Raw genomic sequence first — 57,671 nt, forward strand, 5'->3', positions numbered from 1 at the left:
TCCGTCGTCGGCAGCGTCAGATGTGTATAAGAGACAGGTCCCCAGCGGCGGCGGTCCACCACCAGCCCGAAAGCGATCGTGACCACTCTCACTCGTTCCCGCACGGGACGGCGGCCCTACCGCCCACCCGCGCCGCTCGGCGGCAGACAGCGCTCGGGTCCCCGGAGCACCCGCCGCGGCCCCCTGGCGATGCTGTTCCTCCTGCCGGCGGTCGTCATCCTCCTCGCCTTCGTCGGCTGGCCGATGATCTCGGCCCTCCGGCTGTCGTTCACCAACGCCAGCGGGTTCGGCCTGGAGCAGTGGGTCGGCTTCGACAACTACGTGAAGGTGTTCACCGATCCCCGGGTGTTCGCCACCCTCGGCAACACCGCGCTCTACACCGTGCTCTTCACGCCGACGGCGCTGATCGCTGCGCTCCTCCTGGCGCTCCTACTCACCAACCGCCGGCTGATCGGCCGGGGCTTCTTCCGGACGGCCCTGTTCCTCCCGTTCATCGTCTCGCTCGCCGTCGCCGCATTCGCCTGGACCTACCTCCTGGACCCGCAGGTCGGCCTCCTCAACTTCTGGCTGCGGAGCGCCGGGGTCCAGCTCGGGAACGTGCTGCAGGATCCGGCCCTCGCCATGCCGACGGTCGTCCTCGTGGCGATCTGGAAGAACTTCGGGTTCTACATGGTGATCTTCATCGCCGGCCTGCAGGAGATCCCGGAGTCGCTCTACGAGGCCGCGAAGATCGACGGAGCCGGAGCGTGGCGGCGGTTCATCAGCATCACCCTCCCCCAGCTCAGCAACACCCTCGCATTCGTGGTGGTGTTCGCGATGATCGCGGCGCTCCAGGCCTTCGACCAGATCTACGTCATGACCGGAGGCGGACCGTACCGGACCACGCAGACCGTCGTCATGGAGATCTACCAGGACGGCTTCAAGAAGCTCGACCTCGGGCTCGCCACCGCACTCTCGTACGTGCTGCTGGCGGCGACGCTCCTCCTCAGCCTCATCCAGTTCCGCTTCTTCGGACGCCGGGAGAAGGACCTCGCATGACCACCACCCTCGCCCCGAGCCCGCTCCGCACGGCCACCGCGCCGCGCCGGCGCCGCCTCGGTCGCACCACCGAGCGCTGGCTGCTCTTCGCGGCCGCCCTGGTACTGACCCTCGTCGTGCTGCTGCCGGTGATCGTCATCGTCTTCACCGCGTTCAAGCCGGCCTCCGAGATCAACGCCTACCCGCCGACGCTCCTTCCGGGGACGTGGACGCTGGACAACTTCACGAAGATCTTCAGCGACCTCCCGTTCGGCCGGCTGTTCGTCAACAGCCTCGTCTTCTCCGGCGGCGTCACAGCGTTCGCCCTGGTCTTCGACTCGCTGGCGGCCTACGCCCTGGCCCGGATCGACTTCCGCGGCAACCGCGTCGTGCTGATCGTCATCGTCGCGAGCCTGATGATCCCGTTCCAGGCGACGCTCATCCCCGTCTACCAGCTGGTGGCGCAGCTCGGCTGGGTGAACACGTTCGCCGGGCTGATCATCCCGCGTGCGGCCGACGCCTTCGGAATCTTCTTCCTCCGTCAGTTCTTCATCGCCCTGCCGCGGGACCTCGACAACGCCGCCCGCATCGACGGCGCCGGCGAGTTCCGGATCTTCCGCAGCATCGTCCTCCCGAACGCCGTCCCCGCTCTGCTGACACTCGCGATCTTCACCTTCGTCAACAACTGGAACGACCTCCTGTGGCCGCTCGTCTTCACGACCTCGCCGGACATGGGCACGATCACTTCGGGCCTGACCCTCCTCACCGGGCCGAGCGGGATCATCCCCTACGGCACGATGATGGCCGGATCGCTGATCGCGGTCCTGCCGCTTGCCGTCATGTTCCTCATCATGCAGCGCCGCTTCATCGAGAGCGTCGCGACCACGGGGCTGAAGTGACGGCCCCGCGCTGGTTCGAGGACGGCCGCCTGCACCTCGGACTCGGAATCGAGGACACCTTCGTGCCGCAGGAGCGGCCTGGAGAGCGGGCGATCGACGAGTACGCGCTCACCGAGCACTACGAGCACTACCGCGAGGACTTCGCCCTGGCCGCCGGTGTGGGCGCGGAGCTGCTGCGCTGGGGCGTCCCCTGGTACCGGATCTCCCCCGAGCCCGGCCGCTGGGACTGGGACTGGACCGACCGGGCCGTGGATGCGCTGCTCGAGGCGGGCCTGCGCCCGATCATCGACCTGCTCCACTACGGCACGCCGACCTGGATCGACGGCCAGTTCGCGGCGGCCGACTACCCGCAGAACGTCGCGGAGTTCGCCGACCGTTTCGGCGAGCGCTACGGCGACCGGGTGTTCGACTACACCCCGGTCAACGAGCCGGTCATCCACTCGCTGTTCTCCGGCGAGTACGGATACTGGCCCCCGTACCTGACCGGAGCGGACGGCTTCGCTACGATCGCCGCCAACCTGGCGCGCGGGTTCGTGCTGAGCCAGGAGGCCCTGGCAGCCCGCGTCGGGGAGAGCGCGACCTTCGTCCACGTGGATGCCGCCGTGAGCTACGTCGGCGACGACACCGCCCCCGAGCATCGGGCCGAAGCACAGCGGCTGCGCCACCAGGTCCACCTGGTCGAGGACCTCGTGACCGGCCGGGTGGATGACGCCCACCCGCTGCGTGGGCGGCTCGCCCCCGCCGTCACGGACGCCGAGCTGGACTGGTTCCGCGCCCACGCCGTCCGCCCGGACGTGATGGGCGTCAACTACTACCCCCGGCACTCGACGGAACTGTTCGAGCCCGGCGTGCACCACGGCGGCGGCTTCGCCGACCCGCGGCCCAGCGTCGACCGCGGCGTCGACGGCCTGCGCGAGGCGCTGGTGGGCTTCGCGGCCCGCTACGGCGCCCCGGTCATGGTCACGGAGACATGCGTGACCGCGAGCGTCGAGGAGCGCATCCACTGGCTGGATGCCTCCATCGCCCTCGTCGAGGAGCTGCGCGAAGCCGGGACACCGGTCGTCGGCTACACCTGGTGGCCGCTGTTCGACATGTACGAGTGGACGTGGCGGCACAGCGACCGCCCCCGGGCCGACCATCTCCTGACCATGGGGCTGCACGACCTCGTGGAGTCGCCCGACGGGCTCCTCCGCATACCCAATCCCGTCGCCGAGCAGTATCGCCGGCATGCCGTCCGCCTCGCCGAGCCGGCGCCCGCCTTCGCCGCCCGACCCGCCCTTCACTGACCGGAAGATCCGATGCACGAAGCACACCTCGCCCTCCACCCGTCTGCCGAAATCGGGGCGGTGGACCCCCGCCTCTACGGCTCGTTCGTCGAGCACCTCGGCCGGGCGGTCTACGACGGCATCTACGAGCCGGGCCACCCGGCAGCGGACGCGGACGGCTTCCGCACCGACGTGATCGAGCTCGTGAAGGAGCTCGGCGTGACCACCGTGCGGTATCCGGGCGGCAACTTCGTCTCGGGATTCCGCTGGGAGGACTCGGTCGGACCGGTCGAGGAGCGGCCCGAGCGGCTCGACCTCGCCTGGCACTCGACCGAGACGAACGAGGTCGGCCTCCACGAGTTCCAGAGCTGGCTGGAGAAGGTCGGCGGCGAGCTGATGCTCGCCGTCAACCTGGGCACCCGCGGCGTCTCCGAGGCGCTCGACTTGCTCGAGTACACCAACCACCGCAGCGGATCCGCCCTGGCGCAGCAGCGCGTCGCCAACGGCCGCACCGAGCCGTTCGGAGTGCGGATGTGGTGCCTCGGCAACGAGATGGACGGCCCGTGGCAGCTCGGCCACAGCTCCGCGGAGGAGTACGGCCGCCTGGCCGCGAAGACGGCGCAGGCCATGAAGTCGTACGACCCCGAACTGCAGCTCGTCGTCTGCGGCTCGTCCAGCTCGTCCATGCCCACGTTCGGCGAATGGGAGCGCATCACCCTCAGCCACACCTACGACGCCGTCGAGTTCATCTCCTGCCACGCGTACTACGAGAACACCGGCGATCTGGGTAGCTTCCTCGCCTCCGGTGTGGACATGGACTACTTCATCCGCAGCGTCGTCGCCACCGCCGACAGCGTGAAGGCCGTGCGCGGCAGCACGAAGACGATCAACATCTCCTTCGACGAGTGGAACATCTGGTACAACACCCGTTTCGAGAACGTCGATCGCATCACCGGAACCGACAACTGGCCGGTGGCCCCGCGCCTCCTGGAGGACACCTACACCGTCTCGGACGCGGTCGTCTTCGGCAGCCTGCTGATCACCCTGCTGAAGCACGCGGACCGCGTGACCAGCGCATCCCTCGCCCAGCTGGTCAACGTGATCGCCCCGATCATGACCGAGCCGGGCGGTCCCTCCTGGAAGCAGACGACCTTCTTCCCGTTCGCCGCCACCTCGGCGCACGGCCGCGGCGTCGCGCTCAGAACGGACGTGACGAGCGGCACCTACGAGACCGAGCGCTTCGGCGCCGTCCCCCTCGTGGATGCGGTGGCCACCCACGACGAGGAGGCCGGCCGCTACGCGCTCTATGCCGTCAACCGCGCCACCGACGAGGCGACCGAGCTGGTCGTCGACCTCACCGCCCTCGGCGCCGGCGCGACCGCACTGACCGCCACCGCCCGCACCCTCAGCGACCCGGACCCGGATGCGGCCAACACCCTCGAGGACCCCGAGCGGGTCGCGCTGCGCGACCTCCCGGTCCAGCGCGAGGGCTCGCAGCTGCGCATCCAGCTCCCGGCGATCTCCTGGACCGAGATCCTGCTGGGCTGACACGTGACGGCGAGCCCGACGTCGTGACATCCCGCCGCGTCCGCGGACGGGTCACCAGTGAGAAGGGGAACACCATGCTTCCATCACGCACCACGTCGGGTTCGTCGCCGAGGCGACGACCTCGCGGCACGAGAACCGGAGCACTGCGGCTCCGTGCGCTCGTCACCGCCGGCGCCGTCGCCGGCGCGCTCGTCGCCACCACCCTGACCGCGACGCCGGCGTCGGCGGTCACCACCGGCAACGGATCCCTCGTCTACTCGCCGGCCGCCGGCACCTCCTTCAACCCGGAGGGCGGCCGCCCGGCGGGCACCACGTACGCGAAGAACATCGTGCTCAAGAACAGCGGAGCGGCGAACGGGACTCAGCTCGTCACGTACGACCAGCTCGTGCTCGTCAACGGCGTCCAGGTCTATCCGATCTATCGCAGCACCGACAACGGGACCAGCTGGGCGCACGTCACCGACATCGTCCCCAGCAACGACTTCCCGACGCTGACGCGGACCTCGCAGCCGTTCCTGTTCGAGGTCCCGCAGGCCACCGGCGGACTTCCGGCCGGGACTCTCCTACTGGCCGGCATGATCATGCCGCAGGACCGCTCGAGCAGCCGGCTCGTCGTCTACAAGAGCTCGAACCAGGGATCGAGCTGGTCGTACCTGAGCACCATCGACACCGGCGGCCCCGCCGTCTACGACCCGAGCCCGACCTCCACCACCTCGACCGTGTGGGAGCCCTCCCTCGCCATCGACGGGCAGGGCGGCCTGGCGGCCTACTTCTCCGACGAGCGGCAGAAGTCGAGCGGCGTCCTCCAGGCGGTCGCCTACCGGCGCTCGACGGATGGTGGCGCGACGTGGGGAGCGGAGTCGAACGTCTCGGCACCGAACAACCAGTCCGACCGGCCCGGAATGATCACGGTCACCAAGCTGCCGGACGGCCGCTACCTGGCCACCTTCGAGGTCGTCAACCGGCCGTCGCAGTCCAACAACACGGCACCGGTGTACTTCAAGACCTCACCGGACGGCCTCAACTGGTCGCCCACCACGAGCATCGGAACCCAGATCACGCTCGCGAACGGGCGCGGGATCGGATCGTCGCCGTACGTGAAGTGGGTTCCGACCGGCGGGCCGAAGGGCATGGTGATCGTCGCATCCAAGTGGGCGCTGACCGCCAGCGGAGCCATCGACGGCGGCCAGGACTTCTACGTCAACTACAACCTCGGCGACGGGCCGTGGGAGCGGCTGCCGATGGCGGTCACCTACGACGCCGCAGACAATCAGGGCGGCACCTTCAGCGGCTTCGCGCAGAGCATCGACTACTCGGTGGACGGCCGCACGCTGTACCAGGCGACCAACGTCGAGAACCTCACCACCACGTACAACGACATCCGGGTGGGCTCCATCCCGCTGGATGCGCAGCAGTACGAGGCCGAGAAGGCGGTGCGCACCTCCGACACCTCGCTCGTGACCGAAGGGAACGCGTCGAACGGCAGCAAGGTCGGCAACATCAACAACGCGACGAGCTCCGTCACGTTCACCGTCCACGTCCCGACCGCCGGCTCGTACACGGTCAACGTGCGCTACGACAACGGAACGGGTGCGACCTCCACGCACAACGTCAGCGTGAACGGCGGCACCGCATCCACTCTCAGCTACCCGGCGACGGTGAACTGGGGACGATACGGCTGGGTGCAGAAGACGGTGACGCTGAACGCCGGCGCGAACACGATCGCGTTCACCAAGGGGACGTCCTACGCGGAGCTCGACGCCATCCAGCTCTACCAGCCGGCAACAGCGCTCGACCCGCAATTCCGGATCACGAACCGCAACAGCGGCAAGTACCTGGAGATCGCGGGCGCGTCCCTGGCGGACGGCGCGGGCTCCGGCCAGTGGGGTGACACCGGCAACGCGTGCCAGGTGTGGAACATCCACCCCGTCTCCAACGGCCTCCAGCTGTTCAACGTGAACAGCGGCAAGCTGCTCGAGATCCCGGGAGCCCAGACCGCGGACGGCGTGCGCGCCGGACAGTGGGGCCCGACCGGCAACCTCACCCAGGTGTGGGCGCCGACCATCGCCACCGGAGGCTGGTGGACGCTGACGAACGCCAACAGCGGCAAGCCGATCGAGATCGCCGGCGCCTCGACGGCCGACGGCGCCTACGCACAGCAGCGCACGGCGGACGGCACCCCCACCCAGCAATGGCGACTGATCCGCGAAGGGATCCAGTAAGCCGACCGACCGGGGCGGCGGCGATTCGGGCCGCCGCCGCCCCTTCGGTGTGCGGGTCGTGTGGGTGGGTGTTTTGTCGGGTGGGTTGTGGGCTGCACTGCACGATCGCCGATGGGTTGGGATCCCTCGGCCGACTGGACTGGGCCCCCTCGGTCACAATGGGCGGCCCCCGTTTGCGATCAGCCACACCACGAGCAGTGCCAGGCTTGCCAGCCCGACGATCGAAACGACTGCCGACAGGCGGATGAGAAGAAGCTCAAGAAGACCCTTTGTCCCGTGAACGTCACATCCGGCTGCGATGAGGTATGGCCTCCAGTTTCGCCAATAGCCGGTTGGAGGCTTGCCTAGCCTGAGCGAGGCAAACGCCGAGAGGACTTCTGCGTCAAGCTCGAGCTGTCTGGCGAGTAGTGCCGGCGACATATGAGCGGACCCGTTCGGGGCGCTGTGAGAGAGCAGGAAGACGTCGCTGCCAACCTTCAGTCTCAGCCCGGCGGAGCGGGTGAACTCGGCAACCACATCGGCAGCAGTCGATTCGAAGACAAGACCCCCGTCATCGATCAGAGAAAGCTGTTTGCCCCGCAACACGAGTAGCGATGGACTCCAACGTCCCCATCGAGTGTCACCCGGTCTCCAGTAGCATCGGCCATCATAAACGAACTCCGAGCCGTGGGCCTCTGTTCTGGACCGGTTGACGCGGTCAGGCATTCTGATTCGGGTGTGACGAGTAGGTCTTCACGCGACGCTCACGCCCCGCCTACGTTGGTCCACCAGGCGAATGAGCTCATCTACGGCCGAGCGTTGTCTGGGCCTGTCGTTCCAGCGCATGATCTCGAACGGGAACAGGAGCTCATCCTCGCCAGCGTCAACGACTACGACGAGGACCCGGCCTGAGTCGATCGTTGCGATCTTGCTCCCGTTCCACACCCCGACGATCATGGAATTGGATCCCATTCCGGGAGATCAAGTAGCAGCACGATGCAGCCGCTTCAGGAACTCGCCCAGATATTCGTCTCTCTGAGCGGCGGATGCGCGGTTCATCCCCTTCAGCCCCGCCACTCGAATCTGCAGGCCGTACGTCTTGCCTTCAACGTTGACGCCGAGAAACAGAGTTTGGTAGGTGATTCGACCGAATTCAGTCGTTCCTCCGGCCACATCTGAGATGGCTGCCAGCGGGAAGGAAGCTATCCTTTCGGGCTGGGTAGATCCTCCCCAAAAAGTCATTGTCGACTCATCGACAACAACAGTGAATCGTTGCCCCGTCCGATGGAATTTCGATCCCCGCGCTTTCGCGATCCGCCGGAGCACGGCGTTGGTTTCCGACGCGCTGAACCCAGTGAATGTCAGTGCGTTGGCGCGAGGTTGTAAGGTCGCCAGTCGAACGGTATGGAGTCGGATCGACGTGATTGTCAGAATTGCTCCAATGACAACCGCGGCCAGAAACGCGAAGATCGTCGAATACACGATCACGTTTGTTATCACTTGGTCTCGCTTCTTCGGTGCGCTGGCGAACGGTACGGGTCTCCAGCCGGACGGATGATTTTTCCGGACCGGGATTCGAGTTGCGGCAGCTCACGGTAACGATTCGACAGAGTCGTGTACCCGGACCGCGCTTCCCACACGCCCACGGCTCGCCCAACCAGATAGAAGACGATCGTGCCGCCCATCAAGGCCAACATGATCGCGGCGAGCACTCCATACGGAACACCGTGCGGTATCAACAGCAACCCGAAACCCGCCAACGCCAGCCCGATAGCGAGAAGCATGCAACCAGTGGCCAGCCGAAGGAAATTCGCCGCCGAGAACACGTGGGGGTGACCGACTCCGCGCGAGGACTCATCCACCATCTACGTACTCCCTCCCACGAGCCGTAGCTTCCGTGCTCGATCTGATTTCACGTGCTCCTCCGGCGGGGTCGGATATGTGGGATAGACGGAGGTGCTTTCCGAGTTACGCCCCAAACGTCTTGAACCCGAGCAATCAACTCCTTGACGTTCTTCGACCTCACCCCGTCCTCTCGCCACTGATGGACCCGGAACGGCAGAAGTATCTGGTCCTCATCGCTGGCGACGGCCAGCACAAACACGTTGCCGCCCCCGATGGTGGGAAGCTCCGAACCACTCCACACGCCCACGATCGCGGACGTCGGCACTTCCAAAACAACACCAGGCCACACGTACCCCGCCAGCAGCCGCACACCCTCGGGCGTGAAATCAACCCGAGCGAGAGAACTCCTACGCGGCTCAAGTGTCGGCGCGCCCAGAAGGCGCGCACCCACGAATACCCACGCATCCCAGTCCGTTCGGATCGACAGACGTGCCGGCGTCGATTGCCGAGATGAACGGCGCCAAACGATGTTTCCCCAGTCCGAAGCAGCGGACGACCCCTGCGGCGACAAGCGACGGTCCATCAACAACGAAACCTGCCGCGCAACATCCTCCGAATAGCGAAGCTTGGTGAGAAAGAAGTAACCCGGGGTGTAAGCCAACATCAGCCGCACGATCGCGGGTGTAATGAGGAATGTAACGAGCACCAGGATCGCGAGGAGCGGAAATCCAAAGATCCCGGGTGAGTAAATGTTCATCCAAATGCAAACGACTGGGACATAGATTGCCCACGCCGCCACATTAGCCAGGAAAAAGAAGCGCTTGCGCGAACGCGAACTCCATGGGTCACGCACCAGTCAGTACCCCTGCCAAGCTAGTAACCAAACCGAGCAAATTGAAGTTGACTCCTATACCAGCTGTGATCTGGTCAAATGCACGAATTGCGTCCAGAATCTCTCTTCGTGTTGCAAACCCTCCGACAAGATCCCGAAGAGCCTGTCGCGACAAGCCAATTCCGGAACTGATCGCGCCCAGGGCACATCCCACCAAATCCGCGTAACTAAATCTCGAGCTCACGCTGCTTGCTAGCGCTCCGATGCACGTTGCGACCGTGCTTGCGATTCCGGCGATGCGACCAACCAGGAAAAGAACGGGCGTGACCGCTGCTCCAATGCCGGTGATGAGAAGAATCCACCCTGCGAGAGACGTGACCGTTGCGATCACTCCTGCCCAGAAGCCGAACCCGTCAAAGAACTTGATCCATCCATCAACCGTATGACGGTCCAGGATGTTGCTCTGTGAGTTGGGGCCGTCGGCCTTGGGCTTAGCTGGTGGTGAAGGTCTTGCTGGCGCGGGCGGGGCCGGTGGTGTGGGCGGCTTGCTGACGTTGTCGTGGGCTTGGACGGGTGGTACTCCACAGCCGAGAGGGAGAGCGTCGGAGGAGGGGTTTACGCTCGCGCAGCGGTTGCCGTTGGTGTCCACGTCGCTGGTGGGGTTGTTCCAGGCGTACGCGTAGCGGTGCAGGGACTGCGGCTGGGTGAGGAGGCCCTGGTAGGTGTCGTGTGAAGTCCAGGATGCGGTGCCCGGGTCGTAGGTGCGCGCGTTGTAGTGGTTGAGGCCCTGGGTGGGGTCGGTGGTTTCTCCGGTGTAGTTCTCGGGGGCTGACCAGCCGGTGGTGGCGAACTGTTGGGTGCCCCAGTCGTCGTACGTGGAGAGTTGGGTGATCGAGGGGCCGTTGGCGCCGGCGACGGTGGAGCCGAGGCGGTCCAGAAGGTCCCAGGTGGCGTCGCCGTTTGCGGTGACATGCTCGGCGAGGTTGCCGAGTGCGTCGCGGACCTGGGTCGCCGTTCCGGTGCCGGTGCTCGTGGTTTGTGCCGGGGCGAGTCCGTTGTAGACGGTGTGGGTGGTGTCCGAGCCGTGCCCGGTGGAGTCGGTGGTGGTGACCCGACGGCCCAGGCCGTCGTAGTCGTAGTCGGTGGTGCGGCCCTCGCGAGAGACCTGGGTGGTCTGGCCGGCCGGGTTGTAGCCGTACTGGGTGGAGACTCCGCCGATGGACTGGTTGACCCGGTTCCCGGCGCCATCGTAGGAGTAGGTGGCGATACCGGCCGCGACGCCCCGGGCTGCAGCGGACGTGTCGGTCCGGGTGAGCTGGTCGGCATCGTTGTACGTCGCCTGCTGCGTGAAGTTTCCATCGCTCGCACCTGTTCGAGACCAGGCCGTGCGGTTGCCCGCCGGGTCGTACCCGTAGCTGTTCTTCTCCCCCGCAGCCGTCGTGGAGGCCGTGAGGCGGTCCAAAGCGTCGTAGGCGAAGGTCGTCGACGTCTTCGTGGTTTTCGGCTTGGCGACAACCGCCTGTCCCGGCTGTCCGATGGTGGCGAGCCGGGCGGCCTGGTCGGTGATCGTGCGGCTGGCGGTGGTGACGTTCCCGTCGCCGTCATAGCCGTACTGGTACGACAGCGATCCGCCGTCCGCGACCGGGTTGGCCGGCGTGGGCAGGGTACGCCCGTCCAGGTAGGGAGCAGTGCGTTCACACAGCGGCGCCTCCGTTTTGGTTCTGGCGCGGGCGCCGAGGTATCCGGCGACGCCCGTGCACTTGGCCGCCGCAGCGTCTCCCTTGGCGTACGGAGCGGCAGTCGGAGTCGAGGCGGGTGCCTGTGCGGCTGCGGGCTGCGGAGTGGTGTGGGCGATCGCGGTGACCCGGTTGTCCGGGTCGTACTGATACCCGGTGCTCAGGCCGGTGGAGCGCGACTGGGTGGTGCGGTTGCCTGCGGGGTCCCAGGCGTAGCTGAGCGAACCCCAGGGAGAGGCCTGGGAGGTGACCTTCCCGACCTGGTCGTAGGTGTAGGTCAGCCGCTGCCCAGTCGGGAGGGTCAGCCCAGTGGTTTGACCGGCCGCATCGTAGGCGGTGAGCAGCTTCCCGCCCTGGTGGTCGATCTGGGTGGAGGTGCGGCCGTCCTTGTCGTAGACGAAACCGGTCACCCCACCCGGGTCGGTCACTGCGATGAGGTGCTGCTCCGGGTCGTACTCGTACGTCGCGATCGAGCCGGCAGCGTCCTGGCGGATCAGGTCGCCGCGCTGGTCATAGCGGAACGCGGTGGTCGCCCCGGTCCCGGCGACGGTCGTCGCGGTACGGCCGGCCTTCGTGTAAGTCGTGCGGGTGGTGTTCCCCACGGGGTTCACCTCGCTGGTCGTGCGGCCCGCCGCATCCACGGTGTAGCGGGTGGTGTGCCCGTTCGGGTCCTTCACGGTGGTGAGGTTGCCGTCGGGGTCGTACCCGTACGACGTCGTGACGTTCACATCAGAAGCAGGCTTCGCACCCTTCCGATAGCCCTCGACGACGCGGGTGAGCTGGCCGGCCGGGTCATACCCGTAGACGGTCTCGTTGCCGTTCGCACTGGTGACGGAGGTCTGCTGCCCGGCCCGGTCGTACGCATATTTTGTGGTGGCCCCCGTCGCGTCGGTCAGCGAGGTCTGCCGGCCGCCCCCGTCGAAGCCGTACGAGGTGGTGTGCCCGTTCGGATCGGTCACCGCGATGCGTCGACCGGCGGCGTCGTAGGTGTAGCCAGTGGTGTGTCCGGCGGGGTCCGTGGTCGTCGCGACCCGGTCGGTGGGAGTGTAGCTGGTGGTGGTGGTCCGACCGAGCGGGTCCGTCACCGTGGTCGGATTCCCGGCCGGGTCGTATCCATAACGGGTCGTCTCGGCCATCGGCGTCGTGGAAGAGGTGACTCGCCCGGCCGCGTCATAGGTGAACAGGGTGGTGCCACCCTTGCGGTCGGTAACGGAGATCAGGTTGCCATCGGCGTCGTACCCGTAGTCGGTGTGCTTTCCATCGCCGTCGGTGAGCTCGGTGATGCGATCCATCACGTCGTACCCGAACCGCGTCGAGACGCCGTCGGGATCGGTCTGGCCGACCAGGCGACCGACACCGTCGTAGGAATACTTCGTCGTGGCACCGACCGGGTCCGTCTGCGAGATCAGGTTCCCGACGGCGTCGTACCGGTACGTCGTCTTCGCTCCCGCCGGAGATGTGACACCGGTGACGTGACCGACTCCGTCGTACGTGCGCGTCCACGTCCCGCCGTTGGGGTCGGTGACTGAGGTCACCCGATCCCGCCCGTCGGTGGAATATACCGTCTTCGCACCTAACGGGTTGGTTTCCCCGAGTAGGGAGTCCTCGCTGTCGTACGTGTAGGCGGTGGCGCCGCCGGCAGCGTTCGTCGCCTGGGTGAGGTGGAAGAACGCATCCCAGGTGTATTTCGACACGGCACCGGTCGGGTCCGTGACCTGCGAGACGTGATCGTTGGGCTCATACCCGTACGAGGTCACACTGCCGGAGGGGTCGGTGACGGTGGTCACGCGGTCCCCGTTGTCCCAGGCGTAACGGGTGGTGTGCCCGTTCGGGTCGGTCACCGCGGTGATCCGGCCGGCACTGTCGTAGGCGTACCGGGTGACCGCACCGCTGGGATTGGTGACGGTGGTGATGTTGCCCAGGGCATCGTACCCGTAGGTGGTGGTCGCGCCGGACGGCTGGACCGAGGCGGCAAGCGCTCCTGTCCCGTCGTACTGATTCGTGATGGTGGTGCCATCCGGCTGATGCGTCACGGTCAGCCGCCCGGAGGCGTCGTAGTCGTACGCCCACGTCCGCGCGGCTCCCTTCGCTCCGCCCGCGTCCGTTCGGGTGGCCAGCAGTCCGGTCGGCGTGTACGTGTACTTCGTCACGGCACCAGCCGGCGAGGTCTCGGTCAGGATGTTCCCCGACCCGTCGTAGGTATACGTCGTGGTGTGCGCGTTCTCGTCCGTCGAACGGGTGACGTTGTTCTGCGCGTCGAACTCGAAAGAAGCCGTGCTCCCGTCGGGATGCTTCACCTTCGTGATCCGGAAAGCCGCGTCGTAGAAATACCGACTCACCCGGCCCAGAGTGTCCGTGTAGGTCGTCTGTCCGGCGGTCGAGTAGTCCAGCGTGCGCAGTTTCCCCGCGGCGTCCCACTGCTTCACGATCCGGCCGGCGGCATCGTATTCGTTCTTCAGGTACAGCGCACCGGTGGCATCCGTGCCGGTCAGCAGCTGGTGTGACCCGTCATACGTGAAGACGTGGGTGCGCCCGTCCGGGAGAGTGACCGTCGTCAGATTTCCGGCCGCGTCGTACGACAGACCCCAATGGTCCCCGCCCGGACGGGTGAACCCGGTCACACGGCCCAGAGCGTCAGACTGGACCTGAATGACCTGGCCGCCCGGGACGGTGATGGAGGTGAGCGGTACGAACTGCTGGGTGTTCGCATCAGCCGCGCCATACGTCAGCGTCGTCGTGTTGCCGTTGGCGTCCGTGTGCGCGACCAGTTCGCCGATGCCTTCGATGTCTCCGGCGTCGAACAGCCACGACTCACCGGATACGTCCGTGAGCAGGAGTCGCCCGCCGGGTTGCTCGGACAGCGTCTGATGCAAGGTGGGATCGGCGACATAGCCGCCGTGGCCGTCCGGCGTGAACACAAAACTCGCCCCATCACCGCGAACCACCATCACGCTGCCATCGCTGAACCGCTGCGCTCGGGCGCCGAGACCGAACGACCACCCGGCGCCCACCCGTGACAACCGGCCATCCTGGGAGTTGTAGAACAGCGTCAAATCGGTGGACGAACCGCCCAGCCCGGGAAGCGAGAACAGCTTCTCCTGCTCGACCAGGTTGCCCGTGGAGAAGGAGAACGGCTCTCCGCCGTAGGTCAGGTAATTCTGCAGGCTGAGGAGGCGCAACCGGGCGAGCTCCGCCGCCGAGGGCGGGGACGGCCAGCCACCGGTCACCGGGTCGGTGCAATCGAAACCCTGAGTCTCCAACCACTTGCCCAAACCGGTCAGCACGCCATCGGCGATGTGGGAGAACCCGTTGTCGATCACGGCTCGGTCGTAGTTGTTGTCCATGAACAGCGGTTCCAGATGCGTCAACGCGCCCGGCACACCATCGAACTCGGAGCCCGGGAAGTTGCCGTTGTTGCCCATGTTCTGAGCCGGACGTCCCGTATACGTGGGCAGGTTTCCGACGAGGGAGAACGACAGCTGGTCATCCGCCGGCCCACCGCGCGAATACGACTGGGAACCGCCCAGGGATGGATCGCTCCCACCCCACGCGACACCATCCAACGTGTTGAACCCGATCCCGAGCGTGAGCACCGGGCTCGCATTCGTCGCGATGCCTGCACGCGTGTCCCGGCTGATGAACGGCACCGACACATCCTGCCGGGTGATCACCACGGACGCCCGGCAATCCTGCTGCAACATCCCCGACACCAGCTGCGCCAACCGGATGTTGAACCCCAGCTCCGAAGTCGGAGGCGCTGGCGTTGACACGTGGCCCTCGTCGTTGTCCGGGTCCAGCACCACCACCGGCCCGGGCGGCGGGACGAACTTCATCCCGATCACCACGAACTCGGACAGGTGCGTCGACTCTCCCTTCACCATGCCCGTCTTCGCGTCGAAATACGACGGAAGAACCACCCACGGGTCACCGGACTTCTCGCGGGTGTAAAGCTGCAGCGTCCTCGTATCCAGGCCGTTCGCCGTCACCTTCGCCTGATCGGGCTTGAGGCTCAACGCGACTCCCGGGACGACGTCGGAGACGACGGGGCCGTTCTTGCCGCCGCCCCGAGTGTGGATGCGTTTCGCCGGGAACTTCGTCTGCTGCTTCCCTGCAGCGTCCTTCGCCGTGATCTGCACAGGATCCGACACCGGGACACCGCCACCTGGCTGCTCCGCCTGAGCGGACACGAGCGCATCCGCGGGTGCGGCGCCCACCGACACGCTCAAGTCGGACGGCACCTCATTGCCGGAGAAGGTAGCGAACACACCGAGACTCTCGGCGGCCACGGTAGAAGACGTATCCGGACGAACCGTCCCTTCCGCGACGGGAGCCGGAGCCTTCGTCTGTGCCGCGACCCGCGCCTCCTGCACTGCAGCCGCCGCGCGCACCTCTGCGAGCGTCGCGGCAGCCGTTCGCCGGGCGACCTCCAACGGCGACGCCTCCGCCGGAGTCACCGTCCCCACCGCGACGACTGCCGCGAGTGCTATCACCGCGACGCAACCGCGGAGCCACAACCCGCGCCCGGAGGACCTGCGCGCGGAGGACCCGCGCTCCGAGGCTCGGCGCACCACCAACCCGCGCATCAGGACGCAGCGCCCGAGTTGAGTGCGGCGGCGAACAGATGACGCTTCCGCGCCAGCACGATGCCGGCGACGATCAATCCGGCAGCCAGCGCGGCGATCAGCCCGATGGCGATACTCGAGCCCGTGCTGGCCAGGGCATCCCGCCCCACAACACACGCGGCCAACTGGATCGCGTCCGACACGCCATCGCCGTCGTAGTCCTCATGGCCGGTGGCGCAGCTCGCCGTGCCGCAGATCACGACCGACGCCCACTTCGATACACCGTTCGGGTTCAGGTCGCCGTTACCGGTGAGACAGGTCGTCGACCCGCACACGACCTGCCGCGCGAAATCCGGGATGGCATCCCCCACCGAATCCTTCGTCGGCGAGGCGCACGTGACGGTTCCGCAGGCGATGACCTCCACCCAATCCGGGATGCCGTCCGCATCGCGATCCTCCCGACCGGTCGCGCCCGTGGCCGAGCCCACAACCACGCGCTCCACCGCATCCGGGATCGTGTCCCCATCCGCATCACAGGACGACACGTCCTGCACCGCCGGGCACGCTACCGACGAAACCGGACCGGGCTCCGACGCGGACGCGGGCCCGGCGGCGATCGAGACGCCAGCACACAGCAGCACCGTGGCGACGCCAGCCGCCATGAGCCGAGAGATCGCTAGGAGAGGGGTAAGAAAACGGTGCACACCCTCAATGACGAGCGCGTCAGCGAGTCGTGACGCCGTCCGTCAGGAATTTCTTCTGACGTGCTCCCCGCTCATGGCATGGGAATTCGCGGACCGTCGGCTGACGACACCGTTTGCCGCCCGTCGCGAATGGCGGCCGGTCTCAGGCGTTGGTCGGCACGGCCGGGACCGTCGCGGGGGTGGACTCCCGCTCGATGACCCGGAACGGCACCGCGATCTCCTCCGGCTCGAACGATTCTGAGTCGTCCTCGATTCGTCGCACGAGCAGTTCGACGGCCCGGCGGGCGATGTCATCGCGTCCGGGGTCGATCGTCGAGAGTGTGGGCATCGAGTAGTGCGTCTCGTCGATGTCGTCGAAACCGACCAGCGCCACATCCTCGGGCACCCGGTAGCCCGCCTCCTGCAGGACGCGCAGCGCGCCGAGCGCGAGGGTGTCGTTGAAGGCCACCACAGCGTCGAACTCGTTGCCGGTCTCCAGGAACGCACGCATGGCTCCGGCGCCGTCAGCGCGGTGCCAGGTGCCGGCGGGAACGACGAAGCGCTCGTCGTAGCCGATACCGGCGGCCTCCAGCGCCTCCTTGTAGCCGGCGAGGCGCAGGCCCGCTGAACCGATCGCCTCGCCGGGATGCGCACCGACCGCCAGGATGCGACGCCGGCCTCCGGCGAGGACGAGCTCGGTCGCGGCGCGGGCGCCCTCGACGTTCTGCATCGTGACGTGGTCCTTGGGCCCGTTGAAGATGCGCTCGCCCAGCAGGACCATCGGCGTGGCCACTTCGGCGATCGCCTGGCGGTCCGACTCGTCGAGGGCGAGGACGCTGTAGAGGATGGCGTCCACCATCCGACCGCGCCGGTTGCGCAGCACGGTGAGCTCGCTCTCCCGGTCGTTGCCGAACTGTTCGATGAGCACGGACAGGCCATGCTCGCTCGCAGCCCGCATCACGGAGTCGGCGAGTTCGGCGAAGTACGCGTTGCGCAGTTCCGGGATGATCAGGCTGATCACGTTCGTCCGGCCCGACCGGAGGCTGCGCGCTGAGAGGTTCGGGGTGTAGTCGAGTTCGGCGATGGCGTCGAGGACCCGCTGACGGGTGGTGTCGCGCACGTACGGGTAATCGTTGATGACGTTCGAGACGGTCTTAATCGACACGCCGGCGAGCCGGCTCACGTCATGGAGCGTCGCCGCCATTGGTCCTCCCGAGTTGCTTCCGTCCATTCTACAACGTTGAACATGCTGCGGCGAGGGGTGGCGCGCGGGTGCGTTGCGCGCGGGCGGACTGCCGAAGTGCTCGTTGTTGCGGCCCCGCGCGGCGTGTCGGGTGCAACAACGAGCACCTCACCGTAGGGGAGGTGGGGCTGGGCAACGCAAGGCTGGCGGCGCAAGACCGGACTGACGCGAGGCCGGACTGGCGCGAGGCTGGCGACGCGACCCTGGGCGGCCGAAGTGCTCGTTGTTGCGCACGCGCGCGGCGTGTCGCGTGCAACAACGAGCACCTCGGCGAAAAGCGGAGCGGGTCGAAGCGGTTCGATGAACGAACGGTTCGATGAACCGAAGGGTTCGACGGAGCGAAAGAGGCCAGTGCGCGAGCGAAGGAGGCGCGACGTGCGAGAATCGCAGCCTGGAGGTGACGATGGCTGCCACGATCGGGGACGTCGCGCGGGTCGCCGGGGTGTCCCGGAGCACGGTGTCGTACGCACTGTCCGGCAAGCGCGCGATCTCCGAGGAGACGCGGACGCGCATCCAGGAGGCCATCGAGCAGCTCGGATTCACACCCAACGCCGGCGCGCGGGCGCTCGCGACCTCCCAGACCAACGTGCTCGGACTGTATCTGCAGTTCGAGGAGGACGAGTTCGCGCCGGCGATGCTGCAGTACGTGCTCCCGGTCTCGACGACCGCGCGCGACCACGGCTACGACCTGCTGATGGTGACGGACCCGGATCTGGTCAACGCGGTCCGCCGCACCACGTCATCCGCGATGGTCGACGGTGCGGTGCTGCTCGACGTCACCTACGACGACGTACGCCTGGAGCCCCTTCGCGGCGCGACGCAGCCGGCCGTGCTGATCGGCTACGCCCGCAACGGCGAAGGTTTCGACTCCTTCGATCTCGATTTCGGCGAGGCGGCGCGGCTCATCGTCGACCACTTGGCCGCGCTCGGCCACAGGGACATCGTCCTCATCACCCCGCCCCGACAGGTCTACGACCGGGGCGGCTCCTACGCCTGGCGGTTCCGCGATGCGGCGTTGGAACGCGCGGCGCGCTACGGGATGCGGCTGGCCCCCCACTACGGCGAGTCACGGCAACCCGGCATCGTGGACGAGTTGGATGCGGCCCTCGCCGCATCCCCGGACGCCACGGCGATCGTGGTGCACAACGACGCGACGATCGCGGCGCTACCGTCGTACCTCGACAAGCGCGGCATCCGCTGCCCGGACGATCTGTCGGTCATCGGGGTGTTCTCCCAGGACTTCGCGCAGGCCTTCTCGCTCCCGTTCACAGCGGTCGAGACGTCGCCCGACGCGCTCGGGCAGGAGGCCGTGCGCCGCCTCATCCTGCGCATCACGGCGCCCGAGCAGGCCGGCGCGCCGGTGGTCCGTTTCATCGAGCCGGCGCTCGTCGATCGCGGCAGCACGCGCGCCGTCGGCTGACCGCCGAGACGGCCCGCGGGAGACCGCTGGGCCGGCGCCCTGCTTCGCAATCCGGGTAGCGCTGCGACCGGGCGCCGACGCTCGCATGTCTGCGCACGTTCGGAACGTGTGCGGTGGCGCGAGCAGCCGCATTCGTTACAAACGGCAGCAGACGCAGGTCGGTCGGCGTGCGAGCCCGACCCCCGGCACATGCGCTTCGAGTCGCCGCGCGGCCGAATACGCGCACGTTCGGAACGTGTGCGGTGAGGCTAACACCCGCATACGTTACAAACGGCAGCAGACGCGGGGCGGTCGGTGTGCGGAGCTCGATCGCCGTCAGGTGCGCTTCGAGTCAGCGCGCGGCCGGACACGCGCACGTTCGGAACATGTGCGGTGGGGCGAGCACCCGCAAACGTTGCAAACGACCGCAGAGACACCGAGGCCGGCGAGACCCGCGGCAGCCCACCCCACTAGAGCGTGCGGCGGCGCACCGCACAAGCCCGCGGGCGGCCAACCGACCGCATCCACACACCTCCCGGCAAAGTTTTCGACGAATCGAACCGGTTCGACTTGTCAGGACCGCATCGAGGCGCTACATTGATCGAACCGGTTCGACAAACTCCCGCGAAAGCCGGACCCGAACCCAGCCAGCATCAACGACGAGAGGCCCGAGGAGGCGCCATGGCGATCACCATCACCGATGTGGCCCGCCACGCGGGCGTATCCCCGAGCACCGTCTCGTACGCCCTGTCCGGCAAGCGGTCCATCTCCCCCTCCACCCGGGCCCGCATCGACGAGGCCATCCTCGCCCTCGGCTTCACGGCGAACGCCGGAGCCCGCGCGCTCGCCACGTCGCAGACCATGGTGATCGGCCTGCTCACCCAGTTCCACCAGGACGAGTTCGCACCGGCGATGCTCCAGTACGTGCTCCCCGTGTCCGACACAGCACGCGAGTTCGGCTACGACATCCTCCTGGTCACCGAGACCGACGCCACGGCGGCCCTCCGCCGGGTGACGAGCGCCGGGATGGTCGACGGCGTCGTCCTGCTCGACGTCGTCCACGAGGACCCGCGCCTCGAGACCCTCCGCGCCGCCGCGCAGCCGGGAGCCCTCGTCGGCCTCCCGAAGCGCACAGAGGGCCTCGACGTCTTCGACCTCGACTTCGGCGAGTCCGCCCGCATCCTGGTCGACCACCTCTACGGGCTCGGGCACCGCGAGATCATCGTGGTCTCGCCGCCCAAGCACGTCTTCGACCGCGGCGGCGCGTACGGCTGGCGGTTCCGGGATGCGGCGCTCGAGCGCGCGGCCCGGTACGGCATCCAGATCCACCCCTACTTCGGCGAGGCTCAGCAGCCGGCCATCGGCCAGAGCATGAACGCCATCCTGGATGCGCGTCCCACCGCGACCGCCCTGATCGTGCACAACGACGCCACGATCGCAGCGCTGCCCTCGGTCCTCGCCACCCGCGGAACGCGGGTCCCGGAGGACCTGTCGGTGGCCAGCCTCTACTCCAAAGACTTCGGCCGAGCGTTCTCCCTGCCCTACACGGCGGTGGAGAGCTCGCCCGATCAGCTGGGCCAGAACGCGGTCCGGCAACTGGTGCGCCGGATCGCATCACCGGAGCTCGCAGGAGCCCCGGTCACCCGGTTCATCGCACCGGAACTCACGATCCGCGGGAGCACCGCATGAACCCGAACAGACACGCAGCGCCCGCACCGACGCGGCGCTCCCCGGATGAAGACACACCAGCAATGCACGATTCAAGGAGGAATACTGTGATCGCACACAAGCGCGCCCGCATCATCGGCGCCGCCGTTCTCGCGGCCGCCGTCATCGGCGGCGCCACCGCCTGCTCGGGCTCGGGCTCCAGCTCGACCAGCAGCGCAGGCGGGACCTACACGTTCTGGGATCCGTACCCCCAGTTCGACGCATCCGCCGACTGGACCAAGCTGGTCGAGCAGTGCGGGACCCAGGCCGGTGTCACCCTGAAGCGCACCGGCTACGACACCAGCGACCTGACCAACAAGGCGCTCCTCGCCGGCCAGCAGGGAAGCTCGCCCGACCTGCTGCTCGTCGACAACCCGGTCGTCTCGACGCTGGCCGACGCCGGCATCCTGACCAGCACGTCCGACAACAAGCTCGACACGTCCGCCATCCAGAAGAACATCCTGGCTGCCGGCCAGGTCGACGGGAAGACGTACGGCGTGCCGATCGGCGCCAACACGCTGGCCCTCTACTACAACAAGACCGTGCTGAACGCGGCCGGCGTCGACATCGCGTCGGTCAAGGACTGGCCGAGCCTCACCGCAGCGCTCGCCAAGGTCACGGCGGCCGGCAAGAAGGGCATCACCTTCTCGGCCATCGGCACCGAGGAAGGCAGCTTCCAGTTCCTTCCGTGGTTCTGGGGCTCCGGCGCCGACCTGAAGCACCTGGACTCCAGCAAGGCCACCCAGGCGCTGTCGCTCTGGACGGACTGGCTGAAGAAGGGCTACGCCCCCAACTCGGTCATCAACAACACGCAGACCACCTCGTGGCAGGAGTTCGCCACCGGTGACTACGCGTTCGGCGAGAACGGCACCTGGCAGCTCGGCAACGTGAAGAAGGCCGGTATCGACTACGGCATCCTCACCATCCCGGGCATCGATGGAGGCGCAGCACCGGCCCCGACCGGCGGCGAGTTCATGACCATCCCCGTCCAGAAGGACACCGGACGCTACGCCACCTCGAAGAAGATCGCCGAGTGCCTCACCAGCACGAAGAGCTTCGTGACGACCGACACCACCCTCTCCTACATCGCCCCCACCGAGGCGGCGCAGAAGGAGCAGGTCGCGGCGAACGCAGACCTGAAGCCGTGGGTGGACGCGGTGGCCGCAGCCAAGGGCCGCACCAGCGACAACCTGGGCACCAACTACCCGAAGATCTCGCAGCAGCTCTGGGGAGCGGTGCAGAATGCGCTCAGTGGTTCGCAGACGCCGGAGGCGGCGCTGAAGGCCGCTCAGAGCGCTGCAGCAGCAGCAACCAAGTAACACCTCTCGAAAGCACGGATCCATGACCACCACACAGACGGCACCCCAGGGTGCTGTTCGGGACCAGAGCGGGGCGGCCGGCACGGCCGCCCCGCCGCGGGCCAGGAGGCGTCGATCCGGTCAGTGGGCGGCCTGGGCGTTCCTCGCCCCGGTGGTCGTCTACCTGATCGTGTTCTACGCCTTCCCGCTCTACCGCAACATCGAGCTCAGCGTCCGCGACTACACGGTCCGCTCGTTCGTCCAGGGCGACGCTCCGTTCGTCGGCCTCGACAACTACTTCAAGGTGTTCCAGAACCCGACCTTCGGGCCGGCCATCCTGCACACCGGGCTCTTCACGGTGATCTCGATCGCCTTCCAGTTCACCTTCGGCATGGCCCTCGCGGTGTTCTTCCACCAGAACTTCCGCCTTTCGGCCACCCTCCGCGCCCTGTTCCTGGTGCCGTGGCTGCTGCCGCTGATCGTCTCGGCGTCGACCTGGTCGTGGATGCTGAACAGCGACTCCGGAGTCGTCAACTCCGCGCTCCATGAGATGGGCCTCCCCGGCATCAACTGGCTGACCTCGCCCGACTGGGCGCTCACCAGCGTGATCATCGCGAACATCTGGATCGGCATCCCGTTCAACCTGGTCATCCTGTATTCGGGACTGCAGAACATCCCCACCGAGCTGTATGAGGCCGCCGCCCTCGATGGCGCCAACGGCTGGCAGAAGTTCTGGCGGGTCACCTTCCCGCTGCTGCGTCCGGTGTCGGCGATCACGCTGCTCCTCGGCCTGATCTACACGCTCAAGGTCTTCGACATCATCTGGATCATGACGCGCGGCGGCCCCGGCATGTCGTCGACAACGCTCGCGACGTGGTCCTACCAGCTCGGGTTCGCCTCCACGCTGCCCGACTTCAGCCCGGCCGCAGCGGTCGGCAACGTCCTCATCGTCATCGGCCTGATCTTCGGCGTCATCTACATCCGCACGCAGCGAAAGCAGGAACTCGCATGAACGGCCGGCGACCCTGGTGGAAGACGGTGGTGGGCGTCCTGCTCACGATCGTGATGCTCTTCCCGGTCTACTGGATGATCAACGTCTCGCTCACCCCGGCGACCGAGATGCGCAAGAGCCCGCCCAACCTGTTCCCGGTGCACGCCACCTTCGAGGGCTACCAGGCGGTCATCAGCCAGCAGCTCCCCTACCTCGGGACCAGCCTCCTGATCGGGCTCGGCACGGTCCTGCTGACCGTCGCGATCGCAGCGCCCGCCGCGTACTCGCTGGCGAAGCTGCGCCCGAGGGGCCGCGGCGCCCTCAACTTCGTGCTCCTGATCGCGCAGATGATCCCGGGCATCATCATGGCGATGGGCTTCTACGCCATCTACCTGAACCTCGGGATCCTCAACAGCGTCTGGGGGCTGGTCATCGCCGACTCCACGCTCGCCGTCCCGTTCGGCGTGCTGATCTTCTCGGCCTTCATGTCCGGGATCCCCGACGAGCTGCTGAGCGCGGCGAAGATCGACGGCGCCGGCACCTGGCGCACGTTCCGCTCGATCGTGCTGCCGGTGAGCCGCAACTCGATCGTGACGGTCTCGCTGTTCGCGTTCCTCTGGGCGTGGTCGGACTTCATCTTCTCGTCCACCCTGAACAGCGGCGGCGCCCTGCAGACGATCACGCTGGGCATCTACAAGTACATCGGCAACAACAACCAGGAGTGGAACGCCATCATGGCCACCGCCGTCGTCGCCTCGATTCCCGCGGCGGTCCTCCTCGTCATCGCCCAGAAGTACGTCGCGGCGGGCGTCACCGCCGGCGCCGTGAAGGACTGAGCATGGACCCCTTCGACGACTTCTCCTTCGACATCGGCGAGATCCCCTTCTCGCGTCGCGGGGCGTGGCTCGACCTGTCGCGGGTGACCGGCCTGCACACGGTCGCCGAGGACATCCACCTCGTGACGCACACCAGCGGGATGCACGCGGTCTTCCGGGTGACGCCCGAGGTGGACGGGCAGCGAGTGGATGCGCAGGTGCGCGCGACGCCCGCGGTGCTCGGCTGGACCCATCCCGCAGGATCGGTCGAGGCCGTGTTCGACGAGACCGGCATCCGGTTCCGCGGGCGAGGCCTGGGGCTGAGCTTCGTCGCGCCCGACGAGCTGACGCCCTTCACCGGCGGCTATCTGTTCGTCGATCCGCTCGATGGGGCCATCACGCTGACGAGCTACGAGTCGGGACGCCGGTACCGGTTCACGACCCTGGCCGGCTCCCCGGAGGTCGTGGGCGCGGAGCGCGTCGGGGTGAGTGCCCGGTCGGTGGCCTTCGCATCCGGCACCGAGTGGGAGGTGCTGCTCGAGGAGATCGAGACCAGCGCGCCTCCGGTCACGTCGGTGTCCGGGTTCGATCGGGTCGCGGAGCTGCGCCGGGCCGAGTTCCGGGAGTACTGCCGTGGGCTGGTCGCGGGAGAGGCGGCGATTGTCGAGGCGGCCTCCATCCACCCCGCGGCCGTCAAAGCCGGCTACGTCATGTGGTCGGCCACCGTCGCGCCCGCGGGCTTCGTCACCCGCGAGGCCGTCCTCATGTCGAAGCACTGGATGGACAAGGTCTGGAGCTGGGACCACTGCTTCAACGCGATGGCCCTCGCCTCGAGCGACCCGGATGCCGCGCTCGATCAGTTCCTCCTGCCCTTCGACCACCAGAACGCGGCCGGAGCGCTCCCGGACTCGGTCACGCACTCCGAGGTGCTCTACAACTTCGTCAAGCCGCCGATTCACGGCTGGGCTTTCGCGCAGCTCCGCGCCCGCGCCTCCCAGCCGATCAGCCGGGGGCAGCTGGAGGAGGTGCACGAGCGGCTGAGCGGCTGGACCCGGTTCTGGCTCGACTACCGCCGCGCGCCGGGCCACGACCTCCCGTACTACCAGCACGGCAACGACAGTGGATGGGACAACTCGACCACCTTCGACCAGGGCGGAGTGGTCGAGTCCCCCGATCTGGCGGCCTTCCTCATTCTGCAGCTCCGCGTGCTGATCGGGTTGAGCGAGGAGCTCGGCCACCCGGCCGTGGAGTGGTCGGTCGCCGAACGCGACCTCCGCACTGCGCTGTTCGAACAACTGTGGACCGGGGAGCGCTTCGTCGCGCGCTCGGTCGCGGCCGGGGAGGCCGCGCCCTCCAGCAGCCTCCTGAACTCGCTGCCCATCGTGCTGGGCGAGCTGCTGCCGGACGACATCGCCGAGCGGCTCGCCGCATCCATCGCCGAACATCTCACGGAGTGGGGTCCGGCGACCGAGCCGGTCGACTCGCCGCTGTATCAGGACGACGGCTACTGGCGGGGGCCGATCTGGGCGCCGTCGACCGTGCTGATCGAGGACGGCCTGCGCCGCGCCGGCCGCACGGACCTCGCCGACCGCGTCGCGGCCTCGTTCGCGGCCGTGTGCGAGAAGTCGGGCTTCGCCGAGAACTTCGACGCCCGCACCGGCGACGGTCTCCGCGACCGCGCCTACAGCTGGACCGCCAGCGCCTACCTCACCCTGCGGGCCGACGCTCTCACCCGCCTCGCGGAGGACCGCCTCACCGCGGACTCCCTCATTGGAGAACGATGACCGACACCCTCGACCTGACCCGCCTCGGCGGGCCGGTCTCCCCCCGCACATCCCTGCTGCGTCCGCTCGGGCCGACGGAGGTGCGCATCACGGGCGGCTTCTGGCGCGAGAAGCAGGAGCTCAACGCGAGCGCGGTGATCGGCCACTGCCTGACGTGGATGGAGCGGATCGGCTGGATCCGGAACTTCGACCGCGCCGCCGAGGGCACGGTCGCCGAGCTCCATGAGGGCATCGAGTTCGTCGACTCGGAGGTCTACAAGCTGCTCGAGGCGATGGCCTGGGAACTCGGCCGCGCCGGCGATCCCGAGCTGGAGGCCACCTACCGCCGGCTCGTGGACAGGGTCGCGGCAGCTCAGGAGCCGGACGGCTACCTGCACACCTCCTTCGGGAGGCCGGGGCAGCGTCCACGGTTCTCGGCGTTGGAGTGGGGCCACGAGCTGTACTGCTTCGGGCACCTGTTCCAGGCCGCGGTCGCCCGTATCCGCACCGGGCACGACGACACGATCGTGCACGTCGCCCGGCGGCTCGCCGACCACGTCTACCAGGAGTTCGGGCCTGAGGGCCGGGATGCCATCTGCGGCCATCCCGAGATCGAGACCGCACTCGTGGAGCTGGGTCGTGCGCTGCAGGAACCGAGGTACATCGAGCTCGGGCGCATCCTCGTGGAGCGTCGCGGCCGGCGGCAGCTGAAGACGAACCTGTTCCAGGGCAGCGAGTACTTTCTCGACGACGTGCCCGTGCGCGAGGCGAGCGTCCTCCGCGGACATGCCGTCCGGGCCATGTACCTGGCGGCGGGCGCAGCAGATGTGGCCGCCGAGTTCGGCGACGGCGAGCTGCTCGACGCCCTGCGGACCCAGTGGGACAACACGGTCGCCCGGCGCACGTACCTCACCGGCGGCATCGGCTCCCACCACCAGAACGAGGAGTTCGGCAGCGACCTGGAGCTCCCCGCCGACCGGGCGTACGCCGAGACGTGCGCGGCCATCGGCTCCGTCATGTTCAGCTGGCGGCTGCTGCTGCAGACTGGTGAGGCGAAGTACGCGGACCTCATCGAGAGGACGCTGCTGAACGCCGTCCTCGTGTCGCCGCGTGAGGACGGCCGGGCCTTCTACTACGCGAACACCCTGCACCAGCGCGTCGCCGGGTCGGCCCCGGCCGAGGACGAGATCAGCGAACGCGCCGAATCGAGCATGCGCGCTCCCTGGTTCGAGGTCTCCTGCTGCCCCACCAACGTCGCCCGGACGCTGGCCAGCGTGGCGTCCTACGTGGCGACGGCGACGGACGAGGGAGTGCAACTCCACCAGTTCGCCGACGCTGAGATCTCGACCACCCTCGCGACCGGTGCGGTGAGCGTCCGGGTCGAGACGGGCGGGTATCCCTTCGCCGGTTCGGTCTCCCTCGCGGTCGAGTCGGAAGGCGTTGCGGAGATCGCTGTGCGCATCCCGGACTGGGCGCGGGACGCGCGCGTGCACTTCAGTGGCCGGGCCGTGACTGTCGTGGATGGATACGCCCGCGTCAGGGCGCAGTTCGCGAGCGGCGACCGCATCCAGGTCGAACTCGGGATGGAGCCGCGGCTCACGTACCCGCATCCCGGCATCGACGCCCTGCGTGGGACCGTCGCCGTGGAGCGCGGACCGCTCGTGCTGTGCGCCGAGTCGACGGACCTGCCCGGCGGCGCGGACGTCGCACGGCTGAGGATCGCGGCGGACGTGCCGCTCGGCGCCTCGCCCGAGGGAGCCGTGGCCGCCGTCCGGATCGCGGACGTGCAGGACGCGTCGTGGCCGTACGGCGAGCGGCCGGGCGTCAGCGCGGAGGGCACGTCGAGCATCCCGCTGATCCCGTACTTCCAGTGGGCCAACCGCGGACCGAGCACGATGCGCGTCTTCCTGCCGCTCGCGGACTGAGGCCCGCGCAGCTGCGGCCTCCGGGTCTGCGACCTCGGACCGCGGGTCTGGGGCCTGCGACCTCGGACCTCGGGTTGCCGACCTCGGGTTTCGCCGAGGTGCTCGTTGTTGCACCGGCTGACGGCGTGTCGCCTGCAACAACGAGCACTTCGGCGATGGGGATGGGCCCGTCAGGCCTTCGCGGAGACCGGCCCCGTGCGGCGGATTCCCACCGCGGGGAGCAAGATGTCGTCGATGACGGTGAGCAGGAACTGCCGGTCCACCGGTTTCCGCAGCACGAGCACGCGGTAGGCCGCCATCGAGGGGGTTACGAGCGCGAGCTGCTCGATGTCGCAGTCCGCCGGGATCTCACCGCGCTCCACGGCGCGACGCAGGAACATCCGGTTGATGGAGGCGCGCGGCTCGACGATCGCCGCGTTCACGGCGTCGGCGAGCTCGGGGTTCTCGGCCAGCATGGATACGAGCCCGGCCATGACGCGCAGCTTCTTCTCGGCGTCCACGATGGTGTGCGGTTTCATCATCGCGATGAGGTCCCCGCGGAGGGTGCCGGTGTCGGGCAGAGTCTCGGAGTCGACGTCGACCCGCTTCATGCAGGCGACCGCGTCGACCACCAGCTCGGCCTTGGATGCCCACCGGCGGTAGACCGTGGCCTTGCCCGCTTTTGCGCGCGCGGCCACCATATCCACGGTCATCCGGTCGTAGCCGGTCTCTGCGAGGACGTCGAGGGCGGCCTCGAGGATCTCGGGATCGCGGGTGTGGTCCCGCTTGCGCCCGAGCTTCGGTGCGAGGGCTGAAGTTTCCATCTCTGACAGTCTAGGTTAATTCCTGAACAAAAGAGATCCGGAACTGTCGAGTTTCGTATAGGCTGACGCTCATGTCTCAGAACATCCCCTCATCCACGAGCTCGGCACCCGGCGTGGCCGCACCGTCCACGCGCCGCTGGTGGACGCTCGTCACCGTCGCTCTGGCGCAGCTGATGGTCGTGCTCGACTCCACCGTCGTCAACATCGCGCTGCCCTCCGCGCAGGCGGACCTCGGCTTCTCCAACGCCGACCGCCAGTGGATCGTCACCGCCTACTCCCTCGCCTTCGGCAGCCTCCTCCTGTTCGGCGGCCGGATCTCCGACCTCATCGGCCGGAAGCGCGCGTTCATCATCGGCCTCGTCGGCTTCGCCGGCGCCTCCGCCCTCGGTGGCGCGGCCAGCAGCTTCGAACTGCTCGTCGGCGCACGTGCCCTCCAGGGCGTCTTCGGCGCTCTGCTCGCCCCGACCGCGCTCGCGGTGCTCACCACGACCTTCACCGTGCCGAAGGAACGAGCGCGCGCGTTCGGCATCTTCGGCGCACTCGCGGGAGCGGGCGGCGCGGTCGGCCTGCTCCTCGGCGGAGTGCTCACCCAGCAGCTGGACTGGCGCTGGAACCTGTACATCAACGTCGTCATCGCGGTGATCGCCATCGCCGGAGCGACCGTCTTCGTGACCACGGTCCCGCGCACCGGCCTACGACCGAAGCTCGACGTGCCCGGCACCATCCTCGTATCGGCGGCGCTCTTCTCCCTGGTCTACGGCTTCTCGAACGCCGAATCCGACGGCTGGGACTCCGCGCTCTCGTGGGGCTACCTCGCGGCGGCAGGTGTTCTGCTGATCACGTTCGTCGTGTGGCAGCGCCGCGCCGCGCATCCACTGCTCCCCCTGCCGATCGTCCTCGACCGCAACCGCGGCGCGTCCTACAGCGCGATCCTCATCGCCGGCGCGGGGATGTTCGGCATCTTCCTGTTCGTGACGTACTACCTGCAGTCCACGCTGAAGTTCACGCCCATCCAGACCGGCCTCGGCTTCCTGCCCATGATCGTGATGCTGGTCCTCGCCGCACAGCTGTCGACCAACATCTTCGTGCCGCGCTTCGGCCCGAAGGTCATGGTCCCGATCGGTATGACGATCGCCGCGATCGGGATGGTCTCGCTGACGCACCTCGGCGTGACGGCGAACTATGCCGTCGACCTGCTGCCGCCGCTCATGGTCCTCGGATTCGGGATGGGGTCGACCATGCCTGCCGCCATCCAGACCGCCACCCTCGGGGTCGACCGCAGGTTCGCCGGCGTGGCCTCGGCGATGGTGAACACGAGCCAGCAGGTGGGCGGGTCCATCGGGACGGCGCTGCTCAACACGCTTGCCGCCACCGCCGTCACGGACTACGTGGCGTCGCACCTGCCGCCGAATCCGCAGGTCGCGGCGGAGGCCGCGGTGCACGGCTACGCGACGGCGTACTGGTGGGGTGCGGCCTTCTTCGCCTTCGGCGCGGTGCTCACGGCGTTCCTGTACCGCCGCCGTGTGGCTCCTGCCGTGAGTGCGCCGGGGGCGGCCGGCGACGGCGTCGCGGACGTGTCGCCGGCTCCGGAGCCGGTGGTCGCGCACTGACGACCCGCGGCTGGTAACGAAGGAGATCGGGGGTCGGATCTCCTTCGAATGGCAGTGGTGAAGGAGATTCGAACGCGATCGGTTCGGATCTCCTTCACTGCGCGCCCGGGCGAGATCGGCCTGGGCCAGGTCAGCGGGCCGCAGGCACGATGGCGGCAGCCCCGGCCGCCGCGCGCTCGCGCACGATGTCGGCCAGCGCGGCCGGCGTCGACTCGGCCGTGAGCAGCGGGGCCGCCACGATGTCGGCGCCCGCCTGCTCGGCGAGTGTCGCGAAGTAGCCGGGGGCCAGCAGGTAGGTGGCGACGAGGACGCGGGCTCCGGGATGCGCGTCGCGCGCCTGCTCGACAGCCTGCGGCAGGGACGGGGATGCGGCCGAGATGAAGCCGACGGTCACCGGGCGGTGGATGCGCGCCTCCAGCAGCAGGCCCGTCGTGCGGCAGTCCGCCACGGCGCGGGCGTCCGTCGAGCCGGCGGCTGCGAGGACGACCGCATCCCCGTCGCTCAACCCCGCCTCGGCGAGGCGCCGGGCGAGCACATCCACGAGTCGCGGGTCCGGGCCGAGCGCGGGAGCGACGGTGGTCGGCAGCGGTGCGGCGGCGGCACTGCCGGCGAGGTCGACGAAGACGTGATAGCCGGCGGAGAGGAGCAGCGGCACGATGGTCGCACGGTCCGCCACGGCAGCCGCCGAGGTCAGAGCGGCGGGGACGTCGGGCTGCTCCACATCCACGTGGCAGCCGAGAACCGGGTCATCGAGGGATGCGGCGACGCGCTCGACCAGCCGGCGCACGGCGACCTGCCCGCTGGGCGAGGAGGTCCCGTGCGAGGCGGCGAGGACGGCGGTCGTCATGCGTCCTCGAACTCCACCTCGATGAAGCCGCCGACGATGCGGGTGCGGTAGGTGCGGAGGACGAGCGCGGAGTCCGTGAAGCACTCGCCGGTCCCCAGGTCGTACACCTGCTTGTGCAATGGGGAGGCGACGGTAGGACGGTCGCCGCGCGAGCCGACGATGCCGCGGGCCATCACGGGAGCGCCGCCGTCCGGGTCCTCGTGCGAGACCGCGTAGACCTCGCGCGGGCCGAGGAGGAAGACCGCGATCTGCCGCATCCGCAGCAGCACCGCCTCGCCCCACGACGGCTCGAGGTCCTCGACTCGGCAGGCGCGCACCCAGTCGGCACGCCGGGACTCCGTACGGAAGGTCTGCGTGATCGTCATGCGGCGAGCCTAGGCAGGCGATGTTTCGCGCGGCGGCGCGCACTGTTACTTCCCCGTGAACCCGTTCTCACACCGCGGACCCGGTCGTGTGCGTCCTGTGTTAACACGCGGTTACAACGACGAAATTCGGGGGAAACCGCGCCGCCCTACGCTCGAAGGACACCGCGCGGGAACCTCCGCGCCGTGCGGCGGCAGCCGCCACACTGCAACCGCCAGACTCCGGAAGGGGCCCGCATGACGACCGGACGACCACTGACCCGCACCCTGATCGTGGGCGGAGGCCCGGCCGCGCACCGGCTCGTGGATGCGCTCATCTCGCGCGGCGCGAGCGAGGACCGCTCCATCGTGGTGCTCGCCGAGGAGCCGTACCTCCCCTACGACCGCGTCCAGCTGAGCAAGCGCCTCGCCGACGGCGGCGTCGACCTCACCATCGAGCCCGCGACGCACTGGGAGGATGCGGCCGTGCAGCTCCGCGTCGGCGAGGCGGCGACGGCGATCGACCGCGCGGCACGGACGGTCACCACCTCCACCGGCGCCGTGATCGAGTACGACGACCTGGTCCTCGCGACCGGTTCGTCTGCGCCGATCCCCGACATCCCCGGCTCCCACGTGAGCCGGGTGTACCGCACGATCGACGACGTGGATGCGCTGGTCGCCGAGGTGGCCGAGCTGCGGGAGTCGCTCGGCCGGGCTCCGCGCGTGGCCGTCGCCGGCGGCGGGCTGCTCGGGCTGGAGGCGGCCGGAGGCGTCGCCGCGCTGGGCGCGGAGTCGGTCATCATCCACTCGGGCGGCTGGCTGATGTCGGCGCAGCTCGACGAGGGGGCCGGGCAGGCGCTCGGCCGGCTCATCCAGGCGCGCGGCATCGACCTCCACCTCGGCACGCGCCCCCGCGAGATCCTGCTCGACGACGAGGGCCGGCCGACCGGCGTGCGCTGTGCGGACGGCCGGGCGGTCCCGGCGGACATCGTGGTGTTCGCCATCGGAATCCGGGCGCGCGACGAGCTCGCCCGCGACGCGGGCATCGAGACCGTCGAGCGCGGCGGGGTCGTCGTCGACGAGGCGTGCCGCACGTCCGACCCGTCCGTGTGGGCCATCGGCGAGGTCGCCGCGATCGACGGCCGCACCGTCGGCCTGGTCGCGCCGGCCAACGCGATGGCGGAGACGGTCGCCGACCGGCTGCTCGGCGGCGACGCCACCTTCACCACCATCGACGACGCGACCAAGCTCAAGCTCTCCGGCGTGGATGTGGCGAGCTTCGGCGACGCGTTCGCCCGCGAAGCCGGCGCCCTCGAGATCGTGTACGCCGACCCTGCGCGCGGCCTCTACCAGAAGCTCGTGGTGAGCGACGACGCCAAGACGCTGCTCGGCGGTGTCTTCGTCGGCGACGCCGCTCCCTACTCCAGCCTGCGTCCGCTGCTGGGCCGGACGCTCGACGCCGAACCGGCCGCCTACCTCTCGGCGGCGGGCGCCGAACCGCCGGCGGGAGGGGCACTGCCGGACGACGCGCTGGTCTGCTCCTGCAACAACGTCACCTCCGGCGCGGTGCGCATGGCCGTCGAGGACGGCTGCCACGACCTCGGCGAGCTCAAGACCTGCACGCGCGCCGGCACGCAGTGCGGTTCGTGCGTCCCGCTGGTCAAGAAGATTCTCGAGGCCGAGCTCACCAAATCCGGAGCGACCGTCTCGCACGCACTCTGCGAGCACTTCGACCTCTCCCGCCAGGAGCTGTACGAGTCCATCCGCGTGCTGGAGCTGAGCAGCTGGGAGGACACGATCGGCCGGCTCGGCCGGGGACGCGGCTGCGACATCTGCAAGCCGGCCGTCGGATCCATCCTCGCCAGCCAGCACAGCCAGTACCCGCTGGACGGCGGCCGCGGCCAGCTGCAGGACACCAACGACCGGGCACTCGCGAACATGCAGAAGGACGGCACCTACTCGGTCGTGCCGCGCATCCCGGGCGGTGAGGTCACGCCGCAGAAGCTGGCGGTGATCGCGCAGGTCGCCACCGACTACGGCCTCTACACGAAGATCACCGGCGGACAGCGCATCGACATGTTCGGCGCCCGGCTGGAGCAGCTGCCCGAGATCTGGAAGCGCCTGGTCGACGCCGGGTTCGAGTCCGGGCAGGCGTACGGCAAGGCGCTGCGCAACGTGAAGAGCTGCGTCGGCTCGACCTGGTGCCGGTACGGCGTGCAGGACTCGGTCGGGATGGCCGTGGGCCTCGAACTGCGCTACCGCGGCCTCCGGGCTCCGCACAAGTTCAAGTTCGGCGTCTCGGGATGCGCGCGCGAGTGCGCGGAGGCGCGCGGCAAGGACGTCGGCGTGATCGCCACCGACAAGGGCTGGAACCTCTACGTCGGCGGCAACGGCGGCTTCCAGCCGGCGCACGCCCAGCTGCTCGCCTCCGACCTGGACGACGAGACCCTGATCCGCTACATCGACCGCTACCTCATGTACTACATCCGCACCGCCGACCGCCTGCAGCGCACGGCCCGGTGGATGGAGGATCTCGACGGCGGCGTGGACCACGTCCGCGACGTCATCGTGGAGGACTCCCTCGGCCTGGCCGAGGAACTGGAGGCGGCGATGGTCAAGCACATCGACACCTACGAGGACGAGTGGGCCGCCACCCTGCGCGACCCCGAGCGCCTGCGCCGGTTCCGGTCGTTCGTCAACGAGCCGAGCACCCCGGACCCGTCGATCGCGCGAGTCGAGGAGCGCGGCCAGCTGCGCCCGGCGACCGCCGAGGAGCGAGCGGCGGGACCGGTCCTCGTGGCCGGGACGACCATCCCGCTCCGGACGGCCGTCGTCGAGGGCGAGACCCGATGACACAGACCGGAAGCGTGACCCTCGTCGGCGGCGGGCCCGGTGACCCCGACCTGCTGACCGTCGCCGCCGTGCGCGCTCTGGCGGCTGCGGACGTCGTGCTCTTCGACCGGCTCGCCCCGCACGAGACGCTGCGCGAGCTCGCGCCGCACGCGGAGCTGGTGGATGTCGGCAAGCGCCCCGGCCACCATCCCATCCCGCAAAACGAGATCGAACGCATCCTGGTGGCACATGCCCTCGCGGGCGCGAACGTCGTCCGGCTGAAGGGCGGCGATCCGTTCGTCTTCGGCCGTGGCGCGGAAGAAGTGGAGGCGTGCCGCCGGGTCGGCGTGCCTGTCCGCGTCATCCCCGGTGTGACCAGCGCCATCGCGGTGCCGGCCGCCGCGGGCATCCCGGTCACGCACCGCAAGACGAGCAGGATGTTCACCGTCGTCTCCGGGCATGCGCCGCTCTCCCCCTCCGAGCTCGAGAACCTGGCGGGCCTCGGCGGAACGATCGTCATCCTGATGGGGATCACGAACCTCCCGTCGATCACGGCAGGACTCGCACGCTTCGGGATGGACGCCGGCATGCCGGTGGCCGTGATCGAGCAGGGGTACTCCGCACGCCAGCGGACGACCTTCGGCAGCCTGTCGACCATCCTCACCGAGTCCGTTCGCGCGGGCGTCGGATCGCCGGCGGTCGTGGTGATCGGAGAGGTCGTCCGGCTCGCTCGCGGCGGCGACGCCGAGGCGGCGGCCGCACTCGCTGCCAGCGCGGCGGGCGCGGCCGCGGCCGGCGCGGGCGGCCTCAGCGGCGCTTCCTCCGTGACAGGACCCTGAGATGACCGACGACCGGCCCGGCATCGCCGCCTTCCGGCCCGACCAGCTCGCCGGATTCCGCATCGGTGTCACGAGCGACCGCCGTTCCGCCGACCTGATCGACGCTTTCGAGCGCCGGGGCGCCACCGTGCTGCACGCGCCGACGGTGCACATGCGGCACGCCGACGACGACGCAGCCGTCATCGCGGACACCGAGGGGATCATCGACGCCTCCCCCGATGTGCTTCTCGCCACCACCAGCTACGGGATGCGCCGCTGGTTCGAGGTCGCCGACTCCGCCGGGCTCGGCGAGGACCTGCAGCGCGTGCTCACCCAGTCCACCATCCTCGTCCGTGGCCCGAAGGCGCGCGGAGCGGTGCGCGCGGCCGGACTGGACGACGCAGGCATGAGCGACGAGGAGACCACCGCCTCTCTCGTCAGCAAGGTGATCGCGGAGTACCCGACGGGCATCACGGTCGGCGTGCAACTGCACGGCCAGCGCGACGACCTCCAACTGCAGCGGCTGCGGGATGCGGGCTACCGCGTCATCACCGTCGCCCCCTACTCGTGGTCGGTCGCCCAGGACGACGACGACCGCGTCACCCGGCTCGTGGATGCGATCGCCGCGCGCCAGCTGGACTGCGTGACCTTCACGAGCGCTCCGGCGGTCGACGGTCTCTTCGCCGCCGCGCAGGCACGCGGCCGCTACGCGGAGGTGGTGGACGCGCTGACTTCGGACGTCGTCGCCGCCGGCGTCGGACCCGTCACGGTCGCGCCCCTCGTCGCGGCCGGGATCGAGCCGCTCCAGCCGGACCGCTTCCGGATGGGCGCGCTCATCCGGCTCGTCTGCGAGCACCTGGAGGCGCGGTCCACCCGCCGGGTCAGCACGCGGCACGGCGAGGTGGAGCTGCGGGGAAGCCTGGCGATCGTCGGCGGGACGCCTGTGCGGCTGACTCCCACCTCCCTGTCGCTGTTCCGTGCGCTCGTCGCGGCCAATGGTGCCGTGGTGTCCCGCCGGGAGCTGTCGATCGCCCTCGCCGAGGAGTACGACGAGCACGCGATGGAGGTGTCGCTGAGCCGCCTGCGGCAGAGCCTCGGCACGCCGGGCCTCGTCGCGACCGTCGTGAAGCGGGGATACCGCCTCGACGTCTGAGCGCCTTCCCCTGCTCTCGCCGGTACATCCAGTGGTCCCAACATGCCGTTGCGATTGACTCGTAACGGCATGTTGGGACCAGTGGATGCGCGGCGCGCGACGCGTCCGCTTACTTGGCGACGGTCTGCGCTGCGGCCAGCAGGCCGGCGATGCGGCCCTTGCAGCCGCCGCATCCCGTGCCCGCCCGTGTCTCCCGGCCGATGCCCTCGACCGTGTGGCAGCCGCCGGCGACCGCCTCGCCGATCCGGCCGGCCGAGACGCCGTTGCACCAGCAGACGGTGGCCTCGGGCCCGAGCGGATCCTCCGCCGGCGCCTGCCCGGCGTCGGCCGCATCCAGCCGCAGCAGGGCCGACGGCTCCGCCGGCAGCGCGGCGCCGCGCTCGAACAGGAGGGTCAGCTCGGCCCCGGCGTGCGGGAGCCCGACCGACACGAAGCCGGTCAGCGCGCCCTCGCGGACAACCGTCTTCAGGTACGCCCCGCGCACAGGGTCGAGCCACACCGTCACCTCGGCGTCGTCGTCCCACGGCTCGGCCGCGTGGTCTCCCCCGGAGACGACATCGATGCCGGTCGCCTTGAGCATCACAGCGGCCGGGCGCTCGCTCAGGGCGACAGCCGCCTCCGTTCCCGCCGCGCCTCCTGCCGCCTCGGCTCGCAGCCGGCGGGCCAGGGCCGCCGCCTGCCGCCAGCCCGGGCCGATGAGACCGCTCGGCGCCCCGGGCACCCGTCCGTCGGGGCCGGCGTCGTCGGGCGATGCCACCTGAGCGCAGTCCCCGATGGCGAACACGTCGGGGTCGCTCCAGCTGCGCAGTTCCTCGTCCACGAGGATGCCGGACGAGCAGGCGAGGCCGGCGGCGAGCGCCAGCTCCACCCGCGGGCCCACGCCGCACGAGAGCACGAGCAGGTCGCCCGGGATGTAGGTGCCGTCGGCGCAGCCGACGCCGTCGAACACCCGCCCCGCCTCCCCGTCGCGGAAGCCGAGGCTCTCCGCGCGCGCGTGCGCCGCCATCCCGACTCCGAGCGTGCGTGCGGCGCGGCTGAGCATCCGTCCGCCGGGCTGGTCGAGGTTGCGTCCCATCGGGGTGGCCCCGTGGTGGACGACGACCACGTGCGCGCCGTGCTCGGCGGCGAGCAGCGCGAACTCCATCCCGAGGACGCCCGCGCCGAGCACCACGATCCGGCCGCCGCCGGCGACGACGGGGGCGACCGCCTCGGCGTCCGCGAGATCCCGCAGAGCGACCACACCGGCCGGCAGCGGACGCGCGCCGTGGTCGAGCGCCGCGCCGGGGGCCGCCGCGCGGTCGCGGCGCGAGTGCGCCAGTCCGTCGAGGGTCGGGATGTTGGCCCGGGCGCCCGTGGCGAGGACCAGCCGGTCGTACGGCAGCTCTTCGCCGCCGTCGAGGATCACGCGCTGTCGGACCCGGTCGATCGCGACCGCGACATCCCCGAGGCGGATGTCCACCCCGGCGGCCCGCGCGGCCTCAGTGTCGGTCACGTCGAGACGGTCCCGATCCGTGGCCCCGACCGCGTACTCGGCGACGAGGACCCGGTTGTAGGCGTCCTCGCGCTCCGCCCCGACGACGGTCAACCCGGCTCGGCCCGCGGCGATGGCGGGGAGCAGCTCCTCCACGAAGCGCGCACCCACCGGCCCGTAGCCGACGAGCACCACACGCAACGGACGTCCGTTCATGCCGCCTCCTCCTGCTCCGCTGCCCGCTCGACGGTCACGGCTGTTCGTTTGAACTCCGGCATGGCTGAGATCGGATCGACCGCGGCCTCGGTCAGCACGTTCGCGCACTGACGCCCGGCGAAGTGGAAGGGCAGGAACACCGTGTCGATGCGCATCCCGCCGGTGAGGAGAGCCCGTGCGGCGACCTCGCCGCGGGAATTGCGGACGTGGACGAGGTCGCCCTCGCCGATGCCGAGCCGGGTCGCCGTGGCCGGATGAAGTTCCGCGCGAACCTCCGGCTGCGCCGAGACCAGCTCCGGGACCCGGCGGGTCTGCGCGCCGGACTGGTAGTGCTCGAGCAGGCGGCCGGTGATCAGGGTCAGCTCGCCCGGCTCGCGGCCCGCATCGACCTCGCGGGCTCGCACCGGAACGAGCCGCGCGCGTCCATCCTCGTGGCCGAAGTGGTCGAGGAACAGGCGCGGAGTCCCGGTCGAACCGGCGGGGTACGGCCAGTGCGCCGCCTCGCCGTCCGCGAGCTGCGCATCGAGCAGTGCGTGACTGAGTCCCGAGTAGTCGGCGATGCCGCCGGCCGACGCCCGGGCGAGCTCGTCGAAGACGTCCGCCGGATCCGTCGGCCACACCGAGGGCGCGCCGAGCCGGTGCGCCAGGTCGGCGAGGATGTCGAGCTCGCTCCGGACAGCGGGCGGCGGTTCGATCGCGCGTGTGCGTCGGAGGATGCGTCCCTCGAGGTTCGTCATGGTGCCCTCCTCCTCCGCCCACTGCGTCACCGGCAGCACGACGTCGGCCAGCCCGGCCGTCTCCGACAGCACGAAGTCGCACACGACCAGGAGGTCGAGCGCTTGCAGCCCAGCACGGATCGCTCCTGCGTCCGGTCCGGAGACGACGACGTTCGACCCGTGGACCATCAGCGCGCGCACTCCGCCCGGCCGGCCGAGCATCCCGAGAAGTTCCACGGCGGGGACGCCGGGGCCGGGAAGGACGGCGGGGTCGACGCCCCACACCCCGGCGACGGCCGCGCGTGCTTCCGGGTCGGCGATCTTGCGGTAGCCGGGCAGCTGGTCCGACTTCTGCCCGTGCTCGCGTCCGCCCTGCCCGTTGCCCTGGCCGGTCAGCGTTCCGTAGCCGGCGCCGGGCCGGCCGACGAGGCCCAGCACCAGCGCCAGGTTGATGGCGGCCGTCGCGGTGTCCGTGCCGTCCACGTGCTGCTCGACGCCGCGTCCCGTGAGGATGTACGTCCCGCGGCCGCGCGCGAGCCGCCGGGCGACCTCCCGCAGCTGCGCGACCGGGACGCCGGTGTGCTCCTGCACCCGCTCCGGCCACCACGGCGCGACGCTGCGGCGGACCGCGTCGAAGCCGGTGGTCCGCTCCTCGACGTAGCTGGTGTCGGCCAGTCCCTCGGCGAGCACGATGTGGAGGAGGCCCAGCAACAGCGCGAGATCGGTCCCGGGAGCCGGCTGCAGGTGGATGCCGCCGCCGTCCGCCGTGAGCTGCGCGGTCTGCGAGCGCCGCGGGTCCACGACGATGAGCCCCCCGGCCGCACGGGCACCGGCCAGGTGACCGATGAACGGCGGCATGGTGGCCGCCACGTTGGAGCCGAGCAGCAGGATGGTCTCCGCGTCGTCGAGGTCGGTGACGGGGAACGACATCCCGCGATCGACGCCGAACGCGCGGTTGCCGGCCGCCGCGGCGGACGCCATGCAGAACCGGCCGTTGTAGTCGATCCGCGAGGTCCCGAGCGCCAGCCGGGCGAACTTGCCGAGCAGGTACGCCTTCTCGTTCGTCAGGCCGCCGCCGCCGAAGACGCCGACCGCGTCGGCGCCGTCCTCCCGCCGGAACTCGGCGAGCCGGGTCGCGACGAGGGTGAGTGCTTCCTCCCAGGTCGCCTCGCGCAGCTCCCCGTCGCGCCGCACGAGTGGAGTCGTCACCCGGCCGGGAGTGGAGAGCAGCTCCGCCGACGTCCAGCCCTTCTTGCACAGCCCGCCGCGGTTCGTCGGAAAGGCCCGCCCGGTGACCGTGACCGGGACGGGTCCCGCCGGAGCAGGCGTCAGGGTCATGGCGCACTGCAGGGCGCAGTAGGGGCAGTGGGTGTCGGCGGTCATCCGGGCCGCTCCGTTCTCGTCGTCGATGGTCACATCCACATCCAGTGGTCCCGACCTGCCGTCTGCGTCTGGCGCGGAACGGCGTGTCGGGACCAGTGGATGCGTACTAGATCCGCACTCCGCGGCGGCGGCCCCGCAGCGCGACGCCGACCGTGATCACGAGCAGCACCGCGTAGGCGGCGACGAACCAGAGGAGACCCGTCTCATAGCCGCCGGTCGAGGTCTTCGACAGGCCGAGCACCTGCGGGATGACGAACCCGCCGTAGGCGCCGAAGGCGGAGACGATTCCGAGGGCGGCGGCAGCGGTGCGCTGGGCGGACACGTCGCCTGCGGTGCTGTGCCCGTCCTCTGCGCCGGCGCGCAGGGCGAACAGGGTCGGGATCATCCGGTAGGTCGCACCGTTGCCCGCGCCGCTCGCGATGAAGAGCACGAGGAAGAAGGAGAGGAACAGCCAGAAGTTGTCCAGCGGAAGCGTGAGCACCACCGCGAGTGCCCCGAGTCCCATCACGACGAACGAGGCGATCGTGATCGTGCTGCCGCCGAACCGGTCGGCGAGACGCCCACCGAACGGCCGGGCCAGCGATCCGACGAGCGCGCCGAGGAAGGCGAGCGAGAGGGTCGCTGTGCCGAGCGGGAAGTGGCTGAAGCCCGGGAACTGGTCGGCGATGAGCTTCGGGAAGACCCCCGAGAAGCCGATGAACGAGCCGAACGTCCCGATGTAGAGCAGCGCCATGAGCCACAGCTCGGGAGCGCGCAGTGCGGCGAACGACGCCTTCAGGTCGGCGCGTGCGTTGGTGAGGTTGTCCATCCGGTACCAGGCGCCGACGATGGCCACGACGATCAGGGGCACCCAGATCAGCCCGGCGAGCGGGAGCTGCAGGGTGGCGGCGGCGCCGATGGTGATGACGATCGGCACCGCGAACTGCGCGACGGCGGCGCCGAGGTTGCCGCCGGCGGCGTTCAGGCCGAGCGCCCATCCCTTCTTACGCTGCGGGTAGAAGAACGTGATGTTCGCCATCGAGCTGGCGAAGTTGCCGCCGCCGAACCCGGCGAGCGCCGCCACGAACAGCATCACGCCGAACGGGGTGTGCGGGTTCGCGACGCACATCGCGAGGCCGATGGACGGGATGAGGAGGAGCGCCGCAGAGACGATCGTCCAGTTGCGTCCGCCGAACCGCGGCACCATGAACGTGTACGGGAAGCGCAGGGTCGCGCCGACGAGGCTCGGGATGGAGATGAGCCAGAAGGTCTGGGAGGTGCTGAACGCGAAGCCGGCGGCGGGCAGCGAGACGACGACGATCGACCAGAGCTGCCAGACGACGAATCCGAGGAACTCGGCGAAGATCGACCAGCGGAGGTTGCGCTGCGCGATCGCGGCGCCCTGCTGCTCCCACTGGACGGGATCCTCAGCGTTCCAGCCCTCGATCCACCGGCCGGGCAGGACGGTGAGGGCGGACGAGGGGACTGTTGCGGTGCCGGCGGCAGTGCTCGAGGCAGTGCTCGCCGGGCCGGATTCGGAGACGGTGCTGGTCATCGGGACCTCCTGGGGGTGGGAGCCTGCGAAAGTTCGTGCTGGCTTCACGCTAGGAAAGTCGTGTTTCGGCGGGCCGCTCCCGACGTGAAACCGGCGTAACGAACACCTCTCCTCGTGGCCCCGGTCGTGTGAGGGGAACGTAACCGGGGATGACGCGCAGGGCAACAGGGCCGTCATGCCGGGGCCGTAGCGTGATCCCACCGAGACTGGAGGAGGTGGGATGGACCAGATCACCCACACCGTCGCCGCGTACCGCTCCGAGGTGCTCGCGCTGGCGCGAGCGCTTCCGGCAGAGGACGTCCCGTTGGTGGAGGCGGTCGGCCGCGTCACCGCCGCCGCCGTGCGCGCGCTGCAGCCCGTGCCGCTCTTCGACAACTCCGCCATGGACGGTTACGCCGTGCGGTCGGCGGATCTCGCCGGGTCGGATCCCTCCCGGCCAGCTCGGCTGGTGCTCGTGGACCGCGCGCCCGCCGGCCACGGCCATCCACGTCCCATCGGCCCCGGGGAGGCCGTGCGCATCATGACCGGCGCGCCCATCCCCGAGGGCGCCGACCTGGTGGTGCCGGTCGAGCTGTCGACCGCGGGCGTTTTCACCGACCTGCCGACCGTCGAGCTGTGGCTGCCGGCCAAATCGAACATCCGGGCGGCCGGAGAGGATGTGGCGGCCGGCGATATCCTCGTCGAGGCCGGGACGGAACTCGGTGCCCGCCTCCTCGCACTGCTGGCGGCGACCGGGCACAGCACAGTCGCCGTCCACCGGCGGCCGCGCGTGGCGGTGCTGTCGTCCGGCGACGAGCTGAGCGACACGTCCGCGGCATCCGCCGGCACCATCCCGGACTCGAACGCGGTCTACCTGGCTGCCGCTGTGCGCGCTGTGGGAGGCGTGGTCACGGGGATGCACCGGGTCGCCGACCGTCCGGGCGCTCTGGAGGCGGTGCTGCATGCGGCGTCCCGCGACGCGGACCTGATCGTCTCCACCGGCGGGCGGGGCGCCGGCTCGCACGACTTCGTCGGACGCACCGCCGCCGGCTCGCCGGACGGCCTGCTGGCCCGCGTCGGCATGCGGCCCGGACGCCCGCAGGCCTGCGGCACGTGGAACAGGGTGCCGTGGATCGCCCTGCCGGGGACTCCCACGGCGGCGTTCGTCTCGTTCGAGGCCTTCGTTCGCCCTGTGCTGGGGCGGCTCGGCGGGCTGCCGACCGCGGGCCTCGGCGGCACGCTCGCCGAAACGGTTTCGGTGGGCTGGGAGGGGACGGCGGGAACCGTGCGCTTCGTGCCGCTCGCCGTGACGCAGCGGACCGACGGGGTCACGGTCGAGCCGATGGGCCATCCAGGCCGCAGCGCGCATGCCCTCTCGGCCATGTACTCCGCGCCGCTGATCGGCGTGATCGCCGCAGAGGTCGGCGACGTGGTCCCGGGCCAGCTGCTGACGGTCATCGAGCCGGCCTGAGACCGCACCGGTCTCGCCTCCCGGCGGCACCACCGCAACATTCGTCACGAATGTCACCCTCCAGCGCCGCCAGGGCAACATTCGTCACGAATGTCACCCTCCAGCGCGGCTAACGCAACATTCGTCACGAATCGCGGGGCGGAGCGGGACGCGGAGCAGCGGGAGGGCGGACGCCTCAGGCGGAGGCGCGCCAGACGATGGGGGTGGGGAGCATGGTGCCCGTGAACGTGAGCTCGCCGGTCTCCAGCTGGGAGAGCACCGCCTCGGCGGCCGCGCGGCCGAGGCCCTCGGCGGGCTGGTGGACGGTGGAGAGCGTCGGCTGCGTGCGCGTCGCCCAGGTGCTGTCGTCGAAGCCGACGACACCGACGTCCTCGGGGACGCGGCGGCCGGCCATCCGCAGCGCCTCGATCGCGCCGGCGGCGACCGCGTCGGAGGCGGCGAAGACGCCGTCGAGGTCGGGAGCCCGCTGAAGGAGCCGCTGCATGCCGGCCACACCGGCCGCGTACGAGTACAGCGGCACCTCCTCGACGAGGGCCGGGTCGAAGCGCGAGCCGAGGGCGCTCGTGTAGCCCGCCAGCCGGTCGGAGCCGGAGTCTCGGTCGAGGGCCGCGGCGATCATCCCGATGCGGCTGCGACCAGTGGCGACCAGTCTCTCGGTGATCGCCTTCGCCGCGCCGCGGTTGTCGACGCCGACATAGGCGGCAAGCACGCCGGGTGGATGGCCGACGAACGCCGACGGCATCGCCAAGCGCTCGACGGCACGGCTGATCGGGTCCTTCGTCCGGGCGGAGACGATCACGGCCCCGTCGATGAAGCCGCCGCTGAGGTAGCGGGCCACCCGTTCCGTGTCGCGCTCGGAGTCGACGATGAGCGTGACCATCTGGTAGTCCGCCGCCGACAGCGCGGTGTTTGCGCCGAGCATGATGGATCCGATGTTCGGGTCTTCGAGGAAGAGCGCGTGCGGCTCGTGCACGATGAAGCCGACCGCCATGCTGCGGCGCGCAGCGAGGTTGCGCGCGGCCCCGTTGGGGACGTAGCCGACCTTCTCGATGGCGGCCTCGATCGCGAGCCGCGCCTCTGCGGAGACGTAGCGCTCACCGTTCATGTAGCGGCTGATCGTGCCGCGCGAGACGCCGGCCTCCAGGGCGACATCGTGAACGGTCGCACGGCGGCGACCCTCCGGTGCATTCATCGCGATTTCCCGGATTCGCGGTTGACACCGATCGGGGACTCCCATAGTGTGTGCACGCTCCCACATTAACACCTCTGTTTTCGTGGGCGCAATTGTGTGCACGTGCACAGAGTGCGAAGGCACAGCCACCGAAACAAAGGAGTTCTCGATGACGCCGATCCACCCGGGCGTCGCCTTCGGCTGCGACTACAACCCCGAGCAGTGGGATGAAGCCGTCTGGCGCGAAGACGTCGAACTGATGGGCCGGGCCGGCGTGAACCTCGTCGCGATCAACATCTTCGGCTGGTCGCAGCTGAACCCGCGCAAGGGCGAGTGGGACTTCTCCGATCTCGACGCCGTGATCGGCCTCCTCCACGCGTCCGGCATCGGCGTGAACCTCGGGACGGCGACCTCCTCGACGCCCGCCTGGCTCACCCGCCTGCACCCCGAGATCCTGCCGGTGGCCGACGACGGCACCACCCGCTTCCCCGGGGGCCGCCAGGCCTGGTGCCCCAGCTCGCCGGTCTACCGCCGCTACGCCGTGACCCTCGTGGAAGCGGTCGCGGAACGCTACGGCGCTCACCCCGCGGTGCGCCTCTGGCACGTGTCCAACGAGCTCGGCTGCCACAACGCGCTCTGCTACTGCGACGCGAGCGCCGCCGCGTTCCGCCGCTGGCTGCAGACCCGGCACGGATCCCTCGACGCGCTCAACCGGGCCTGGGGCACCTCGTTCTGGAGCCAGCGCTACTCCGGCTGGGAGGACATCCTGCCCCCGCTGCGGACCCTTTCCAGCCGCAACCCCGGCCAGGTGCTGGACTTCCACCGCTTCAGCTCCGACGAGCTGCTCGACCACTACCGGGCCGAGGCCGAGGTCATCCGCCGGCACAGCGCGGCTCCGGTGAGCACCAACTTCATGGTCACCGCGCACATCCGCAACCTGGACTACTGGACCTGGGCACCCGAGATGGATGTCGTCGCCAACGACCACTACCTCGACCACCGCCTCGACGACCCCACCCTCGAGCTGGCCTTCGCCGCGGATACCACCCGCGGTCTCGCCGGCGGGCGCCCCTGGATGCTGATGGAGAGCTCCACGGGAGCCGTCAACTGGCAGCCGCACAACCTGGCGAAGCATCCGGGCGAGCTCACGCGCAATGCCCTCACGCACGTGGCGCGCGGGGCCGACGCCGTGTGCTTCTTCCAGTGGCGCGCCTCCCTCCAGGGCTCCGAGAAGTTCCACTCGGCGCTCCTCCCCCACGCCGGTACCGACAGCGCCGTCTGGCGCGAGGTACTCGAACTCGGCGAGCTTCTCGGCCGGCTGGATGAGGTCACCGGCACCACGGTGACCGCCGAGGTCGCGCTGCTGTTCAGCTGGGAGTCGTGGTGGGCCGCCGACGGCGAGAACCGGCCGAGTCACGCGCTCGGCTACCTCGACCAGGTCCACGCGGCCTACCGCGCGCTCCGCGCCTCCGGCGTCACCGTCGACGTCGTGCGACCCGGCCAAAACCTCACGGGATACCGGGTGGCGGTCGTGCCCGGCCTCTACCTCGTCCGGGACGCGGAAGCCCAGGCCGTCGCCGACTTCGTCGCGCAGGGCGGGACGGCGCTGGTCACCTTCTTCAGCGGTATCGCGGACGAGGACGACCGGGTCATCCCGGGCGGCTACCCCGGCGCCTTCCGCGACATGCTCGGCGTGCGCGTCGAGGAGTTCGCTCCCGTCACTCCGGACACGGCGGTGACACTCGCCTCCGGCGCGACGGCCGGGCTCTGGACCGAGCGGCTCACCGCCGACGCCGAGGTCGTCGACCGGTTCGACGACGGCCCCTCGGCCGGCGGCCCGGCCCTCACACGCAACCGTCACGGGGGCGGAGAGGCCTGGTACCTCGCGACCCTCCCGGATGCCGACGCGTACGCCGGGATCGTGGACCGCATCCTCACCGCCGCCGGTGTCGTCGCTCCCACCGGCGCAGGCGAGGACGTCGAGGTCGTGCGCCGCACCGGACCCGACGCCTCCTACCTGTTCGTGATCAACCACGGTGCGACCGGCCTGGAGCTGCCCGTCCCCGGCCACGAGCTCGTCACCGACACCCCCGGGACCGTCCTCACGGTTCCGGCCGGATCCGTCCGCATCGTCAGAGAGGACCAGCGATGACCACCACCCCCCTCGCCCTCCGGGGCCGCACCGCGAGACCGCAGCCCACGCGCCGCAGACGCGCGGGCGCCCCGCGGCACCTCCGGGCCGTCCTCGCGTTCGTCCTGCCGTTCACCATCCTATTCGCTCTGTTCTACGCGCTGCCCGTGGGCTACGCGATCTGGGAGTCCCTCCTGGTCGTGAAGCGCGATGGCACGTTCGGGCAGGCGCACGAGGTGTTCGGCTGGTTCAGCCAATACGCGCTGGTGTTCCAGAACGGCCCGTTCTGGCTGTCGGTCGGCCGGGTGCTGCTGTTCGGCGTCGTCCAGGTGCCGGTCATGCTGGCACTGGCGCTGGTGTTCGCGCTGCTGCTCGACTCGCCCCTGGTCCGCGGCAAGCGGTTCTTCCGCCTCGCGTACTTCGCCCCCTATGCCGTGCCGGGCGTCGTCGCCGCGATCATGTGGGGCTTCCTCTTCTCGCCGAACCTCTCGCCGTTCACCGACCTGACGCGCAACGTGAACTTCCTCGGGTCGGATCTGGTGCTCTGGTCGATCGCGAACGTCGTCACCTGGGTCTACGTCGGCTACAACATGCTGATCATCTACTCGGCGCTCCTCGCCATCCCGCAGGAGGTGTACGAAGCGGCGCGGCTGGACGGCGCGGGGCAGTTCCGCATCGCCTGGTCGGTGAAGATCCCCCTGGTGCGTCCGGCACTGCTTCTCACCGCCGTCTTCTCGATCATCGGGACGCTGCAGCTGCTCGCCGAGCCGCAGGTGTTCGCCTCGTTCAGCTCCGCCGTGACCAGCACGTACACGCCGAACCTCACCGTGTACGCCACCAGTTCTCTCCCGAACTACAACCTCGCCGCCGCGTTCAGTGTCGTGCTGGCCCTGGCGACGTTCGTCCTCTCGTTCACCTTCCTCCGGGTGACCCAGCGCAAGGAGGCGCAATGACCACCGCCGTCGCACCAGAAGCGGACGCCGCCCCGGTCCGCGCCACCCGCCGGCCGGATGCCGCACCCTCCCGCCCGGGACGTGCCCGCGGCCCCCGCGAGCGTCTCCTCTCGCGCACCGCCGCCATGATCGTGATGTGCGTGTTCACGCTCTACACGCTCATCCCCCTGTGGTGGCTGTTCGTCGCCTCCAGCAAGTCCCGTGAGCAGCTGCTGACCACGAACGGGCTCTGGTTCGCCGACTTCGACCTGTTCGGCAACATCGGCCGGATGCTGTCCTACGGCGACGGGATCTTCGGCAAGTGGATGCTCAACAGCATCCTCTACGCCGGCGTCGGCGGCCTGCTCGCCACCGTCCTGTCCGGGATGTGCGGCTACGCGCTCGCGAAGTACCGGTTCCCGGGCCGCGAGACACTGTTCAACATCGTGCTGGGCGGCGTGCTGGTCCCGGCGACCGCATTGGCCCTCCCGCTGTTCCTGATCTTCAGCAAGGTGAATCTCACCGACACCTACTGGTCGGTGCTCCTGCCCTCCATCGTCAGTCCGTTCGGCGTCTACCTCGGCCGCATCTTCGCTGCGGCGAGCGTGCCGGACGAGCTCCTGGAGGCGGCGCGACTGGACGGCTCCGGTGAGCTCCGCACCTTCTTCACGGTCAGCATCCGGCTGATGATGCCTGCCCTCGTCACGGTGTTCCTGTTCCAGTTCGTCGCGATCTGGAACAACTTCTTCCTGCCGCTGATCATGCTGCGCACCCAGTCGCTGTTCCCGGTGACCTTCGGCCTCTACAGCTGGAACACCCAGATCAACCAGCTCCCGGAGCTTCGCAGCTTCGTCCTCTCGGGCGCCCTCCTGTCGGTCGTCCCCCTGATCGTCACGTTCCTCCTGCTTCAGCGCTTCTGGCGCAACGGCCTCGGCAGCGGCTCCCTGAAGTAGCACCCAGACCCCCCGCCCGGACCCGCCGGGACCCCCTAACACCGAAGAAGGATCACTATGCACGTTACGAAGAGAGCAGCCGCAGTCGCCTCGCTCGCACTCGCGGCGACCATCGGCCTGGCCGGATGCTCGTCCGGCGCCGACAGCGCGGCCACCGCCGGCGCCGCCTGCGCTCCGTCCTCCGGGAAGGTCACCCTGAACTTCACCTCCTGGGTTCCCGGCATCGACAAAGTGGTGCAGCTGTGGAACGACAAGAACCCGGACATCCAGGTCAAGGTCCAGATCGGCCCGAACGGCAACTCCGGCACCTACAAGAACTTCTTCAATGAGCTCAAGGCCGGCAACGCGCCCGACCTCGGCCAGGTCGAGTACGACGCACTGCCGAACTTCCGCGTCCAGGACGCCCTGACCGACCTCAGCGCGTGCAGCGAGGTCTCGGCGGCCAAGAGCCAGTTCGTCGACTGGACGTGGAAGCAGGCCAGCCTCGGCAGCGACACGTCGGTGTACGGCATTCCGCAGGACTCCGGCCCCATGGCGCTGTTCTACCGCAAGGACCTCTTCGCGAAGAACAACATCCCGATCCCGACCACCTGGGCGGAGTACAAGGATGCGGCCAAGAAGATCCGCGCGCTCGGCGGCTACATCACCAACTTCTCGCAGACGGACATCAACCAGTTCGCCGGCTTCGTCTGGCAGGCCGGCGGCCAGTGGTTCTCCAACAGCGGGGACAACTGGAACGTGAACCTGACCAGCGGCCCCTCCAAGCAGGTCGCCGGCTACTGGAACGACCTGATCAAGGAGGGCCTGGTCTCGACCTACCCGGCCTGGACCGACGAGTGGAACAACGCCTACAACTCGAGCAAGGTCTGGACCTGGAACTCCGCCGTCTGGGGTGCGAACTCCATCGCCTCCGGCGCACCGGACACCGCGGGTGACTGGGCCGTCGCGCAGTCCCCGCAGTGGAACGCCGGCGAGAACAAGGCCGGCGACTGGGGCGGCAGCTCCGTCGTCGTCTTCAAAGGCTCGAAGCACGTCTACGAGGCCGCGAAGTTCGCGCTCTGGCTCAACACCTCCCCGGAGGCGCTCACCGCGCTGAACAAGGCGGCCAACCTGTACCCGACCACCAAGGCCGGGCTGAAGCTGCCTGCTCTGAAGGACGGCGTGCCCTTCTACGGCGGCCAGAAGATCTACGATGTCTTCGCCAAGGCGTCGGCAGAAGTGGACCCGGACTTCACCTGGGGCCCGACCATGACGCAGACCTACAGTGACGTCTCGGACGGCTTCAAGGCGGCCGTCGGCGGAAGCGGTACGCTGCTGGATGCGCTGAAGAAGGGCCAGGATTCCACCATCCAGACCCTGAAGGCGCAGTCGATCCCCGTCAAGGGATAGTCCAGCGCCGCACGCGGGGGTGGGCGCCGAGCCCACCCCCGCTTCGTCATGTGAAGGGACACCATGCGAGCCGATCTCATCCATCTCACCGCGGGCGGGGTCAGCGTCCTCCTCGATCTGAGCGGCGCCCAGCTGCCGACCGTCGCCCACTGGGGAGCAGCGCTCGGCGACCTCACGGCGGAGGACGCGCGCGCCGTCGCGCTCGCGGACATCCGTCCGTCCACCCCCGGAACCCCGGATGTGCCCGTCCGCGTGGCACTGCTGCCCGAGCAGCGGACCGGATGGGTCGGCCGGCCGGGGATCAGCGGGAGCCGCGAGGACGGCAGCGCGTGGTCGCCCGTGTTCACCGTCTCGGACGTGAGCGTCTCCGACGGCGCGACCGAGGCCTCCGGCGACCTGTTGACGTTGCCGGAGGGAGGCGCGGTCGCGATCTCCGCGCACGATCCGGTCGCCGCGCTGTCGCTGGCCATCGAGGTCGAGCTCTCGCCCTCCGGCGTGCTCCGCACCGCCGTCACGCTCACCAACGATGGTGCGCCGTACCGCCTCGACGACCTCGGGGTCGCCCTCCCGCTCCCCGCGCGCGCCCGCGAGATCCTCGACTTCGCGGGACGCTGGGCCAAGGAGCGCACGCCGCAGCGCCGCGAGCTGACCGTCGGAGTCCACGTCCGCGAGGGCCGGCGCGGACGGACGGGAGCGGATGCGGCCACGCTGCTCAGCGTCGGCGAGCCCGGTTTCGGCTTCGCCCGCGGCGAGGTGTGGGGCGTCCACGTGGGCTTCAGCGGCAACCACCGGCACTACGCGGAGCGGCTCTCCGGCGGCGAGCAGATCCTCGGCGGCGGCGAGCTGCTGCTCCCCGGCGAGATCCGCCTCACAGAGGGCGAGAGCTACCGCAGCCCCTGGATCTACGGCGTGTACGGGGATGGGCTCGACGACCAGGCCCGGCGGCTGCACCAGCACTTGCGTGCCCGGCCGCAGCATCCACGACGTCCTCGCCCGGTCACCCTCAACGTCTGGGAGGCGGTCTACTTCGACCACGACCTCGGAAAGCTGAGCGCACTCGCGGAGCGCGCCGCCGCGGCCGGCGTCGAACGGTTCGTGCTCGACGACGGCTGGTTCCGCCACCGCCGCGACGACAGCGCCGGCCTCGGCGACTGGTACGTCGACGAGACGGTCTGGCCGGACGGGCTCACGCCGCTGATCGATCACGTCCAGGCGCTCGGGATGGAGTTCGGGCTCTGGTTCGAGCCCGAGATGGTCAACCTGGACTCCGACCTGGCGCGCGCGCATCCCGAGTGGATCATGCAGACCGGCGGCCGGCTGCCTGTCGAGTCGCGCCACCAGCAGGTGCTCGATCTGGCGAACCCCGATGCGTATGCGTACGTGCGCGATCGGCTGGTCGACATCCTCGCCTCCGACGACATCGCCTACATCAAGTGGGACCACAACCGGGACCTCGCGGACGCCGGCACCGCGCCGGACGGTGCGCCGGGCGTGCACGGCCAGACCCTCGCCGCCTACCGGCTGATGGACGAGCTGAAGGACCGCTGCCCCGGGCTCGAGATCGAGGCCTGCAGCTCCGGCGGCGCGCGGGTGGACCTGGGCGTCCTCGAGCGGACCGACCGGGTGTGGGTCTCCGACTGCAACGATCCGCTCGAGCGGCAGGAGATGATGCGCTGGACGCAGCAGCTCCTCCCGCCCGAACTGCTCGGCTCCCACATCGGGGCTCCCACATCGCACACCACGCACCGCCACCACGACCTGGCCTTCCGCGCCGCCACGGCGCTGTTCGGCCACCTGGGCGTCGAGTGGGACCTGACCACGGCGTCCGACACCGAGTTCGCCGAGCTGACCGAGTGGATCGCGTTCCACCGCGAGAACCGCGACCTCCTGCACGGCGGCGAGCTCGTGCGAATGGACGAGGTGGATCCGACCCTCTGGGTGAGCGGCGTCGTGGCACCCGATCGCGATCGGGCCCTGTACGCGCTGGCCTTCGTGGGCCGCTCCGACGCGGCCCCGCTCGGACGGATCACCGTCCGCGGCCTCGACGACGCCCGCCGCTACCGCGTCACCCCGTCCTCCCTGGGCGGCCCCCAGGGCGGCGAGCGCGTGCCGCCGTGGTACGAGGAGGCTGCAGCGGGCCGCCTCGAGCTCACCGGCCGCGCCCTGCGTACCGCGGGCCTCCAGGCCCCGCTCTCCCACCCCGACCGTGTTTGGCTCCTGCAGCTGGAGGGCCTCGACCGCCCCTAGCGCAGGGGCGGCGAGATTCGTCACGAATGTCCCTTTAGAGCCGGTTTTAGGCGACATTCGTCACGAATCTCGCCTCCCTCGATGGAGCGCGCGCTCGGTTCTCTGAGAGATTTGTAAGCTCGCGGGCGCGCGGATCCGGGCGATCGGGCCTACCGTGTCACGCACTGGGGGCGGACACGAAGGAGTGAACGACTCATGGCGACGGACACGGAGAGCAGCGCCGAGCGCACGAAAGGCGACGACGAACCGCGCCGCCGGAACCCACTCGCCCGCTTCTTCTCCGTGCTCGGCCCGGGTCTGGTGACCGGTGCGGCCGACGACGACCCCTCGGGCGTGGCGACTTACGCCCAGGCGGGCGCCTCCTACGGAAACGGCTTGCTCTGGACCGTGCCCGCGACGCTTCCCATGATGATGGCCGTCCAGGAGATCTGCGACAGGATGGCGCTGGCGACCGGCGACAGCTTCGGCCGCCTCATCCGGCGGCGGTTCGGCCGGGGCGCGAGGACCGTGATCGTCGTCCTGGTCGCCGCGCTCATCGTGGCGAACGTCCTGAATCTCTCCGCAGACCTCATGGCCATCGGGCAGGGGATGCGCCTGCTCGGGGCAGGACCGGCCGGGCTCTGGTCGGCCATCGCCGGGGTCGGGATCACCGTCGCGCTGATCGGCGGGTCCTTCGACTGGATCGGCCGGATCTTCAAGTGGCTGTGCCTGGCACTCCTGGTCTACGTCGGAGTGCTCTTCGTCACCCACGTCGACTGGGGGTCGGTGCTGGCCGGCCTCGTCGGCGCCGAGTTCCACTGGTCCCCTGCCTACCTCGGTCTCGTCGTCGCCGTCCTCGGCACCACGATCAGCCCCTACATGTTCTTCTGGCAGACGGCGCAGCGCATCGAGGAGCTCCGCGGGGAGGACCTCGGCGGCGACAGGGCGCCGTCCCTGGGCGAGCGGACGCCGTCGGGTGCCCGGCGACGACTCCGGACCGGGCGGCTGGACGTCTTCACCGGGATGGTGTTCTCGGTCCTCATCATGTTCGCGATCATCGCCGCCACCGCCGCCACCCTCGGGGTGCACCACAAGACCGTCACCAGCGCGGCGGAAGCGGCGAAGGCGCTGGAACCCATCGCCGGCCAGTACGCCGGGGCGCTCTTCGCCGTCGGCTTCATCGGCTCCGGCATCCTCGCGGTCCCGGTGCTCGCCGCCTCCGGGGCCGCCGGCATGGCCGGGCTCCTGGAGAAGCCGTGGGGCTTCGACCGCAGCCCCCGGAAAGCACCGCTGTTCTACCTGCTCCTCGTCGCAGGCATGATCATCGGGACGCTGTTCGCCCTGTTCGTCAGCAACCCCATCCAGTTGCTCGTGCTCTCTGCGATCGTCAACGGAATCGCCGCCGGACCGTTCATCGTGATCATGATGCTGATCGCCCGCGACAGGGGCATCATGGGCAGGTACCGCAACAGGTGGCTGTCCCAGACCCTGGGATGGATCACCGCGATCGTGATGTGCATCGCCGGCGGCTACGGAGTCTGGTTCACTCTCTCGGGTCAGTGAGCGCCGGCGGCGAGCGCGGGCTCCGGCGCGCGCAGCTCCGGCGGCAGCAGCGACAGGGGGACGTTCTGGTAGGTGACCGGCCGCAGCCAGCGCGCGATCGCGGTGCCGCCCACCGACGTCGACGAGGCAGCGGTGGTGGCCGGATACGGTCCGCCGTGGGTCATCGACCGGGTGACGGCGACTCCGGTCGGCACCTGGTCGAACACCACGCGGCCGGCGACGCGCTCGGCGGCGGCCAGCAGCGGCCCAAGGCCGGGAAGCTCGTCCTCCTCGGCGAAGACCGAGACGGTCAGCTGGCCCGGCATCCGGGCGATCCGTCCTGCCGCCTGCTCCAGGTCGCCGTAGGTCAGCAGCGCCGTCGCCGGTCCGAAGGCCTCCTCGAAGCCGGCCACGTCGTCCTCCGCATCCAGCTGGACGAGGGCCGCAGAGCGAACGCCGTCGGGCGTGCGCCCCGACTCCACCAGCGACCGCGCCCCCGCCCGGTGCTCCCACGCGGACAGCGCGGAGTCGAAGCGATCGGCGATGCCGTCGTTCAGCAGTTCCGCGGGATCCGATGCGGCGAACCGCTCCTGGAGGCGCGCCACGAGTTCGCCTGCGCCATCCGGGACGAGCAGCAGGTTCGGCTTGGTGCACAACTGTCCGGTGCTGGCGACGATCGACTCCGTCAGCGTCCGGGCCAGCTCCTCCGGGCGACGCCGGGCGGCCTCCGGACTGATCACCACGGGGTTCACGCTCCCGAGTTCGCCGAAGAACGGGATGGGCGCCGGCCGCGAGACGGCGAGGTCGTAGAGCGCACGGCCTCCCGCGGTCGACCCGGTGAACCCGACCGCGGCCACGCCGGGGTCCGTGACTAGCCGGGCGCCGTCGTCGAAGCCCCACACCATCCCGATCGCACCCGCCGGGAGCCCCGCCACGACGACGGCCTGCCGGAGGACCTCGAACGCGAGGACGCTGGTGCGCGGATGACCGGGATGCGCCTTAACGACGACCGGGCATCCCGCGGCGAGCGCCGAGACGGTGTCGCCGCCCGGCACTCCGAACGCGACCGGGAAGTTGCTCGCGCCGAACACCGCCACGACCCCGAGCGGCACGAGCACGCGGCGCAGGGCGTCCCCGTCCTGGATGCGTCCGAGGTAGTCGCCGTCCTCCAGGATCTCGGCGAACAACCGCGCCTGGTTCGCCGTGCGCGTCACCTCGCCGTCGAGCCGGGCGACCGGCAGGTGCGTCTCCTCGACCGCAGCGCTGATGAGCGACGCTCGGGCGTCATCCAGCCCGTGGGCGATCCCCTGGAGTAGAGCCGCACGTCCAGACGTCCCGAGCGCACGCAGTGCGTCCGCCGCCGCTGCCGCCTCCGCCACCGTCTCGTGCACGCTCATCCCTTCACCGCCCCGGCGCTCATGCCCTGGACCAGGAATTTCTGCACATAGGCGAAGAGGATGACGACCGGCAGGATCGCCACCAGCCCACCCGCCGCGAGGGCGCCGAAGTCGGCGCCGAACTCGCCGAGCAGGTAGCTCAGGCCGACCGGCACGGTGAACCTGTCCTGCTGGCTCATGAACATCAGCGCGAAGAGGAAGTTGTTCCAGGCGCTGATGAAGGCGAACGAGCCGACCGCCACGATCCCGGGCTTCAGCAGCGGCAGCACCACGAGCCGGAAGGCCTGGACGCGGGTGCAGCCGTCCACCCACGCCGCTTCCTCGATCTCCACCGGGACATTGCGGATGAAGCCGGACATCAGCACCAGGGACAGCGGCAGGTGGAAGACCGTGTCGGCGATGATGAGGCTGATCAGGTTGTTGGTGAGCCCGAGCGTGTTGAAGATCTCGAACAGCGGGATGAGCATCATCGCGCCGGGGATGAACTGCGTGCAGAGCATCACGACGAGGAACAGCGTCTTGCCGCGGAAGGCGAAGCGGGCCAGCGCGTAGCCGCCGAGCAGCGCGATCATCGTGGAGACCACCAGCGTCGCCCCCGCGGTGATGATGCTGTTCTGGAAGTAGATCCCGAATCCGGAGCCGTTCCACACGGACGCGAAGTGGTCGAAGGTGATCGGCCACGGGATCAGCGAGGTGGAGCCGGACGGCCGGAAGGCGAACAGCACCATCCAGTACAGCGGCACCAGAGTGAAGAGCAGGAACAGGCCGAGCGGCACCCACAGGCTCAGCCGGTCGAGCACGCGCCGGCCGCGGCGACGCGGGCGGCGGCGCTCGGCCGGGGCGCCGGGTCGCGTCGGCTCCAGTGGCAGGGATCGCGCGATGGGGTCTTCGAGCAGGGTCACGACTCCGCTCCTCTCTTGGTGAGACGCAGGTACAGCAGCGAGAAGAAGGTGAGCAGGAGGAAGGCCACGACGGTGAGAGCCGAGCCGTAGCCGAAGTCCCTGCTCTGGATGGCGGTCTGCGCCACGTAGAGAGGCAGCGTCGTCGTCGAGTTGGCCGGGCCTCCCCCGGTCAGCGTGTAGAGGAGGTCGACGTTGTTGAACTCCCAGACGCCGCGGAGCAGCGTTGCGAGCACGACGGCCTGGCGGATGTGCGGCCATGTCACCGAGACGAACCGTCGCAGCGGCCCCGCGCCGTCGACATCCGCCGCCTCGTAGAGCTCGCCGGGAACCGACTGCAGGTCCGCGAGGATCAGGATCGCGAAGAACGGAACCCCCTTCCACAGTTCCGCGATGACGACGGCCAGGAACGTGGTCCCCTGCCCGGAGAGGAGGGAGGTGCCGTGCTCCCCGATCCCGAGATCGGCCAGATAGCGGCCGATCCCGGTGGCGGGGTTGTAGATCAGGATCCAGATGGTGGTCGTCAGGATGCCCGACACCGCCCACGGCGAGAACGTCAGCGCCCGCGCGATCCCCCGGCCGACGAACGTCCGGTTGAGCAGCAGGGCGAGCGCCAGCCCGAAGACGAACTGGAGGGCGACCTCCACCAGGACCCACTGGAGCGTGAACCGCAGGCTCTGCCAGAACAGCGGGTCGCCGAACATCCGGGTGAAGTTGTCCAGCCCCGCGAAGCCGTCGTTCCACGGCTGCGTCACATTGGAGTGCTGCAGGCTGTAGAAGAAGACGCTGGCCACGGGGTACACGAGGAACACCAGCACCAGCAGCACCGCCGGGGCGATCAGCAGGTAAGGGTAGAGCCGGGTGCGCAGGGCGAGCGGGCTCGGGCGGCCCCGGGGGCTCGGGCTCAGCCCACCCTGCGGGCTCCGCCGGCGGGGAACAGCGACCGTCATCGTGATCCTTCCGGCTACTTCTTGCTTCGCTTGAGGTAGTCCTGCTGCGCGGCGGTCAGCTGCGTGGCCGCGTCCGTGAGGAATGCCTTCGCGCTCTCGTCGCCTTGCAGCACCTTCTGCCACTTGGGCAGCAGGTCGGTGGTCGTGATCGCGCTGAACTGCGGCAGGTAGTACGGCTGCTGCAGCACGGTGGCGTTCTTGGCCTTCTGGGTGTCCAGAGCGGCCGTCATGGCCGGGTTGGAGGCGACCCAGCTCTCCTTCGCGACATCCGTGTTGCCGGGCAGGTAGCCGGACTTCTGCGCCCAGAACGAGTTGCCCTCCTTGCTCATCGTGAACTCGAGGAACTTCCACGCCGCATCCTGGTGCGCGCTGGCCTTGAACATCCCGAAGCCGGTCACCATCTGGCCCGTCACGATCGTCTTGCCGTTGTCTGCGGGGAAGGTGCCGACGACGCCCACCTGGCTCGGCTTGAGCGCCGCGATGTGGGTCGGATAGGAGCCGATGCTGTGGCTGAGCATGGCGGCGCCGCCGTTGTCGAACTGCGCGACCATCGTCTTGAAGTCGGCGGTGAGGTCGCTCTTCGCGGTGTCCTTGGCGTAGAGCGAGACGTACTTCTCGGTCGCGGCGACGACCGCCGGAGAGTCGAGCGTGGAGCGTCCCTTGCTGTCGAAGAAGGTGCCGACTCCGGCCATCGGGTAGACCATCTGCACGAACTGCGAGAAGAAGCCGGCGCCGCCGCGGATCGTGTAGCCGAAACGTCCGGCGGACGGATCGGTCAGAGTGGAGGCGTCGGAGAAGAAGTCGTCCCAGGTCGCCGGCTTGCTCAGTCCCGCCTGCTGGAACCAGTCCGCCCGGTAGTAGATCGCGTCGGCGAGCGCCGTGGCCGGAGTCAGGTAGAGCTTGTCGTCGGGCGCCGCGGCCTTGGCGGACTTCAGCATGTTCGGGTCGATCTTCTTGGCGATCGACGAGCCGGCCAGCCGGTCGTCGAGCGGCGCGAGGGCGTTCTGCGCCACGAGCGCGGCGACATCCGAGGCCTTCGGCGTCACGAGGTCCGGTGTGGACTTGGTCGCGATGGCGGTGCTGAGCTTCTGCATGTAGGAGTCGGTCGGCAGGCCGAGATAGCTGATCGTGATGTTCGGGTTCACCTTCTCGAACATCGCGATGAGCGCCTTGAGATT

41 protein-coding genes (1 of these 41 running past the window's edge) are annotated in these 57,671 nt (G+C 69.4%); 23 read left to right on the top strand and 18 right to left on the bottom strand.

Annotated features, from left to right (window positions below):
* Positions 1-78: 78 nt before the first annotated feature.
* From ACPYOG_RS03335 to ACPYOG_RS03355, 5 genes are all read left to right on the top strand, one after another.
* Positions 79-1,038 (top strand): carbohydrate ABC transporter permease, encoded by a 960-nt coding sequence (locus ACPYOG_RS03335; protein WP_481292839.1) that lies wholly within the window; start codon positions 79-81, stop codon positions 1,036-1,038.
* On the top strand, positions 1,035-1,916 hold the full coding sequence (locus ACPYOG_RS03340) for a carbohydrate ABC transporter permease (protein ID WP_481292840.1): 882 nt from the start codon (positions 1,035-1,037) through the stop codon (positions 1,914-1,916). The genes ACPYOG_RS03335 and ACPYOG_RS03340 overlap by 4 nt, the downstream gene beginning before the upstream one ends.
* Entirely contained in the window at positions 1,913-3,202 is a 1,290-nt protein-coding gene (locus ACPYOG_RS03345) for a family 1 glycosylhydrolase (protein ID WP_481292841.1), read from the top strand. The genes ACPYOG_RS03340 and ACPYOG_RS03345 overlap by 4 nt, the downstream gene beginning before the upstream one ends.
* Before the next feature lie 12 nt (positions 3,203-3,214).
* Positions 3,215-4,729, top strand: a complete 1,515-nt coding sequence (gene arfA / locus ACPYOG_RS03350; protein WP_481292842.1) for an arabinosylfuranosidase ArfA — start codon at positions 3,215-3,217, stop codon at positions 4,727-4,729.
* 74 nt (positions 4,730-4,803) lie between these two features.
* The gene (locus tag ACPYOG_RS03355) at positions 4,804-6,951 is read left to right on the top strand and encodes an RICIN domain-containing protein (RefSeq protein WP_481292843.1); all 2,148 of its coding nucleotides are present in this window, start codon (positions 4,804-4,806) and stop codon (positions 6,949-6,951) included.
* A gap of 153 nt (positions 6,952-7,104) precedes the next feature.
* Here the strand turns inward: ACPYOG_RS03355 and ACPYOG_RS03360 are convergent, their stop codons facing one another.
* From ACPYOG_RS03360 to ACPYOG_RS03390, 7 genes are all read right to left on the bottom strand, one after another.
* Positions 7,105-7,536, bottom strand: coding sequence for a hypothetical protein (locus ACPYOG_RS03360; RefSeq protein WP_481292844.1), 432 nt, complete (start codon positions 7,534-7,536; stop codon positions 7,105-7,107).
* 375 nt (positions 7,537-7,911) lie between these two features.
* A complete protein-coding gene (locus ACPYOG_RS03365) occupies positions 7,912-8,412 on the bottom strand; it encodes a hypothetical protein (RefSeq protein WP_481292845.1) in 501 nt (166 codons plus the stop codon).
* A gap of 14 nt (positions 8,413-8,426) precedes the next feature.
* Complete coding sequence (locus ACPYOG_RS03370; protein WP_481292846.1) at positions 8,427-8,795, bottom strand: hypothetical protein; 369 nt, start codon at positions 8,793-8,795, stop codon at positions 8,427-8,429.
* A 47-nt stretch (positions 8,796-8,842) separates the two neighbouring features.
* A complete protein-coding gene (locus ACPYOG_RS03375) occupies positions 8,843-9,532 on the bottom strand; it encodes a hypothetical protein (protein ID WP_481292847.1) in 690 nt (229 codons plus the stop codon).
* Positions 9,533-9,620: 88 nt separating this feature from the next.
* Positions 9,621-15,833 (bottom strand): RHS repeat-associated core domain-containing protein, encoded by a 6,213-nt coding sequence (locus ACPYOG_RS03380; RefSeq protein ID WP_481292848.1) that lies wholly within the window; start codon positions 15,831-15,833, stop codon positions 9,621-9,623.
* A 92-nt stretch (positions 15,834-15,925) separates the two neighbouring features.
* Positions 15,926-16,567, bottom strand: a complete 642-nt coding sequence (locus ACPYOG_RS03385) for a hypothetical protein (RefSeq protein ID WP_481292849.1) — start codon at positions 16,565-16,567, stop codon at positions 15,926-15,928.
* Positions 16,568-16,751: 184 nt separating this feature from the next.
* Entirely contained in the window at positions 16,752-17,792 is a 1,041-nt protein-coding gene (locus ACPYOG_RS03390) for a LacI family DNA-binding transcriptional regulator (protein WP_481292850.1), read from the bottom strand.
* A 442-nt stretch (positions 17,793-18,234) separates the two neighbouring features.
* Here ACPYOG_RS03390 and ACPYOG_RS03395 point away from each other — a divergent pair, with 442 nt between their 5' ends.
* The 7 genes from ACPYOG_RS03395 (at position 18,235) to ACPYOG_RS03425 (ending at position 27,729) form a co-directional block, all read left to right on the top strand.
* Complete coding sequence (locus ACPYOG_RS03395; protein ID WP_481292851.1) at positions 18,235-19,251, top strand: LacI family DNA-binding transcriptional regulator; 1,017 nt, start codon at positions 18,235-18,237, stop codon at positions 19,249-19,251.
* Positions 19,252-19,911: 660 nt separating this feature from the next.
* On the top strand, positions 19,912-20,919 hold the full coding sequence (locus ACPYOG_RS03400; protein WP_481292852.1) for a LacI family DNA-binding transcriptional regulator: 1,008 nt from the start codon (positions 19,912-19,914) through the stop codon (positions 20,917-20,919).
* An 86-nt stretch (positions 20,920-21,005) separates the two neighbouring features.
* Positions 21,006-22,256: a sugar ABC transporter substrate-binding protein gene (locus ACPYOG_RS03405; RefSeq protein WP_481292853.1), complete on the top strand. Its 1,251-nt coding sequence runs from the start codon at positions 21,006-21,008 to the stop codon at positions 22,254-22,256.
* 22 nt (positions 22,257-22,278) lie between these two features.
* On the top strand, positions 22,279-23,247 hold the full coding sequence (locus ACPYOG_RS03410) for a carbohydrate ABC transporter permease (RefSeq protein WP_481292854.1): 969 nt from the start codon (positions 22,279-22,281) through the stop codon (positions 23,245-23,247).
* Positions 23,244-24,062: a carbohydrate ABC transporter permease gene (locus tag ACPYOG_RS03415; RefSeq protein WP_481292855.1), complete on the top strand. Its 819-nt coding sequence runs from the start codon at positions 23,244-23,246 to the stop codon at positions 24,060-24,062. Before ACPYOG_RS03410 ends, ACPYOG_RS03415 begins: the two co-directional genes overlap by 4 nt.
* 2 nt (positions 24,063-24,064) lie before the next feature.
* The gene (locus tag ACPYOG_RS03420; RefSeq protein ID WP_481292856.1) at positions 24,065-25,825 is read left to right on the top strand and encodes an amylo-alpha-1,6-glucosidase; all 1,761 of its coding nucleotides are present in this window, start codon (positions 24,065-24,067) and stop codon (positions 25,823-25,825) included.
* Positions 25,822-27,729 (top strand): glycoside hydrolase family 127 protein, encoded by a 1,908-nt coding sequence (locus tag ACPYOG_RS03425; RefSeq protein WP_481292857.1) that lies wholly within the window; start codon positions 25,822-25,824, stop codon positions 27,727-27,729. The genes ACPYOG_RS03420 and ACPYOG_RS03425 overlap by 4 nt, the downstream gene beginning before the upstream one ends.
* A 170-nt stretch (positions 27,730-27,899) precedes the next feature.
* Here ACPYOG_RS03425 and ACPYOG_RS03430 read toward each other — a convergent pair whose 3' ends face one another.
* Positions 27,900-28,532 (bottom strand): TetR/AcrR family transcriptional regulator, encoded by a 633-nt coding sequence (locus ACPYOG_RS03430; RefSeq protein WP_481292858.1) that lies wholly within the window; start codon positions 28,530-28,532, stop codon positions 27,900-27,902.
* Between the two features lie 71 nt (positions 28,533-28,603).
* On the opposite strand from ACPYOG_RS03430, the gene ACPYOG_RS03435 reads away from it, so the two are divergent.
* A complete protein-coding gene (locus tag ACPYOG_RS03435) occupies positions 28,604-30,142 on the top strand; it encodes an MFS transporter (RefSeq protein WP_481292859.1) in 1,539 nt (512 codons plus the stop codon).
* A 130-nt stretch (positions 30,143-30,272) separates the two neighbouring features.
* Here the strand turns inward: ACPYOG_RS03435 and ACPYOG_RS03440 are convergent, their stop codons facing one another.
* Together ACPYOG_RS03440 and nirD are read right to left on the bottom strand one after the other, a co-directional pair.
* Positions 30,273-30,989 carry a sirohydrochlorin chelatase gene (locus ACPYOG_RS03440; protein ID WP_481292860.1) on the bottom strand — a complete coding sequence of 239 codons (717 nt, stop codon included), beginning with the start codon at positions 30,987-30,989 and terminating at the stop codon, positions 30,273-30,275.
* Positions 30,986-31,354, bottom strand: coding sequence for a nitrite reductase small subunit NirD (nirD, locus tag ACPYOG_RS03445; protein ID WP_481292861.1), 369 nt, complete (start codon positions 31,352-31,354; stop codon positions 30,986-30,988). The genes ACPYOG_RS03440 and nirD overlap by 4 nt, the downstream gene beginning before the upstream one ends.
* Before the next feature lie 234 nt (positions 31,355-31,588).
* On the opposite strand from nirD, the gene nirB reads away from it, so the two are divergent.
* Genes nirB through ACPYOG_RS03460 form a run of 3 tightly spaced genes read left to right on the top strand, consistent with a single transcriptional unit; the run spans position 31,589 to position 36,133 of the window.
* Positions 31,589-34,183: a nitrite reductase large subunit NirB gene (nirB, locus tag ACPYOG_RS03450; RefSeq protein WP_481292862.1), complete on the top strand. Its 2,595-nt coding sequence runs from the start codon at positions 31,589-31,591 to the stop codon at positions 34,181-34,183.
* A complete protein-coding gene (gene cobA / locus ACPYOG_RS03455; RefSeq protein WP_481292863.1) occupies positions 34,180-35,001 on the top strand; it encodes a uroporphyrinogen-III C-methyltransferase in 822 nt (273 codons plus the stop codon). Before nirB ends, cobA begins: the two co-directional genes overlap by 4 nt.
* A gap of 1 nt (position 35,002) precedes the next feature.
* On the top strand, positions 35,003-36,133 hold the full coding sequence (locus ACPYOG_RS03460) for a uroporphyrinogen-III synthase (protein WP_481292864.1): 1,131 nt from the start codon (positions 35,003-35,005) through the stop codon (positions 36,131-36,133).
* A 109-nt stretch (positions 36,134-36,242) separates the two neighbouring features.
* Here the strand turns inward: ACPYOG_RS03460 and ACPYOG_RS03465 are convergent, their stop codons facing one another.
* The 3 genes from ACPYOG_RS03465 to ACPYOG_RS03475 all read right to left on the bottom strand — a co-directional run bounded on the left by ACPYOG_RS03465 (position 36,243) and on the right by ACPYOG_RS03475 (position 41,453).
* Positions 36,243-37,820, bottom strand: a complete 1,578-nt coding sequence (locus ACPYOG_RS03465; protein ID WP_481292865.1) for an FAD-dependent oxidoreductase — start codon at positions 37,818-37,820, stop codon at positions 36,243-36,245.
* The gene (locus tag ACPYOG_RS03470) at positions 37,817-39,919 is read right to left on the bottom strand and encodes a molybdopterin oxidoreductase family protein (RefSeq protein WP_481292883.1); all 2,103 of its coding nucleotides are present in this window, start codon (positions 39,917-39,919) and stop codon (positions 37,817-37,819) included. Before ACPYOG_RS03470 ends, ACPYOG_RS03465 begins: the two co-directional genes overlap by 4 nt.
* A 106-nt stretch (positions 39,920-40,025) precedes the next feature.
* Entirely contained in the window at positions 40,026-41,453 is a 1,428-nt protein-coding gene (locus ACPYOG_RS03475) for an MFS transporter (RefSeq protein ID WP_481292866.1), read from the bottom strand.
* 220 nt (positions 41,454-41,673) lie between these two features.
* Between ACPYOG_RS03475 and ACPYOG_RS03480 the strand changes: the two genes are divergently transcribed.
* Complete coding sequence (locus tag ACPYOG_RS03480) at positions 41,674-42,903, top strand: molybdopterin molybdotransferase MoeA (RefSeq protein WP_481292867.1); 1,230 nt, start codon at positions 41,674-41,676, stop codon at positions 42,901-42,903.
* 175 nt (positions 42,904-43,078) lie between these two features.
* Here the strand turns inward: ACPYOG_RS03480 and ACPYOG_RS03485 are convergent, their stop codons facing one another.
* The gene (locus ACPYOG_RS03485; protein WP_481292868.1) at positions 43,079-44,095 is read right to left on the bottom strand and encodes a LacI family DNA-binding transcriptional regulator; all 1,017 of its coding nucleotides are present in this window, start codon (positions 44,093-44,095) and stop codon (positions 43,079-43,081) included.
* A 148-nt stretch (positions 44,096-44,243) separates the two neighbouring features.
* Here ACPYOG_RS03485 and ACPYOG_RS03490 point away from each other — a divergent pair, with 148 nt between their 5' ends.
* From ACPYOG_RS03490 to ACPYOG_RS03515, 6 genes are all read left to right on the top strand, one after another.
* Positions 44,244-46,226, top strand: coding sequence for a beta-galactosidase (locus tag ACPYOG_RS03490; RefSeq protein ID WP_481292869.1), 1,983 nt, complete (start codon positions 44,244-44,246; stop codon positions 46,224-46,226).
* A complete protein-coding gene (locus ACPYOG_RS03495; protein ID WP_481292870.1) occupies positions 46,223-47,158 on the top strand; it encodes a carbohydrate ABC transporter permease in 936 nt (311 codons plus the stop codon). Before ACPYOG_RS03490 ends, ACPYOG_RS03495 begins: the two co-directional genes overlap by 4 nt.
* Complete coding sequence (locus ACPYOG_RS03500; protein ID WP_481292871.1) at positions 47,155-48,090, top strand: carbohydrate ABC transporter permease; 936 nt, start codon at positions 47,155-47,157, stop codon at positions 48,088-48,090. Before ACPYOG_RS03495 ends, ACPYOG_RS03500 begins: the two co-directional genes overlap by 4 nt.
* Positions 48,091-48,147: 57 nt before the next feature.
* Positions 48,148-49,479, top strand: coding sequence for an ABC transporter substrate-binding protein (locus tag ACPYOG_RS03505; RefSeq protein WP_481292872.1), 1,332 nt, complete (start codon positions 48,148-48,150; stop codon positions 49,477-49,479).
* A 63-nt stretch (positions 49,480-49,542) separates the two neighbouring features.
* Complete coding sequence (locus tag ACPYOG_RS03510) at positions 49,543-51,726, top strand: alpha-galactosidase (RefSeq protein ID WP_481292873.1); 2,184 nt, start codon at positions 49,543-49,545, stop codon at positions 51,724-51,726.
* 195 nt (positions 51,727-51,921) lie between these two features.
* Positions 51,922-53,268, top strand: coding sequence for an Nramp family divalent metal transporter (locus ACPYOG_RS03515; RefSeq protein ID WP_481292874.1), 1,347 nt, complete (start codon positions 51,922-51,924; stop codon positions 53,266-53,268).
* On the opposite strand, the gene ACPYOG_RS03520 is transcribed toward ACPYOG_RS03515, so the two are convergent.
* The 4 genes in view from ACPYOG_RS03520 to ACPYOG_RS03535 are tightly spaced (at most 14 nt apart) and all read right to left on the bottom strand, a layout consistent with a single transcriptional unit that may run on beyond the window.
* Positions 53,262-54,644, bottom strand: coding sequence for an aldehyde dehydrogenase family protein (locus ACPYOG_RS03520; RefSeq protein WP_481292875.1), 1,383 nt, complete (start codon positions 54,642-54,644; stop codon positions 53,262-53,264). The genes ACPYOG_RS03515 and ACPYOG_RS03520 overlap by 7 nt on opposite strands.
* On the bottom strand, positions 54,641-55,546 hold the full coding sequence (locus ACPYOG_RS03525) for a carbohydrate ABC transporter permease (RefSeq protein ID WP_481292876.1): 906 nt from the start codon (positions 55,544-55,546) through the stop codon (positions 54,641-54,643). The genes ACPYOG_RS03520 and ACPYOG_RS03525 overlap by 4 nt, the downstream gene beginning before the upstream one ends.
* On the bottom strand, positions 55,543-56,493 hold the full coding sequence (locus ACPYOG_RS03530) for a carbohydrate ABC transporter permease (RefSeq protein WP_481292877.1): 951 nt from the start codon (positions 56,491-56,493) through the stop codon (positions 55,543-55,545). The genes ACPYOG_RS03525 and ACPYOG_RS03530 overlap by 4 nt, the downstream gene beginning before the upstream one ends.
* A gap of 14 nt (positions 56,494-56,507) precedes the next feature.
* A protein-coding gene (locus ACPYOG_RS03535; RefSeq protein WP_481292878.1) for an ABC transporter substrate-binding protein crosses the window boundary here: on the bottom strand, positions 56,508-57,671 show its 3' portion. It continues 192 nt past the right edge of the window; only the last 1,164 of its 1,356 coding nucleotides appear in the window; its start codon lies off the right edge, out of view — the gene reads right to left on this strand; the stop codon is at positions 56,508-56,510.

It is taken from the genome of Leifsonia sp. HAY1-4F (genome assembly GCF_056755275.1).

Excerpts from the sequence above, each read along its gene's own strand:
- ACPYOG_RS03340 (WP_481292840.1), top strand. The coding sequence starts at position 1,035 with ATGACCACCACCCTCGCCCCGAGCCCGCTCCGCACGGCCACCGCGCCG.
- arfA (WP_481292842.1), top strand. The coding sequence starts at position 3,215 with ATGCACGAAGCACACCTCGCCCTCCACCCGTCTGCCGAAATCGGGGCG.
- ACPYOG_RS03355 (WP_481292843.1), top strand. The coding sequence starts at position 4,804 with ATGCTTCCATCACGCACCACGTCGGGTTCGTCGCCGAGGCGACGACCT.
- ACPYOG_RS03370 (WP_481292846.1), bottom strand. The coding sequence starts at position 8,795 with ATGGTGGATGAGTCCTCGCGCGGAGTCGGTCACCCCCACGTGTTCTCG.
- ACPYOG_RS03375 (WP_481292847.1), bottom strand. The coding sequence starts at position 9,532 with ATGAACATTTACTCACCCGGGATCTTTGGATTTCCGCTCCTCGCGATC.
- ACPYOG_RS03385 (WP_481292849.1), bottom strand. The coding sequence starts at position 16,567 with ATGGCGGCTGGCGTCGCCACGGTGCTGCTGTGTGCTGGCGTCTCGATC.
- ACPYOG_RS03390 (WP_481292850.1), bottom strand. The coding sequence starts at position 17,792 with ATGGCGGCGACGCTCCATGACGTGAGCCGGCTCGCCGGCGTGTCGATT.
- ACPYOG_RS03395 (WP_481292851.1), top strand. The coding sequence starts at position 18,235 with ATGGCTGCCACGATCGGGGACGTCGCGCGGGTCGCCGGGGTGTCCCGG.
- ACPYOG_RS03400 (WP_481292852.1), top strand. The coding sequence starts at position 19,912 with ATGGCGATCACCATCACCGATGTGGCCCGCCACGCGGGCGTATCCCCG.
- ACPYOG_RS03410 (WP_481292854.1), top strand. The coding sequence starts at position 22,279 with ATGACCACCACACAGACGGCACCCCAGGGTGCTGTTCGGGACCAGAGC.
- ACPYOG_RS03415 (WP_481292855.1), top strand. The coding sequence starts at position 23,244 with ATGAACGGCCGGCGACCCTGGTGGAAGACGGTGGTGGGCGTCCTGCTC.
- ACPYOG_RS03420 (WP_481292856.1), top strand. The coding sequence starts at position 24,065 with ATGGACCCCTTCGACGACTTCTCCTTCGACATCGGCGAGATCCCCTTC.
- ACPYOG_RS03425 (WP_481292857.1), top strand. The coding sequence starts at position 25,822 with ATGACCGACACCCTCGACCTGACCCGCCTCGGCGGGCCGGTCTCCCCC.
- ACPYOG_RS03430 (WP_481292858.1), bottom strand. The coding sequence starts at position 28,532 with ATGGAAACTTCAGCCCTCGCACCGAAGCTCGGGCGCAAGCGGGACCAC.
- ACPYOG_RS03435 (WP_481292859.1), top strand. The coding sequence starts at position 28,604 with ATGTCTCAGAACATCCCCTCATCCACGAGCTCGGCACCCGGCGTGGCC.
- ACPYOG_RS03440 (WP_481292860.1), bottom strand. The coding sequence starts at position 30,989 with ATGACGACCGCCGTCCTCGCCGCCTCGCACGGGACCTCCTCGCCCAGC.
- nirD (WP_481292861.1), bottom strand. The coding sequence starts at position 31,354 with ATGACGATCACGCAGACCTTCCGTACGGAGTCCCGGCGTGCCGACTGG.
- nirB (WP_481292862.1), top strand. The coding sequence starts at position 31,589 with ATGACGACCGGACGACCACTGACCCGCACCCTGATCGTGGGCGGAGGC.
- cobA (WP_481292863.1), top strand. The coding sequence starts at position 34,180 with ATGACACAGACCGGAAGCGTGACCCTCGTCGGCGGCGGGCCCGGTGAC.
- ACPYOG_RS03460 (WP_481292864.1), top strand. The coding sequence starts at position 35,003 with ATGACCGACGACCGGCCCGGCATCGCCGCCTTCCGGCCCGACCAGCTC.
- ACPYOG_RS03465 (WP_481292865.1), bottom strand. The coding sequence starts at position 37,820 with ATGAACGGACGTCCGTTGCGTGTGGTGCTCGTCGGCTACGGGCCGGTG.
- ACPYOG_RS03470 (WP_481292883.1), bottom strand. The coding sequence starts at position 39,919 with ATGACCGCCGACACCCACTGCCCCTACTGCGCCCTGCAGTGCGCCATG.
- ACPYOG_RS03475 (WP_481292866.1), bottom strand. The coding sequence starts at position 41,453 with ATGACCAGCACCGTCTCCGAATCCGGCCCGGCGAGCACTGCCTCGAGC.
- ACPYOG_RS03480 (WP_481292867.1), top strand. The coding sequence starts at position 41,674 with ATGGACCAGATCACCCACACCGTCGCCGCGTACCGCTCCGAGGTGCTC.
- ACPYOG_RS03485 (WP_481292868.1), bottom strand. The coding sequence starts at position 44,095 with ATGAATGCACCGGAGGGTCGCCGCCGTGCGACCGTTCACGATGTCGCC.
- ACPYOG_RS03490 (WP_481292869.1), top strand. The coding sequence starts at position 44,244 with ATGACGCCGATCCACCCGGGCGTCGCCTTCGGCTGCGACTACAACCCC.
- ACPYOG_RS03495 (WP_481292870.1), top strand. The coding sequence starts at position 46,223 with ATGACCACCACCCCCCTCGCCCTCCGGGGCCGCACCGCGAGACCGCAG.
- ACPYOG_RS03500 (WP_481292871.1), top strand. The coding sequence starts at position 47,155 with ATGACCACCGCCGTCGCACCAGAAGCGGACGCCGCCCCGGTCCGCGCC.
- ACPYOG_RS03505 (WP_481292872.1), top strand. The coding sequence starts at position 48,148 with ATGCACGTTACGAAGAGAGCAGCCGCAGTCGCCTCGCTCGCACTCGCG.
- ACPYOG_RS03510 (WP_481292873.1), top strand. The coding sequence starts at position 49,543 with ATGCGAGCCGATCTCATCCATCTCACCGCGGGCGGGGTCAGCGTCCTC.
- ACPYOG_RS03515 (WP_481292874.1), top strand. The coding sequence starts at position 51,922 with ATGGCGACGGACACGGAGAGCAGCGCCGAGCGCACGAAAGGCGACGAC.
- ACPYOG_RS03520 (WP_481292875.1), bottom strand. The coding sequence starts at position 54,644 with ATGAGCGTGCACGAGACGGTGGCGGAGGCGGCAGCGGCGGCGGACGCA.
- ACPYOG_RS03530 (WP_481292877.1), bottom strand. The coding sequence starts at position 56,493 with ATGACGGTCGCTGTTCCCCGCCGGCGGAGCCCGCAGGGTGGGCTGAGC.